Source organism: Micromonospora sp. NPDC023644, from assembly GCF_040640115.1.
Lineage (GTDB): Bacteria > Actinomycetota > Actinomycetes > Mycobacteriales > Micromonosporaceae > Micromonospora.
The window spans coordinates 1-56,523 of sequence record NZ_JBFABA010000022.1 but is presented as its reverse complement, the minus strand read 5'-3'; the positions used below and the strand labels follow the sequence as shown (position 1 = coordinate 56,523).

Genomic DNA, 56,523 nt, shown 5'->3' with positions numbered 1-56,523 from the left:
AGGTGCCGTGGTCGATCCCCCACGAGTCGACGTCCGCACCGACCCAGGTGGGCTGGACGACGTCGCTGATCTCCTCGGCCAGCTCCGGCAGGCCGGGCGCCGGGTAGCGGACGTCGAACAGCTCCTGCGGGAAGCCGTAGAAGTCGTGGATCGTCCTCGGCCGAGGCATCGCGGTGACGGCGGTGGCGCCGATGTACCAGTGGGCCGACACCACCAGGATCGCCCGCGGCCGCGGGACGGCCCGCCCGAAGGCGCGCCACGCCTGCGTGTAGCGGTTGAGCTCCAGGGCGTTCATCGGACTGCCGTGACCGATGAACGCGGCCGGCATCACCGCCGGGACGGTCTCGCTGCTCATGCTGCTCCCCCCGAGGGCGATGGTGACCTGAGCGTAACCATCGTCGGAGGGAGCAGCCGGCTCAACGCCGGCCGCGACCGGTTGTCACCGGCCGAGGCCGACGGTCGCCGTCAGCCGGATATCTCGCGCCAGGCGGGATGGTTGCCGCGCCAGGCGCCGGCCAGGATGACCGCCGACGTCCGCCCGGGGCATTCCTGCACCCGGGAGCGGCCGGATTCGCCGCCGATCCGTACCTGTACGTCCCAACGCTGCCCGTCAGTGCGGATGTACACGTCCCGACGCCCTCGCTGGGACGTGTCGCCGTTCCACCAGTGTTCTTCGACCCTCACCCAGCGACCGTATAGCAGTTGGTCCGCGGACGACACGGCCGGTGGCGGTGGAGATCGACGCCGGACGGGGGATCGCCGGTCAGGCGGACTCCCCCGGCGCCAGGTGACGGTAGCCGCGCACGGTCTCGGCGAACCAGCCGTTCACGCTGGTCAGGCCGCGCTCGTTGAGCTGGGCGTCGTGGATCGGGAACACCCGCTCGGCCCCGACGGCGTGGGCGAAGTCGATCGCCTCGGTGAGCTTCAGCCAGGATGCCTGTGCCGGAACCAACAGCGTCTCGACGGGCCGGTCCGGCCGGTGCAGGGAGTCGCCCGGGTGGTAGACGGCGTCGCCGACGAGGTAACCCAGGTTGGCGCAGTCGGGCTGGCCGCCGTGGATCGTCGCGTGCCGACCGCCGAGCGCGGTGACGGCGAGGCCGGCGGCGGTGAACCGTTGACCGGCGCCGACCCTGGTCACGGGCAGCGGCGCCAGGTCGGGCAGCGCGGCGCCCTCCGGCGCGAAGACCGGCACGCCGAGGCCCGCCAACCGGAGCACGTCGACGTGGTCGGTGTGCTCGTGGGTGACCAGCACGGCGTCCGCGCCGGCCAGGGCCCGGGGCTCGCTCCAGGTGCCGGGGTCGATGACCAGCACGCCGCCGTCGTGCTCCAGCCGGACGCAGGAGTGGGTGAACTTCGTGATCCGCACCCGCCGACCGTACGCCGGCGCCCCCGCGACGGCAGCCCTCCCCGCGCCCCGCTCGCCCGCTCGCCGGTCCCGCCGCTGACACCCCGGCGGACGCGACCGGTCGTGGCGCGGGCAGGCGGCTGGAGCACCCGACCCGCGTGAGAGGCTGGGGCGGAAGGGAGTGCCGACATGAGCGACTACGGCCACCCGCTGGCCTTCGGGGCGTTCCTGACGCCCGGCAACGCCGAGCCCGGGCGGGTGGTGGGCCTCGCCATGCTGGCCGAGCAGGTCGGGTTCGACCTGGTCACCTTCCAGGACCACCCCTACCAGCCCGCGTTCCTCGACACGTGGACGCTGATGAGCTTCGTGGCGGCCCGGACCGGCACCGTGCGGCTGGCCGCCAACGTGACGAACCTGCCGCTGCGCCCGCCGGCCGTGCTCGCCCGCAGTGTGGCGAGCCTCGACCTGCTCAGCGGCGGGCGGGTGGAACTCGGCCTGGGCGCCGGCGCGTTCTGGGAGGCCATCGAGGCGATGGGCGGCCGCCGCCTCTCCCCCGGGCAGGGCGTGCGGGCCCTGGCCGAGGCGATCGACGTCATCCGCCAGGTCTGGGACGTCGACGCGCGCGGCGGCGTCCGGGTCGACGGCGAGTTCCACCGGGTCCTCGGCGCGAAGCGGGGCCCCGCGCCCGCCCACGACGTGGGCATCTGGCTCGGCGCGTACAAGCCGCGGATGCTGGCCCTGACCGGGCGGCGGGCCGACGGGTGGCTGCCGTCGCTGGGCTACCTGCAACCCGGCGACCTCGGCAGGGGCAACACGATCATCGACGACGCCGCGCGGGAGGCCGGGCGGGACCCGGCCGACGTGCGCCGCCTGCTCAACGTCACCGGCCGCTTCGCCACCGTCGGCCGGGGACCGCTGCACGGGCCCGCGGAGCAGTGGGCGGAGGAGCTGGCCGACCTCGCCCTCAGCGACGGGGTCAGCACCTTCATCCTGGGCAGCGACGACCCCGAGGACCTGCGGCGCTTCGCCGCCGAGGTGGCCCCCGCCGTCCGCGAGCTCGTGGCCGGCGAGCGCGCGCCCGCCGCGGCACCGGCGACGCCCGCGACCGCCCCGGCGCAGCCGCCGGCCGCTGCCCGGCCACCCGCCGGCGCGGGCTCCTTCGCCGTCGTCGCGACGCCCGACGACGGCGTGCGCCGCAGCGCGATCCGGGTCTGGGACGAGACCACGCGGCCCACCGGCCCCGCGCCCGACCCGGCGCGCACCTACACCCCGCACGACCAGGCCGGCGCCCAGCACCTCATCGACGTGCACGACGGGTTGCGTGCCGAGCTGACCCGGCTGTACGACCTGGTGGAGCAGGTGGGCGCCGGGCTGGTCGACGCGGGCACGGCGCGCTCGCACATCAACACCATGACCATCCGCCAGAACAAGTGGACCCTCGGCACGTACTGCGAGTCGTACTGCCGGGTGGTCACCACCCACCACACGCTGGAGGACCGGGGGATCTTCCCGCACCTGCGCCGGGGCGACGCCCGCCTCGCCCCGGTGCTGGACCGGCTGGAGCAGGAGCACCACGCGATCCACGACGTCCTGGAACGCGTCGACCGCGCCCTGGTCGCGTTCGTCTCCGTCACCGACGGGATGGCCGAGCTCCGCGCGGCGGTCGACCTGCTCAGCGACACGCTGCTGTCCCACCTCGCCTACGAGGAACGCGAGCTCGTCGAGCCCATCGCCCGGCTCGGCCTGAACTGAAACCGGCCGTCGTGCGCGGCCCGGGGGCGGAGGATCGGGGCATGCCGCGACGACCCGGGCGGGGGCACCGCCGCCTGCCGCACACCGCCGACGTCCGCATCGAGGCGTGGGCGCCGACCCGGCAGGAGTGCGTCGCCGAGGCGGTCGCCGCGCTGGTCGACACGTTCGTCGACCCCGCCGGGGCGCCCCCGGGCCCGGGGCGGGAGTTCCGCGCGCCGGCCGACGACGACGCGGACCTGCTGGTGGGCGTACTCGACGAAGTGATCTTCCGGATGGAGACGGCGGGTGAGTTGCCGCTGCACACCGAGGTGTCCGACGACGGCGCCGGCGGCCTGGTGGTGCGCTGGCGCACGGCGGACACCGACGCCGTCGAGCTGGTCGGCGCGGTGCCGAAGGCCGTCTCCCTGCACGGGCTGCGCTTCGGCCCCGACGGCGAGGGCTGGTCCTGCGCGGTGACGCTGGACGTGTGAGCCGCCCGCTCAGCCCTGCACCACGCCGCGTCCCGCTCAGCCCTTCACCACGCCCAGCGGGACCAGCCGGGCCACCTTCCGGCACAGCCCGGCGCCCTCGGCGGCGGCCACCACCGCCGAGACGTCCTTGTACGCCGTCGGCATCTCCTCGGCCAGGCCGCGCCGGGACGCGCCGCGCACCGCGATGTCCTGCGCCTCCAGCTGGCCACGCGGGTCCTGCCCGCGCTCCGACCGCACGGCCTGCTTGCGGCTCTGCACCCGGCCGGCCCCGTGGCAGGTGGACGCGAAGGCCGGCGCCCCCGGCACGCCGGTGAGCACGTACGAGCCGGTGCCCATGGAGCCGGGGATCAGCACGGGCTGGCCCACGTCCCGCAGGTCGTCGGGCAGGTCGTCGTGGCCCGGCGGCAGCGCGCGGGTGGCGCCCTTGCGGTGCACGCAGAGCGCGCGCCGCTCGCCGTCGACGTCGTGCGTCTCGATCTTCGCCAGGTTGTGCGAGATGTCGTAGACCAGGTCGAGGCGGCTGCCGGTGACCCGGGCGAAGACCCGCCGGGCGGCGTCGGCCAGCAGTTGCCGGTTCGCCCGGGCGTAGTTCGCGGCAGCGGCCATCGCGCCCAGGTAGGCGCGGCCCTCGGAGGAGGAGACCGGGGCGCAGGCGAGCTGCCGGTCCGGCACCTCGATGCCGTGGCGGGCCATCACCTTCTCCATCTTGCGCACGTAGTCGGTGCAGATCTGGTGGCCCAGCCCCCGGGACCCGCAGTGGATCATCACGCAGACCTGGCCGGGGCGCAGCCCGAAGGCGGTGGCGGCGGCGTCGTCGTACACCTCCTCGACGGCCTGCACCTCCAGGAAGTGGTTGCCGGAGCCGAGGCTGCCGACCTGGCGCGCGCCGCGCTCGATCGCCCGCTCGCTGACCCGCGCCGGATCGGCGTCGCCGACGGCGCCGGCGTCCTCGCAGCGGTACAGGTCCCGCTCGACGCCGAAGCCGCGCTCCACGGCGTACCGGGAGCCGCCGCGCAGCACCGCGTCGAGTTCCGCGCGCGTCGACAGGTGCCACACCGCGCCTCTGCCCATGCCGCGCGGGGTGGCCTCGCCCAGCCCGTCCATCAGCGCGTCCAACCGGGGCCGCAGGCCGTCGCGGTCGGTGTCGGCGGCGAGCAGCCGGACGCCGCAGGAGATGTCGAAGCCCACCCCGCCGGGCGAGACCACGCCGCCGTGCGCGACGTCGGTGGCGGCCACGCCGCCGATCGGGAACCCGTAGCCCCAGTGCACGTCGGGCATGGCGTACGAGGCGTCGACGATGCCGGGCAGCGTGGCGACGTTCGCGACCTGCTCCAGCGACTTGTCCTCGCCGGCGTCGGGCAGCAGGGACCGGGACGCGAACACCACCCCCGGCACCCGCATCGGGTCGTGCCGGTCGATCCGGAAGCGGTACGGCGACTCCTCGACCAGCTCCATTCCCGGCGGCTACCCGGGCGGGCGGCCCTTACACCCGCTCGCCGGCGGCCGGCCGCCGCATCGCCCAGATGTCGGGACCGCCGTCGGGCACCCGCGCCTGGCCGGTGACGTCGAACCCGAGCCGCCGGTAGAACCGCACGTTCGGCTCCGACGACGTCTCCAGCACCGCCGGCAGGCCGGCCCGGTCGGCCTCGGCCAGGCCGGGCCGCAGCACCCGGGCGCCCAGCCCCCGGCCCTGGTCGGCCCGGCGCACGCCGACGGTGGCGAGCAGGCACGCCGGCTCGGCCGACCGCAGCGAGGCGCAGGCCTCGTCGGCGGCGCGCAGCGCCGACCGCCGGTCGCCGGCCAGCTCCGCGTTGCGCGCCGCGACACCGGCCCAGACCTCGTCGGGCACCGGCCGGTCCGGGCGCAGCCAGACCGCCACCGCCGCCGGCCGCCCGTCGGGGTCGACCGCCGCCCAGACGTCACCGTAGGGCAGCCCGACGGCGTCGACGGTGCCGGCGAACATCGCCTCCAGCCGCTCCCGGTGCCGGTCGGCCGCCACCGTCCAGGCCATCCAGGGGTACCCGTCGAAGGCGTCGGCGAGCACGGCGGCCGCCGCCGCGGTCGACTCCGGTCCGATCCGGCGTACCTCGAACTCCATGCCATCCTCCCGGGGATGCTCGGCGCAGCGCGCGATCATCGCACGGTGCGCTGACCCGCGCGCGGGAATATCGGACCAGGTCTGCTCCACGGCCACGGTCAGGGGGCAGGTCTCGGCCGCCGCAGCTGCGGGCCGGCGGGCCCTGCCACTCATGGCCGGTCCTCGCCGGGCCTCCTCCCGGTCCCGTCCTCGCTCAGCCCTTCCTCGGGCGTGAGCCGGCCGGCGGCCGCCTGGTCGGTTGGTCGCGAAGGCGGGACCGCCGAACGCCGGGCCCGCCGGATCCGGTGCAGCACCCCGTGCCAGGCCGGGGCCTCGCGGGCGTCGTCGAACGCCCGGGCGACCACGACGTCGGTCGAGGAATGCGCCAGGATCGAGATGACGATCGTCAGGGCGACCAGGTGGAACACCTCGTCGCCGGCGGCGATACCGGACTCCAGCACCAGCAGCCCGTAGACCACCGAGGCGAAGCCCTTCGGCCCGAACCACATGGCGGCGGCCTGTTCCCGCAGGCCCAGTCCCGAGCCCAGGAACGAGACCCACAACGCGACCGGTCGGGCGACCACGATCGCCAGCACGGCGAACACCCAGCCCGTCCAGGAGATCTCCCCGAGAAACTCCACCGAGATCAGCGCCCCGAACACCAGCAGAGCGGCCAGCTTCAACAGCTCGGCGACGTTCTCCCCGAAGTGTTCGAACGCCGCCCGCTGCCGCGGCCCGAAGGTGGCCACGGTGATCCCGGCGGCGAACGCCGCCAGGAACAGGTTGCCGTGGGTGGCCTTGCCCAGCGCCAGCACCAGCAGGCCGATCGCCATACCGTTCAACGGGGCGTACGCCGTCGACGCGGCGAACCAGCGCGTCCGTTCCAACGCGATCGCCAGCAGGGGCACCAGCACCCCGATCAGCAGACCGGCAGCCAGCTCGCCGGCCAACGCCCCCAGGTGCAGGTCGTCCGAGCCGGCCGCCACCGCCAGGAGCACCACCACGAACGGCAGGGCCAGGCCGTCGTTGACGCCGGACTCCACGTTGAGCAGGTGCCGCAACCGCGCCGGCACCTTGTCGTTGCCGACCAGCGCGGCGGCGAACACCGGATCGGTCGGGGCGAGGACGGCCCCGACCAGCAGCGCCTCCGGCCAGTCCAGACCGGCCACGTAGTGCGCCAGCACCGCCGTCACCAACAGGGTCAGCGGCAGGCCCCAACCCAACGCCCGTCCAGGCAGCCGCCAGGCCGAGCGCAGGTCGGCCCAGCCCACCCGCATGCCGTCGGTGAACAGCACGGCGAACAGGGCCAGCTCCGCCAGCTCGGCCACGATCGGCGAGTCGGCCCGCAGGTGCAGCACCCCGCCCGTGTCCTCGCCCAACAGGAAGCCGGCGGCCAGGAACAGCACCGCCGTGGACAGGATGGTGCGATGGGCCAGCGCCGACACGAGCACGGCAGCCAGCAGGACGGCGGCGAAAGACAGCAGCAGCACGGGGAGGCCTTCCGAGGGTACGGGTCATCACGGTGCCGACCAGACTTCCCGGCGCTCCACAGATCCCGGCGATCATACCGACGGTCTGCACGCCGACGCGCCGGCTGTACCACGCCTCCCGGGCCGGCCGTCCCTGTCAGGTGACCTGGGCACCATGGAATGATCCCTACGTGGTGCTGATTGGCCGACGCGGCGAGCTGACCGGGCGCGCCGCCGGGAAGAGGCGCACGGACGTGTCGTGCGGACGCTGAGGCGGGCGCCGGCGTGGAAGCGGCGCAGCGGTCCCACCCGGCATCCGGCTCAGGTGATCACCACCGGCTTCGGGGCGGCGGTCGCCGCGGGCACCGGGCTGCTGTCGCTGCCGGCGGCCACCCAGTCCGGCCAGCGGGCGCCGCTGGTCGACGCGCTGTTCACCGCGACGTCGGCGGTGTGCGTGACCGGCCTGGCAACCGTGGACACCGGCAGCTACTGGTCCGGATTCGGCCAAGCGGTCATCCTGCTGCTGATCCAGACCGGCGGCCTGGGCATCATGACGCTGGCGACGCTGTTCACCGTGCTGCTGTCCCGCCGGCTCGGCCTGCGGGCGCGGTTCCTCGCCCAGGCCGAGACCAAGAGCCTCGACCTGACCGACGTCTGGGGCGTCGTCCGCCGGATCGTACTGTTCAGCCTGGCCAGCGAGGCCGTCGTCGCGGTGGCGCTGGCCCTGCGGTTCGCCACCGCCTACGACGAACCGCTCGGCGCCGCCGTGTACGACGGCGTCTTCCACGCGATCTCGGCGTTCAACAACGCCGGCTTCTCCACCAACGCCGACAGCCTCGTCGGCTACGTCACGGACCCGTGGATCTCACTCACCGTCGCCGCCGCGGTGATCCTCGGCGGGCTCGGTTTCCCCGTCGTGTTCGAGCTCGCGCGGTCCTGGCGCCGACCGGCCCTGTGGTCGGTGATGACCCGCCTCACCGTCACGCTCACGGTGGCCCTGCTCGTGCTCGGCACCCTGGTACTCACCCTGGCCGAGTTCAACAACCCGAAGACCCTGGGCCCGCTGAGCGGCCCGGAGAAGTTCCTCGCCGGTTTCTTCACCTCGGCGATGACCCGCACCGCCGGTTTCAACAGCCTCGACATCGCCGCGCTGCGCCCGGAGAGCCTGCTCGCCACCGACGTGCTGATGTTCATCGGGGGCGGCAGTGCGGGCACCGCCGGTGGGATCAAGGTCACGACGTTCGGGCTCCTGGCGTTCGTCCTGTGGTCGGAGATGCGCGGAGAGACGCATGTCAACGTCGGTCACCGGCGGATCCCGCCCAGCAACCAGCGACAGGCCCTGGCGGTGGCGCTGCTCAGCATCGGTGCGGTGGTGTCGGCCACGTTCGTGCTGGTGTCGATCACCTCGTACGGTCTGGAACAGATCCTGTTCGAGGTGATCTCCGCCTTCGCCACGGTCGGGCTGTCGACCGGGATCACCGGCAGCCTTCCCCCGCAGGCGGACCTGCTGCTGATCCTGCTGATGTTCGCCGGGCGTATCGGCCCGCTGACGCTGGCGTCGGCGCTGGCGCTGCGGGAACGGACCCGCCGTTTCGAACTGCCCGAGGAGAGGACGATCGTTGGCTGAGCTCCAGACCGAACCTGTGGTGGTCATCGGGTTGGGCCGCTTCGGCAGCGCCCTGGCCCTCGAACTGACGAGCCGGGGCACCGAGGTGCTGGGGATCGACAGCCGATCCAGGGTCGTCCAGTCGATGTCCGGCCGGCTGCCCCACGTCACGACCGCCGACTCCACGGACATCGAGGCGCTACGGCAGCTCGGGGTCGCCGATTTCCACCGTGCGGTCGTGGCCATCGGCACCGACATCCAGGCCAGCATCCTCACCACCAGCCTGCTGGCCGACCTCGGCATCCCTGACATCTGGGCCAAGGCCATCAGCGACCAGCACCGCCGCATCCTGACCCGCGTCGGCGCCCACAAGGTCGTCGCGCCCGAGCAGGACATGGGCGAACGCGTGGCGCACCTGCTCTCCGGCCGGATCCTCGACTACGTCGAGGTCGACGCCGACTTCGCCGTCATCAAGACCACCCCACCCCGCGACGTCGTCGGGATGCCGCTGCGCGAGTCCCGGCTGCGCAGCCGCTGGGGCGTCACCGTCGTCGCGGTCAAGCCGCAGGCCGCCCTGGGCGGACGGCGGCCGGAGTTCAGCCACGCCACCCCCGACACCGTGCTCGCCTATGGCGACCTCATCCTCGTCGTCGGCCCGGTCGACAACGTGGAACGCTTCGCCGGCGCCGGGTGAACCGCGCCACTTCCCACCCGTGACGCGGCGCAGTACGGTGAGGACGGTGCGCCGGGAAGCCTGGTCGGCAGTCGTGACACGTCGTCGACCGGAGGCATTCCGTGGCCACACCCGCCGTTCGCACGCAAGACCTGACCAAGCGCTACGGGAAGGTGCTCGCCCTCGACGGGCTGGAGCTGACCGTACCGGCAGGCGAGGTGTTCGGGTTCCTCGGCCCGAACGGCGCCGGGAAGTCCACCACCATCCGGCTGCTGCTGGGCCTGGCCCGGCCCACCGCCGGCCGGGCGTGGGTCTTCGACGCCGACGCCGGTGACGTGGCCGCTCATCGCCTGCTGGCGTACGTGCCGGCCGACGTGGCGCTGTGGCCGCAGCTCACCGGCGCGGAGACCCTCGAACTGCTCGCCGCCACCGGACCCGGCATCGACCGCGCCTACCGCGACGACCTCGTGGAGAGGTTCGCCCTCGACCTGTCCAAACCGGCCCGCACCTACTCGACCGGCAACCGGCAGAAGATCGCGCTCGTCGCCGCGTTCGCCACCCGCGCGCCACTGCTGGTCCTCGACGAGCCGACCAGCGGGCTGGACCCGTTGATGGAGCGGGAGTTCCGCCGCGCCGTCTCGGTCGCCCGGGACCGCGGCCAGACCACATTCCTCTGCTCCCACCAACTGGCGGAGGTGGAAGCGGTCTGCGACCGGGTGGCGATCCTGCGCGCCGGCCGCCTCGTCGACGTCGCCACCGTCGGCGACCTGCGCCGCCTGCACCGCACCGAGGTGACCGCCCGCTTCACCGGCCCCGCACCCGACCTGTCCGGTGCGGCGGGAGTCGACATCGTCGCGCAGGACGGCGGGACGCTCCGCTTCTCCCTGACCGGGCCGCCCGCGCCAGCGCTACGCGCCCTCGCCGCCGCCGACGTCACCGCCCTCACCGTCCGGGAGCCGAGCCTGGAGGAGATCTTCCTCGACTACTACGGCGAGACCACCCGATGACCGCCGCCGCCCTGACCGGGGCGGGCCGCACCGCGGACACCGCCGCCGGGCCGGCAGTCACCGGCCTGGCCGTACGCCAGGTACGCCGCGGCGCACTGGTCGTGCTCGCCGTGACGGTCGGCATGTCGACGCTGGTCGCCGCTACCTACGCCACGACCGTCGGGGACGGTCTCGACGCGGACGCGCTCGCCGCCCTGGCCCGCAATCCCGCGATCCGGACCCTGTTCGGCGAGCCGGTCGCCCTCGACACCGCAGGCGGCTTCACCGTCTGGCGGACCGGCACCATACTCGCCGTCGTGCTGTCGGTGTGGGGTCTGCTCGCGACCACCCGCGTCACCCGCGGCGAGGAGGCGGCGGGCCGATGGGACCTCCTGCTCGCCGGCCGGCTGGGTCCGGCTGCGGTACTCGGCCGGCACCTCGCGGTGCTGGCGGCCGCGGCGGCCCTCACCGGGGCCACGCTCGCCGTGACGCTCGTCGCGGTCGGCACCCCGGCCCGCGGAGCGGCCCTGCACGCCGCCGGTCTGGCGCTGGTCGCCACGGTGGCCGTAGCGGCGGCGGCCTTCGCCGGGCAGGTCTTCCCCACGCGGGCCGCCGCCACCGGGGCCACGCTGGCGTTTCTCGGCGTCGGGCTGCTCGCCCGAATGGTCGGTGACGGCGTCGCCTCGCTCGGCTGGCTGCGCTGGCTGCCGCCGTACGGGCCGCTGGCCCTGACCCGCCCCTATCAGGACGACCGGGTGTCGCCCCTGGTCGTGCTTGCGCTCGCCACGGTCGTCCTCTCCGCCGGCGCGCTCACCCTGGCCGGCCGACGGGACGTCCGCGACGGACTGCTCTCCCCCGCCGCCGGCCGGCCGCCCCGTCTGCGGCTGCTCGGCTCGGTGGAGTCCTTCGCCGTCCGGCGGATGCTGCGGCCACTCGCCGGCTGGTCGTCCGGCGTCGGCGCGTACTTCCTGCTGGTCGGCGTGCTCACGGTCTCCCTGACCGACTTCCTCGCCGACAACCCCCGCTTCGCCGACCTTGCCGCGCAGGCGGGCTTCGCCGGCCTCGGCACCGTCCGTGGGTACGCCGCCACCCTGTTCGCACTGCTCGCCGTACCGGTCGGAGCCTTCACCGCCGTCCGGATCGCCGCGTTCGCCGCCGCGGAGACCGACGGGCGCCTGACCCTCCTCCACGCCGGGACGGTCCCGCGCGCCCGGCTACTCATCGCCGAGGTGGGCACCACCGCGGTCGGCGCTGCGGTGCTCGTCACCGTCGCCGGAGTGGCGACGTGGCTCGGCGCGATCCTGGTCGGCGCGGATCTGCCGCTGCGCGCCGCGGTCGCCGGCACCTGGAACGTCCTGCCGGTGGCGCTGCTCAACCTCGGAGCCGCGGTCCTCGTCCTGGGCCGGGCGCCACACGGGGTGGCGGTACTGGGCATGGTGCCGGCCGCCGGCGGGTTCCTCCTCAAGGTCATCGCCGACAGCACCGGGGCGGCGGGCTGGATGAGCTGGCTCTCCCCGTACACCCATCTCGCGGCCGTGCCCCAGGCGACGCCGGACTGGCCCGCCACGGCTGTCATGATCGTGCTCGCTGGTGCGGCCATGGCGGTCGGCGTGACGGGCTACCGGCGTCGGGACCTGGTGGTCTAGCCGACGGGTGGACGCGGCCCTGCTGATCGACGGCCCGCGGCGGGACGGGCAGCCGCCGCACATCGCGGGGTCACACCGGGTAGAACGCCCGGTAACGGCGGATCAGCCGCCACTGCACCAGCACCGCCGCCACGGTCAGCAGGATCATCACGAGGGTCGCGGCGGCGGCGTAGCCGTAGCGCAGGTACTCGAAGCCGGTGCGGTAGACGAACAGCGACAGGTAGGTGGTGGCGTACGGGGGCGGGCCGCCGTCGGTCACCACGAAGGCCGGCACGAAGGAGAAGTGCAGGCTCTGGATGGCGTCGCGCACCGCCAGCAGCCCCAGCACGGGCGCCATCAGCGGCAGCGTGACCCGGCGGAACACGTCCCAGCCGGTGGCGTCCTCGATCGCCGCCATCTCGTAGACGTCGCGGGGCAGCGCCCGGCGGGCGGCCAGCAGCACCACGAAGGTCTCCCCCACGGTGAACAGGCTCATTCCGATGATCGCCGCGCGGGCGTCGGTCGGGTCGGTGAGCCACTGCGGCGGGGTGCGTCCCAGCGCCGTCAGGCCGTTCTCCCCGCCCGTGCGCAGCAGCTGGTTGATCGGGCCGTAGAGCGGGTTGAGCAGCCAGAGCCAGAGCAACCCGTGGGCGATCTCCGGCACCGCGGTCGGCAGCACCGCCGCGGTGCGGGCGCTGCCGACGCCGAGCGCCCGGCGGTGCAGCAGCAGCGCCAGGCCGAGGGCGAAGAGCACCCGCAGCGGTACGGCCACCAGCGCGAAGACCAGCGAGTTGGTCAGCGACACCCAGAACACCGGGTCGGCCAGCAGCGCCGCGAAGTTGTCCAGCCCCACCCAGCGGGGTGGACGCAGCAGGTCGTACTCGGTGAAGGCCAGCGCCAGGGTGACCGCGGCGGGCAGCAGCACCAGCCCGACCAGCCCGACCAGGTACGGCGTCAGCATCAGCGCCAACTGCCGGCGCGAGCGGCGGTCCGGGCTCGTCACGGGGCGTACCGGCGCCCGGAGCCGGCGTGGAAGACGTGCACGTCGGCCCAGCGCACGCCGACGCGTACCGCCGCGCCGCGGTCGGGCCGGCGGGCGGCGGGCACCCGGGCGACGACGGGGTGCCCGCCGTCGAGGGTCAGGTACGCGTACGCGTCCTCGCCGACCACCTCGACCCGGTCGACGGTGGCCGCCGCGCCGTCGGTCGCGGCCAGGGTGACCGCCTCGGGCCGGAAGCCGATCTCCAGCCGGCCGGACTCCGTGACGGTCGCCCCGGGCGGTGCCGTGCCCGTGGGCCGCAGCGGCCCGTGCGCGGGGAGCAGGTTCATCGCCGGGGAACCGACGAAACGGGCGACGAAGGTGCTGGCCGGGGTACGCCAGATCTCGTCGGGGGTGCCGACCTGCTCGATGCGCCCGTCGCGCAGCACGGCGATCCGGTCGGCGAGCACCAGCGCCTCGGTCTGGTCGTGGGTGACGTGCACCATCGTCGCGCCCAGCCGGTCGTGCAGGGCCCGCAGCTCGGCGCGCATCTGCACCCGCAGCGCCAGGTCGAGGTTGGACAGCGGCTCGTCGAGCAGGAACACGTCCGGCTCGCGGACCAGCGCCCGGGCCAGCGCCACCCGCTGCCGTTCCCCGCCGGAGAGCTGCCCGGGCCGCCGGTCCAGCAGGGCGGCGCAGCCGACGGTCTCCGCCGCCGCGCGGGCCCGCTCCCGGGCCACCGCGCGAGGCGTGTCGCGCACCTCCAGGCCGAAGGCGATGTTCTCCGCCACGCTCAGGTGCGGGAAGAGCGCGTACGACTGGAACACCATCGACACGTTGCGCCGGCCCGGACGCTCGGCGGTGACGTCGCGGCCGGCGATGCGGACGCGGCCGGCGGTGACCGGCTCCAGGCCGGCGACGACCCGCAGCACGGTCGACTTGCCGGCCCCCGACGGGCCGAGCACCACCAGCAGCTCGCCCCGGGCGACGTCCAGGTCCACCTCGTGCAGGACGGTCGCACCCCGGTACGCGGCCGAGACGCCCGCCAGGGCGAGGCCCGGATCGCTCACCCGTGCTCCCCGCGGGCGAAGATCGGCCGGGTCTGCCGGTCGAGGTCGCGGATGACGTCGTCGAGCCGGTCGCCCCGGTGCACGGCGTTCTCCAGGATGCCGTAGGTGACGTCCTCGATCTCCGGCCAGGTGGAGACGGTCGGCAGCGCCCGGACGGTGGGGATGGCGTCGAGGAAGACCTTCGCGCTGCGCGGCGGCTGGGCCGGGCCGAGGAACGCCGGCGACCGCGACACCTCGACGTGCGACGGGACGGTACGGCCGGTGGCCGCGATGATCCGCTGGCCCTCCTCGGCGATGGCGAACTCCAGGAACCGCCACGCGGCGTCCTTGTGCTTCGCGCCCCGGGTCATGCAGTACGCGTCGGAGTGCAGCACGCCGACCTGCTCCTTGTACACGGGCAGCGGGGCGACGTCCCACTCGAAGCCGGTGATCGAGCGGAACGTGGTGGTGGAGCGGCGGGAGCTCATCAGCATGGCGAGCCGGCCGTTGGCGAACCGCGACTCGTCGTCCTCGGCCTCCACCTCCTCGTCGGTGGGCACCACCCCGTACGCCAGCCGCAGATCGACGAGGTTCTTCAGCGCCTCCCGGGCGGCCGGGGCGTCCAGGGTCAGCCGGGTCGGCTTCGCCGGGTCGTCGACGATCTCGCCGCCGGCCGACCAGACGAACGGGGCGAGCCGGATGATCGACGGCTCCACGCCGAGGCCGTGCACGGCCGGGCGCAGCGCCGCGCCCTCGCTCTCGGTGGCCTTGACCACCACGCCGCGGGAGTCGCGGGTCATCGCCGTCGCGGTGGTGACCAGGTCGTTCCAGGTCCAGCCGGCCCTCGGCTCGGGCACGCCGTACTTCGCGAACAGGGTGCGGTTGTAGTAGACGGCCAGGCTGGAGACGTTCTGCGGCAGGCAGAGCTGCCGGTCCTTCCACCGGAAGGCGTCCCACGCCACCGGGTAGTAGTCGGCCGGGTCGACGGCCTCGGAGGCGGCCAGCCGGTCGTCCAGCGGCTCGATGACGTCCTTGGCGGCGAACTGGCCGTAGAAGCGGTAGTTCATCAGGAACAGATCCGGCGGGGCGCCGCCGGCCACCGAGGTGGCCAGCCGGGCGAGCAGGTCCTTGCGGTCGCTGGCCTCGACGAGCTGCACGTCGGCGCCGGGGCGGGCCTTCTCGTACGCCTCGACGAGGGTGCGGTAGGCGGCGAGTTCCTCGGGGGCGCCGAAGACCAGCAGCCGCACCGGCCCGTCGGCGGACGACCCGGAGCCCGAGCCGCACCCGGTGGCGGCCAGCACGGCGGTGAGCAGCAGCGCGAGCAGCGCCTTCGGTCGCATGGTCAGTTCCGTCCCGTCGGGTCGTCGTGGTGGAGGAAGCGCCGCTGGGCGAGCACGAAGACGGCCAGCGCCGGCGCCGTGGCCAGCACCGCGCCGGCCAGGAACACCGGGAAGTTCGTCGGGTCCAGCACGGACAGGGAGCGCAGCGCCAGCGGCAGGGTGAACAGGTCGCGGTCGTAGACGTAGACCAGCGGGTCGAGGAAGTTCGACCAGGTGAGCACGAAGGTCAGCGCGGTGAGGCCGGCGGTGACCGGGCGGACCAGCGGCAGGGCGACCCGCCACCAGGTGCGCAGCGGCGAGAGGTCCGCCACCAGGCAGGCGTCGTAGAGGTCGCTCGGCAGCGCCCGGAACGCCAGGTAGTAGACCAGGACGTAGAGCGGCGAGGTGCCCAGCAACGCCGGGGCGACCAGCGGCACCAGGGTGTCGGTCAGGCCGAGCGTCCGGAAGATCGCGAAGCGGGGCACGAGCAGCGCCGTGGCCGGCACCATCAGCGCGACCAGGGAGGCCGCCACGACGACGGCGGTGGCGCGCGGGGAGATCCGGGCCAGCGCGAAGCCGGCCAGCGAGGCGACGAGCACGCTCAGCGGCACCGCGACGACCGCGACCAGGACCGAGTTGAGCGAGGCGCGCAGCAGCCCGCCCAGCTCGACGGCCTGCTGGTAACCGGTGGTGGAGACCGGCTCCGGCACGAGCTGCGGGGTGGGCGGCGGCGGCAGGCCCGGCTCGGTGAGCGAGCCGGAGACCAGCAGGAGCAGCGGCGGGACGAAGACGAGCAGGACGAAGGCCGCGCCGAGGGTGCGCCAGGCGCGGCCGGCCGCCTCGGGCAGCGGTGAGGGGCCGCGCGCGCGGCCCCTCACCGTGTCGTTGCCGATGGTCGCCTTCCTCAGAGCGTGAGCTGCCAGGCGCCGAGGCCGTGCGAGGCGGCGTAGAGCAGCCGCTTGCCCGGCACGATGGTCAGCCCGGCGACCTCCACGTTCGGCATGCCGCGGGCCGCCTTCACCCAGGTGGTGCTGCCCTTGGCCAGCCGCAGGACGCCGAAGTCGGTGGCCGCGTAGAGGGTGCCGGTGACGTCGTCGCGGACCAGGTCGGTGATCGGCTGGTCGCCGAAGTCGTACGACCTGTCGGTCCAGGTCGCGCCGGCGTCGGCCAGCCGCACCTCGAACGCGTGCCCCACGGTGGCCGGGGTGTTCGAGTTGAACCCGCTGTAGGAGACCCACGCCCGGGCCGGGTCGGCCGGGTCGACGTGGATGCTGGTGACGAAGCGGTTCGGCGTGGCGGCGGTGTCGATCCGCGTCCAGGTGACCGCCGACGCCGGCTCGGCGTCGACGTTGCGGGACACGAACACCCGGCCGGTGCTGGTGGCCGCGTACGCCGTGGACGAGTCGGAGGCGACCCGCTCGACGACCGAGACGGCGCCGCCGGCCCGGTCGCCCCACGCGGCGTCGGTCAGGTTGACCGTGCCCAGCGGCGCGAAGTCGCCGCACTGCGCCTCGAAGGTGCCGGTCCAGGTGTTGCAGATCCGGTTGGCCTCGGCCAGGCTCCGGTCGCCCAGCCCGAACGTCTTCGTCCGGTAGACGGTGCGCGAGGTGCCGGCGAACATCGTGCCGCTCACCTTCGGGTCGGTGATCACCGGGGCGTAGAACAGGGTGCCCGGCTGCCCGAAGATCGGGTCCGAGATCGAGATCCAGCTGCCCACGTCGCCATTGGCGAAGTTCACCTCGGGCGAGGCGTCGTAGAAGGTGTGGAAGCGGAACTCCGGCTTGCCGACGTCGAAGCCGGACGCGCCGCCGTCACCGATCATCGTGTTGACCCAGCGCCGGCGCTCGCCCTTGTTCTCCCAGGTGCCGTTGTCCTGGGTGCCGCCCTGTAGCAGGCGGTGGTCGTGCGGGCTGGCCGAGAGGCTGATGAACTGCAGCGTGTTCATGCCCTTGTTGATGCCGTCCAGCTTCGACGGGATCTTCGACAGCATCTGCCGGCAGCGGTCCTTCTGCGCCTGCGTGGTCAGGTTGCGGTCCGGGTTGTCGCACCAGGCCGAGCGGTCCACGAACTGGCCGCTGGAGCGCATCACGCCACCGTCGTTGGCCTCGAAGAACTGGTACGGGTTGCGTGGGTTGGTGACCAGGGCGTGCTGGTCGGGGTGCAGGCCGTTGGGGTGCAGCTCGTCGGTGCCGTCGTAGGTCATGTCGGTGCCGCTGACGCCGGCGTCGGTGGAGAGCACCACCGCCCGCTTGTGGGCGACGGTCTCGCCGTAGACGTAGGAGCCGCCGGTGTAGACGATGTCCGGGTGCCCGGCCGGGGTGTGCACGAACACGTCGTACCAGCACTGGCCGGTGCACTGGTTGTAGGTGGCGTAGCCCGGGTCGGCCGGGTTGGCGCTGCTCAGGTCGGCGAACGCGGGGGCGCCGCCGGCCACGTCGTCACTGCGGAACAGCCGCGAGTACGGGTTGCCGACGTTGCCCTCGTAGACGTACATGCGGGTCTTGCCGTTCGGCAGGGCGGTCACGTCGATCGCGGCCCGGGTCTGGAAGACCGCCGGGTTCAGCGAGGGCTTAATCTGCGTCCAGGTGGCGCCGGCGTCCGCGGAGCGCCACACCCCCCGGGCGTACGAGGAGGCGTAGACGGTGTTCGCGTCGCGCGGGTCGAGCTTGACGTAGCGCACGCCGCGCGGCGAGCAGGTGGCGGTGTTGTTGTACTCCGCGGCGCTGCCCGTGCACTGCGTCGCGTCGGCCGAGCCGTTGTGGATGAACTTCCAGTTCGCCCCGCCGTCGGTGGACTTGTAGAGGCCCCACTTCTCCGCGTCGGGCACGGGCCGGGTGACGCCGGTGCAGCAGGAGCTGGACATGCCGCGCAGGGCGGTGGTGGTGGCGACGTAGAGCGTCTTCGGGTCGCCGGGCTTGACGGTGATCTCACCGATGCCCTTGCCGGCGAGCGCGTCCTTGCCCAGCGGGCCGTTCCAGGTGACGCCGCCGTTGGTGGACTTGTAGAGGCCGACGCCGGCGACGCAGCCGGAGGCGCAGGTGTTCGCCTCGCCGGTGCCGACGTAGATGGTCAGCCCGGTCTTGTCGTTGCGGTCGATCTTGACCGAGCCGGCGGCGTTGATGCCGAGCGGCCCACCCAGGTAGAACCACTTCGGCTCGGCCGCCAGGACGTTCAGGGTGCCCCAGACGCCGCCGCCGGCCGGCGTGACGTAGGCCCGGCAGAGCAGGGCGTTGCAGTCCGGGGCGATGTCGATGGAGGTGACCCGGCCACCCGCGACGTACGCGTTCGGCACGTAGTTGGAGGCGTTGCGGAACTCGGTGAACGGGTAGAGGGCCTCGCTGGGGCCGATGTTGGTCCAGCCGCGGGTGCCGCCGGCGCGCCGCTCCGCGGCGGCGTACGCCGACTTGGACCGGTCGACCTGGGCGATGCTGATCGTGTCGGCCGGGTACGCGCGCTCCAGGAACTCCTGCTGCGCGGCGTTGCCGGGTCCCTCCGGCGACATGCCGTCGCTGCCCGGCACGGCCTGGCGCAACCGCTCCATGTGGGCACCGAGCGCGCCCGGCATCTCCCCGTCGCCGGCCGCGGCGACGGGGGCCGGCACCTGGGCGCCGGCGAAGTGGATTCCGATGAGCCCGGTCGACGCCACCAGGGCACCGACCGCCAGTCCTGCGAGCAGATGGCGACGTCTGCGCTTCACGAGGTCCCTCCGGCAGATGACGGCGCCACCTCGGCGCGACCCTCCGGATTGGTGATCGTCACTGGCAGCGTCCACGGTGGAGAATGGCAGAGCGCATCGACGCAGACAATCCCCTGCATGGACCGGGATCGACGCATGGTTGCATTCGCATGGAACGGGTAGTGCGCCAGCATGCCATCGCGTTACGAGAACTACCCGAGGATCGCCATCGTCACGGGCGCCGATTCCGGCATCGGCCGGGCCTGCGCCGTCGCCCTCGCCGGGGCCGGCTTCGACGTCGGCGTCACCTGGCACCGCGACGCCGACGGCGCCGAGCGGACCGCCGCCGAGGTGCGCGCCGCCGGCCGGCGCTGTGAGGTCGCCGAGCTGGACCTGACCCGACTGCCGGGCGCCGACGCGGTCGTCGACGAGCTGGCCGACCGCCTCGGCGGCCTCGGCGTGCTCGTCAACAACGCCGGCACCGGGGCCTCCACCCCGTTCGTCGACACCGGCTGGGAGCAGTGGCGTGAGGTGCTCTCCGTCGACCTCGACGGGCCCTTCCTGTGCGGACAGCGGGCCGCCCGGCGGATGCGCGCGGCGGGGCTGGGCGGGCGCATCGTCAACATCACCAGCGTGCACGAGCACGCGCCCCGGGTCGGCTCGGCCGCGTACTGCGCCGCCAAGGGCGGGCTCGGCCTGCTGACCAAGGTCATGGCGCAGGAGTTGGCGGCGGACGGGATCACCGTCAACGCGGTCGCCCCGGGCGAGATCGCCACCCCGATGACCGGGCAGGAGGACGTCGACCCGTTCACCGAGGAGCGGCCCGGGGTGCCGGTCGGGCGGCCCGGCGACGCGCGGGAGGTGGCCGCCGTGGTCGCGCTGCTCGCCTCGCCCGCCGCCGCGTACGTCACCGGCGCGTCCTGGGCGGTCGACGGCGGCATGCTGATGATGGGCCCGCAGGCCAGCGCGCTGGAGTCGCACGACTGGCGCTCGGTGGGGGGATGACCAACGGCCACGCGCGCCGGGTAGCGCCGATGCGGGGGTGAGCGGAGCCGGGGCGGGACGGCCCGCGTCGGCCCGCCCGGCGGGTGCGGGCAGCCGCACCCCGCGGCCGGTGAGCGGGGCGGCGGCGGGACAATGGGGGCCTCCGCCCGCGAGGCCGCCGGCGGGATCCCCCCGATCGGCAGGAGAACGGTCAGCGTGTCGGAAACCCCCGAGGCGACGTCGTCGGCGGACGGGCTGCGCGCCGACTGCGCCCGGTGCTTCGGGCTCTGCTGCGTCGCGCCCGCCTTCGCCGCGTCGGCCGACTTCGCCATCGACAAGCCCGCCGGTCGGCCCTGCCCGAACCTGCGGGCCGACTCGCGCTGCGGCATCCACGCCGACCTGCGCGACCGGGGCTTCCCCGGCTGCACCGTCTTCGACTGCTTCGGCGCCGGGCAGCGGGTGGCCCAGCACACCTTCGGCGGGCGGGACTGGCGCGACGCGCCGGAGACCGCCGCGCGGATGTTCGACACGTTCGCGGTGATGCGGCCGCTGCACGAGCTGCTCTGGTACCTGACCGAGGCGCTCGCGACGCGCCCGCCGCAGCCGCTGCGCGACGAGTTGTCCGTCGCGCTCGACGAGACCGAGCGGCTGACCCGGGAGCCCGCCGGGTCGCTGCTGACACTCGACGTGGACGCGTACCGGGGGCGGGTCAACCCGCTGCTGTCGCGCGCCGGGGACGCGGCCCGGGCCCGGGGCGGCCGGCCCGGCGTGGACCGGCGGGGCGCCCACCTGTTCGGCGTCGACCTGCGCCGCGCCGACCTGCGCCGGGCCAACCTGCGCGGGGCGCTGCTGATCGGCGCCGACCTACGCGGCGTCGACCTGCACCTGGCCGACCTCACCGGCGCCGACCTGCGCGGGGCCGACCTGCGCGGCGCGGACCTGTCCGGCAGCCTGTTCCTGCACCAGTCGCAGCTCGACGCGGCCCGGGGCGACCGGCACACCGCCCTGCCGCCCGGCCGGACCCGCCCCGGGCACTGGTCACCGCTGTCCCTCACCCCCCTGCGCCACCCACCCCGCTCCCCCGCCCGCCCCACCCGCCCACCCCGCCGCCGCTAACCCCACCCCGCCCGTCCCGTCCCGTCCCGCCCCCGTTCTCCGCGATCATGCAGTTGTGGTGCCAGTCATGTCCGGTCTGCGACCGTTTTGTTCAGCACCACAACCGCATGATCGCCGCGGCAGGGGCGGCGGGGCCGGGCCGGGGCGGGCCGGCGGGGCCGGGGTTTCGGGTGGGGGGCTGCGGGTAGCCGGGGCCGGAATGGCAACGGCGGACGGCACGGGAGGCAGCGGTGGGGTATCGGGCGCGCGACGGTGAGCTGCCGGTCGACCCGGCGCACGCCGAGGACGAGGCCGGCCAGGCACGGCTGGTCCAGGTCGAGGCGGACACCGACGTCCCGGCGCCGGACGACACGACGGAGAAGCCCGACATCGTCACCGAGGACGACGGGTCGGGCGTGGCGGGCGGCGCGTCGGGCAGTTCCAGCGGCGGATCCGGCATGCCGGGCCACCCGGACGCGGCGCGCTGAGCACCGCCACGCACGTTTGCGGGCAGGCCATCGGGGCAGGAGTGCGGCATGACCGAACAGAACCGTACCGACCGGGCCGCCACCGACGAGCCGGACGGCGCCACCGCCATGCAGGCGTCGCTGCGTCCGCCGGGCGAGTCCCTGCACAGCACCGACGACACCGGCGACGACTTCGCCGACCTGCCGGCCGAGGACCGGCGGTCCGCCCGGGAGGTCAGCCGCGCCGGCTACGACGTGGACGCCGTCTCCGGCACCACCGACCCGAGCCGCACCGAGTGACCTGATCGCCGGCTCGCCCGCCGGCCCGGTCAGCGGCCGGCGGGCACCACCGACGCGCGGGCCTCGACCATGCCCCGGTTGGCCAGCGCGTCGGCGCGCTCGTTCTCCGGGTGGCCGTTGTGCCCCTTCACCCACAGCCAGGTGACCTCGTGCTGCGCGCACGCGGCTTCCAGCCGCTGCCACAGGTCGGCGTTCTTGACCGGCTGCTTCGCGGCCGTCCGCCAGCCGTTGCGCTTCCACGAGGCCAGCCAGCTCGTGATGCCGTTGCGCACGTACGTGCTGTCGGTGTGCAGCTCGACGGTGACGGGCCGGGTCAGGCTCTCGAGCGCCTGGATGGCCGCCATCAGCTCCATCCGGTTGTTGGTGGTCGGGGTCGCCTCGCCGCCGCACAGCTCCCGCTCGTGCGCGCCGTAGCGCAGCACCACGCCCCAACCGCCGGGGCCGGGGTTGCCGCTGCACGCCCCGTCGGTCCAGATCTGCACGACCCTGCCGGCCGTCTCATCCACCATGTCGGCAACCTACCGAATCCGCGCCGCCTCCCCCGCCGTCGGGGGCGGTGGCGTGGTCGGCGGAAAAGGCCGTGCACCCGACCGCCGGCCACTGGCAGCATGCCTCCCGTGACAGGGGGCTGGGACGGCCTGCGGGCCGAGGTGCGCACGAGGATCGACGAGCTGGTGGCCTCCGGCCGGGAGGCCGGCGTGCAGGTGGCCGCCTATCTGCACGGGAGGCAGGTGGTGGACGAGGTGGCGGGCGTGGCCGACCGCGCCACGGGCCGCCCGCTCACCTCCGGCACGCCGATCTGGAGCGTGTCGACCGGCAAGGGACTCACCGCGACGGTGGTGCACGTGCTCGCCGAGCGGGGCCTGCTCGACTACGACCTGCGGGTCGCCGAGGTGTGGCCGGAGTTCGCCCGCCACGGCAAGGGCGGCATCACCCTGCGACACGTGCTGACCCACACGGCGGGCGTGCCCGCGCTGCCGGCCGACGTCACGGTCGCCGACGCCGGCGACTGGGACCGGATGTGCGGGATCGTCGCCGACAGCGTGCCGCTCTGGGCGCCGGGCGACGTGCTCGCGTACCACGCCTGGACCTTCGGCTGGCTGGTCGGCGAGGTGGTCCGGAGGGTCACCGGCCGGCGGATGTCGCGGGTGCTCGCCGAGGACGTCGCCGCGCCGCTCGGCGTACCCGGCGAGCTGTTCTTCGGGGTACCCGAGGCCGAACTGGACCGGCTGGCCCCGGTCGCCGACCGCAACCTGTCGGCGATGCTGGACTGGGCCGCCGCCAACCTGCCGAACTTCGACCGGGTCGCCCCGCCCGGTCTCCGGCCCGACGCCTCCGTCGGCACCCGGCCCGAGTTCCTCCGCGCCGACGTCCCCGCCACCGGGACGATGTCCGCCCGGGCCGTGGCCCGGATGTTCGCCGCGCTGATCGGCAAGGTCGACGGCGTACGCCTGATCTCGCCGGAACGGCTGCGCGAGGTCGGTGCCGTGGCGGTGCGCGGCACGGAGTGGGTCTTCGGCCAGGAGGCGAGCTTCGGCCTGGGATACGCGGTCGAGCCGGACGGCGCGTTCGGCTGCGCGGGCAGCGGCGGCAGCCTCGCGTACGCCTATCCGGACCTGGGCCTGACCGTGGCCGCGACGAAGACGCTGCTCGGCGCGGGCGACGGCGACCCGATGGAGGAGCTGCGCCGGCTCGTCCGCGACGCCGTCCGCGCCGGCTGAGGCGACTCAGCCGTCGGCGTCGGCCCGGCCGCCGACGACCGGTCGCGGAACCGTCCACGTCGCCGAGCGCCGGGCCGGATCGAGGCGGTCGCGGAGCCGGGCCGCGGCGTCGCCGGCCGTGGCGGCGACCATCGGCAGCAGCCGGGTGGAACTCATCAGCGCCACCTCCTCCGCCGGGCTGGTGCCGCCGTCGAGGAACCGCAGCACCCGCTCGGCGGGGTTGCGGTCGAAGAGCCGGCCGAAGAAGTCCGGCCCGTCGACGCCGCCGGCGTCCAGCGCCCGGAGCGCGACCGCGTCCATCCAGCGGTGGCGACGGGGGTACGCGGGGCCGGGCACCGGCGGGCGGCCGGCGGCCAGGGCGCGGGCGACCTGTCCGGCCTGGCGGTGCATGGCGGAGAAGGTGAAGCCGGTGGACGGCCGGGTGGCGCCGCCGGCCGTGCCGAGGCGGACCACCCGGGGCGAGGGCCGCGCCTCGAACGGACCGTCGGTCATCGGGATCACCCCGTTCTCCACCTCCCGCACGGTGAGCCGGGTCGGGTCGAGGCCGAGCAGGTCCCGGTAGCCGGCCAGCGCCGCGTCGTACCCGGCGTCGGTGAGCAGGTCGGGGCCGAACTCCGTGTACTCCACCAGGGCGTAGCGGTCGCTCACCGGCAGGACGTAGCCGAACGACACGCCCCGGGCGGGCTGCGGGGTGCGGAAGTCCATCAGGACGGCCCGTGCCGGGTCGAAGACCGGCGTGGCGGACTCCAGCCACCAGCCGCGGAAGTGCTGGAGCCAGTTGGTGCGGCCGGGTCGCCGGGGCGGCCGGGGCCGGGAGTCCAGCACCCAGGAGGCACGGACGGTCGGGCCGGCCCCGCCGGTACGCACCAGGACGTGCCGGCCGTCGTCGTGCAGGGCCTCGGCGGGCGCGACGACCCGCCGCACCCCGAGCCGCCGCTCGGCCTCGGCGGCCCGGTCGTAGACCGGGCCCGAGCGCAGCATGGCGTACCGCAGGGGGGCGAGGTCGAGCACGCGGCGGCCGGCGGGCGTCGCCACCTCGACCTGGGGCCAACTGGCGGCCAGCAGCGGGTCCAGGTCGCTGCCGGGCCGGTCCCAGAACGCCCAGGTCCGGTCCTGGCCGCGCCGGTGGACCGGGTCGACGACGGCGATCCGCAGGCCGCGCACCCCGTGCCGGTCCAGGGCCGCGAGGACCAGCGACGCCGCGCCGCCGCCGCCGACCAGCGCCAGGTCGACGTCCAGCGGTGCGCAGGTGTTCACGCCGCCCACGCTGCCACACCGCCCGGGCCGCCCGGCCACCGACCGACCCTGCCGCCCCGAGGCCACGGGCACCGGCGGGCGACCGGCGGCAGGCCGTACGCATCCGTCTCGCGCAGTCGCTGGACACGCAGCCGGCCGGTTGCCTATGCTCCGAAAGGCAGCCAGGCGGCTGCATGTGCGAGGTGAGCAAGGGTGGACGACGTGTTCCGGGCGCTGGCCGACGCGAGCCGGCGTCGACTCCTCGACGACCTGAACCTGCGCAACGGACAGAGCCTCCGCGAGCTGTGCGCCGGGCTCGACATGACCCGACAGTCGGTCAGCAAGCACCTCGCGGTGCTGGCGGCCGCCAACCTGGTGACCACCGTGCGACGCGGCCGGGAGAAGCTGCACTTCCTCAATCCCGCGCCGATCAACGCCATCGCCGAACGGTGGATCGACCGCTACGACCGCGAGCGGGTGCGCGCACTCGCCGACCTGCAGAGAGCACTGGAGCGGGAGCCGATGTACAGTCCCACCTTCGTCTACACCACCTACGTCAACACCACGCCCGAGAAGCTCTGGGCCGCGCTGATCGAGCCCGCGTTCACCCGCCGGTACTGGGGCGGCGTCGCGCTGCGCTCCGACTGGCAGGTCGGCTCCCCCGTGCTGTGGCAGGACGAGCCGGGTGGCGAGTTCCGCGACCTCGGCCAGCGTGTCCTGGTCGCCGATCCGTACCGCCGACTCTCCTACAGCTGGCACGGCTTCCAGCCGGAGCACGCCGCCCACTTCGGCTGGTCCGACGAGGAACTGGAGGCCCGGCTCGGCGAACGGAGGTCCCGGGTCACCTTCGACATCGCCCCGTACGGCGCGTTCGTCCGGTTGACCGTCACCCACGAGGACTTCTCCCCGGGCAGCGAGATGTACCGGGCGGTCAGCGGCCAGCTCGACGGCAGCGGCGGCTGGCCGGAGCTGCTGGCCGGCCTCAAGTCGCTGCTGGAGACCGGGGAGCCCCTGCCCGGGCCGCGCCCGGAGAACCCGACCGCGCAGGGCTGATCCCAGCAGACGGGCCGCGACGGGCCCAGGGCGGCGGGCCGGACGCGTACGGCCCGCCACGGGGCATCGTTCCGAGACGGGCCGAGACGGCCCAGCCCCGACAGCACGACCCCCGGCGACACCGGCACGGCCAACCCTCGCGGGCGGGTCGTGCCGGCATTTCCGCTGCTCCCTCCGCCTCGGGGGTGGACTCGTGACGGCAACGAAGATTTCTCATTTTCACCGGATCGGGGCCCCAACCCTCCTAGGGTTGGTCACACCGGTGCTAGTCACGGAGTTGGCCACCCGAACGACGTCCCACGCAGTCAGCGGACGAAAAGTGAGGGAAGACGCGTATGAAGGCAAAGACAGTTCTCGTATCGGCGGCGCTCGGCGTGGGTCTCGGCACGCTCCTGCTCCCCGGCGCGGCGCTGGCCGACACCGTCGTGTCACCGGCGACCACGCCGGTCGGCGGGACGGTCGTGCTCACCGCGACGACCTGCAACCCGAAGTCCGGCGACGCGATCTTCCGCGTCACCGGGCCCGACCGCGACCAGAACGTCCGGTCCACCACCGCGGCGGCCGGCGGCGGGCTGAGCGCCGAACTCTTCACCGCCGGCTTCACCCTGGGCACCTACACGGTGACCGCGACCTGCGGCGACGGCAGCGCGGCCGGCAGCGCCACGTTCACCGTCACCCCGATCGGCGGCGCCCAGGCCGGCGGCCGTGGCGGCGCCGACGGGACCGGGGCACTCGCGGCCGGCGGCGCCCTGCTCGGCTCCGCCGCGGGCGGCGCCCTGATCCTGGCCCGCCGCAGGCGCCAGATGGCGGCGGCCACGCTCTGACCGGCGGCCCCGCGCCGTCCATCCCTGGAACGGGTGCCCGCACCGGTGAACCACCGGAGCGGGCACCCGGGCGAACGCGTACGGAGGTGGGATCGTGTCCTGGCGCAGGCCCGGCTGGGCGGCGACGGTCGTCGTCCTGCTCGGCACGACCGGGCTCGGCCTGGTGGCCACCGGGGTGGCGACGACCCCGCCCCGCCCGCCCCGGCCGGAGGCCGCCGACGCCCCCGCGCCGGCCCGCTCCGCGCAGTCGGTGCCGCCGCTGCACCCGGCCGAGCCGGTCGACGTGCGGATCCCGGCCATCGACGTGCGGGCGCGGGTCGTCCCGGTGGGCGCCGACGCCGAGGGGCACCTGGAGGTGCCGCCGCTGGACCAGCCCACCGTGGCCGGCTGGTACCGGCACGGCGTCACCCCCGGCGAGACCGGCAACGCCGTGATCGTCGGGCACGTCGACTCCGCCGCCGGCCCCGCCGTCTTCTTCGACCTCGGCCGGCTGAGGACCGGCGACACCGTACGGGTCACCCGCGCCGACGCCAGCGTCGCCACGTTCGCCGTCGACGGCGTCGGGTCGTACCCCAAGGACCGCTTCCCCACCGACCTGGTCTACGGGCCCAGCGACGCGACCGGCCTGCGCCTGATCACCTGCGGCGGCCGGTTCGACCGCGACAGCGGCAACTACGTCGACAACGTCGTCGTCTTCGCCACCCGGGTGCCGTGAGCCCCGGATCCGCCGGCGCCGAGTACGGTGTCCGCGCGGATGCCGGCGAGGCGAAGGGGGACGGGTGGCTCGGCGGGTGAGAGAACGGGTGGGTCTGTCGGCCGTGTTCGACCGGCTGCTCGGCCGAGCCGTGCCGGGGCAGCGCGGGCCGGAGCCCCGACGGTCCAATCCCGACGCCGTGGTCGACTGTGCCGTCTACGTCGACGGGCGGCGCGAGCCGGGCCGCCCGCACTACGCCGACGCGTACGCCCGCAGCCGTCGTGGCCGCGACGCCTTCGTCTGGCTGGGTCTGCACGAGCCGGGCCCGGCGGTGCTGGCGGCGGTCGGGCGCACCTTCGGGCTCGACGACCTGACCGTCGAGCAGGCGCTCGCCGACGGCCACCGGCCCACCGTGCGGCGCGACGGCGACGTGACCCTGCTGGTGCTGCGCACCGCCGGATACGTGTTGCACGCCGAGCTGACCGACACCTCCGAGGTGATCGACACCGGTGACGTGATGGTGCTGCTCGGCGACCGTTTCGCCATCACGGTGCGGCACGGCGCGGCGGGCGCGCTCACCTCGGTCCGCGCCGACGTGGAGCAGCGCCAGGCAATGCTCGCGCAGGGCCCGTGGGCGGTGGCGTACGCGGTCTGCTCCCGGATGGTGGACCTCTACCTGGAGGTCGCCGGGCACGTCGAGCGGGACCTGGAACGCATCGAGGAGGCCGTGTTCGCCCGCGACCGCTCGGCCGACATCCAGCACATCTACCAGCTCAAGCGGGAGGTGGTCGAGTTCAAGCGGGCGGTGCAGCCCCTACAGGTGCCGCTGCGTTCGCTGCTCGACCAGCGGCCCGACAACCCGCCGCGTGAGCTGTACCGGTGGTTCGTCGACGTGGACGCCCGGCTGACCCGGGCGGTGGACCGGGTCGCCGCGTACGACGACCTGCTGAACTCGATCCTGCAGTCCCGGCTGGCGCAGCTCGCGGTGGACCAGAACAACGACATGCGCAAGATCGCCGCGTGGGCCGCCATCGCCGCGACCCAGACCGGCATCGCCGGGGTCTACGGCATGAACTTCGCCAACATGCCGGAGCTGGGCTGGCGCTACGGCTACCCCGCCGCGCTCGGCCTGATGGCGCTGACCGCCCTCACCCTGTACCGCCTCTTCCGCCGCTCCGGCTGGCTCTGACCGGGCTCATCACCGCCGCCGGGCGGACCCCTTCCACCTCCAGCAGCTCGGTCAGTCCGTGCCGGGCGGGCCGTCGCCGAGCGCGAGCGCGCGCAGCGGGACGGGCTTGACCGGCGCCTGCGCGGTGAACGCGCCGACCTCCTCCGGCCCCCGGCCCGTCAGCGTGGAGATGAGCTGGCAGAGGCCCGGCTGGCAGGACCGGCCCTGGCACAGGCCCATCCCGGCGCGGGTCACCAGCTTCACCGCGTTCGCGGTGCCCAGGTGCGGGTTGGCGCCCAGCGCGCGGCGCACGTCGCCGGCCCGCACCTCCTCGCAGCGGCAGAGCACGGTGTCGTCGGTGACCAGGCTGCCCAGGGCCGCGCGGTCCGGCGCGAACCGGTCGAGCACCTGGGTGACGAACCGTCGCCGGCGGCGCAGTTCCCGGCGCACCGGGCCGGCCAGCGTGGCGGCCCGGCGCTCGTCGAGCAGCCCCAGGTCGCGCAGCACGCCGAGGGCCGCCAGCCGGCCCTCGACCGCCGCCTGCTCGGCGCCCGCGACGCCGGTCAGCTCGCCGGCCACCGCGATGCCCGGCACCGAGGTACGCAGCCACTCGTCGTGCCGGACCACCCAGCCGCCCGCCGGGGAGTCCCAGGTCACCGCGCAGCCGGCCTGCCGGGCCAGCTCGACGGAGGGGACGAAGCCGTACCCCAGCGCCAGCACGTCGCAGGGCACGGCCCGGTCGGTGCCGGGCACCGGCTGCCCCGTGGGGCCGACCTCGGCGAGGGTCACCGTGCTCAGGTCCGGGTCACCCTCGGCGCGGCGGACCACCGTGGCGAACCGGACCGGCACCCCCGCCCGGCGCAGGACGCGCAGCGCGCCGACGCCCTCGGCGATCTTGCCGCCCGCACCCGCCGCGGCGGCCAGCCCGGCCGGTCCGGGCACCAGGTCGCGGCGGCGTTGGATCAGCGCGACCTCGACCACCCGGGCGCCGGCCCGCACCAGCTGGGCGGCCACGACCAGCAGCAGCGGGTGGCCGCCGGCCAGCACGAACCGGTCGCCCGGCAGCAGGCCCTGCGCCTTGACGAACGTCTGCACACCGCCCGCCGTGAGCACTCCCGGCAGGGTCCAGCCGGGGAACGGCACCGGCAGGTCGTACGCGCCGGCGGTGAGCAGCACCGCCCGGGGTTCGAGCAGGCGGACCCCGGCCGGGCCGTGCGTGGCGACCCGGTAGCGGCCCGGCGGGGGCTGCTCGCCCGCGTACCCGTCGAGGCCGGCCCGGGTGCCGAGGACGCCCCACACCGTGGTGTCGGCGAGCCACCGCACGCCGGGCGCGGCGGTGGCCTCGGCCAGCAGCGCCCGGCCGGCGGAGGAGGGTGCGGCCGGCGGGGTGAAACCGGCCGGCGGGCGGCGGTAGATCTGTCCGCCCGGCTGCTCCTGCTCGTCGACGACGGTGACGGCGGCGCCGTGCCGGCCGAGGGTGGCGGCGGCGGCCAGGCCGGCCGGGCCGGCGCCGACCACCACCACGTCGGGCGCGCTCACCGGGGCACCGCCGTGCGGACCCGCATGCCGGCCCGCACCCGGATCAGGCAGGACCGCTGGCAGGGCACGTCGTCGACCGTGACGACGCACTCGAAGCAGATCCCCATGTTGCAGTAGGGCCCGCGGCGGGCGCCGCCGCGCGTGGTGCCGACCGCCCGCTCCCCGGCGGCGAGCAGCGCGGTGGCCAGCGACTCGCCCGGGTGGGCGGGCACCGGCCGCCCGTCCACCTCGATGGTGACCGGCGCGGGTCGCCGCATCGCGGTGCGCCGGGGCGCGTGCGCGGGGTCCGGCGGGCGGTGTTCAGACAAAGTTCAGCGCTCCGAAGCGGGCGGGTGAGTAGTCCTCGATCGACCGGTCGGCCTCGCCGGTCACGACCATGGCGGCGAGGAGCCGGGCGTAGGTGAGGCCGAGGGTGAAGGCCGAGCCGCCGGTGGCGACGTAGAGCCCCGGCCGGCGCGGGACCGCGCCGAGCAGCGGCAGGTGGTCCGGGGTGAGCGTGGTCATGCCCGTCCACGTCCGGATCACCGGCAGGTCGAACACGGCCGGGACCACCCGGGCGGCGTCGGCGTTGCCGACCAGCGACTCGTAGCGCAGCTCCGGGTTGGTCTCCAGGTCGACCCGGCCGGCCCGGCTGACCAGCTTGGCCGGCCAGCCGCCACCGATGAGCACGTTGCCGTCCTCGGTCTGCTTCATCGACAGCCGCCGGCCGACGTGCTGGATCAGGTGCGGCAGGAACGGCCGGCTGCGGGCGGTGGCGCTCATCGTCAGCCCGACCGGGAAGACCGGCAGCCGGACGTCGGCCATCGCGGCCAACTCGGCGGTCCAGACCCCGCCGGCCAGCACCACCGTGTCGGCCAGGTGGGTCTCCCCGGCGGTGTCCCCCGGCCCGGTCCCGGTGCGCAGTTCCCAGAGCCGGCCGCGCCGGTGCAGCCCGGTGATCCGGCAGCCGGTGCGCAGCACGGCGCCGTGGCGGCCGGCGGCCCGGGCCAGCGCCGGGGTGACCAGCCGGGGGTTGGCCTTGCCCTCGCCGGGCACGTGACCGGCGGCGAGCACGGTGTCCGCCAGGTACGGTGCGAACCGGCGCAGCTCCGCGCCGGAGAGCACGGTGACGTCGAGGCCGTACTCGCGTTCCAGGGCCGCCTTGCGGTCCAGCACGGCGATCTCCGCCGGGGTCTCGGCGAGCATCAGCCCGCCGGTGCGCGACACCCCGCACCGCTCGCCGAGCTCGTCCTCGATGCCCGCCCAGGCCCGCACGGCGTCCAGGTGCAACGGGAGCGCGCGGGCCGCCGCCCGGGCCGCGTCGTCGCCGTGCTCAACCATCCGGAACTCCAGCTGGAAGTGCAGGCTGCCCGCGTTCTGCCCCGAGGCGTGCCGGTTGACCTGGTCCTTCTCCACGAGCAGGACCCGGTTGCCGGCCCGGGCGAGGTGCCAGGCGGTCGCGCAGCCGAGCAGGCCGCCGCCGATGACCGCGGTGTCGTACGCGGTCATGGAAGCAGGTCGAGCTGGGTCATGGTGGCCCGCACGCGGTCCTGTTCGGCCGGGGTCAGCGGGAGCAGCGGCGCGCGGACGTGACCGGCCGGCACGCCACGCAGGGTGAGCGCGTACTTCATGATCGCCTGGGCGTTGCCGAAGCGGGCGCCGTAGTCCGGCCCGAACCAGTCCTCCATGATCACCCGGTCGCGGGCGCCGAGGACCCGGGCCCGGTCGAGGTCCCCGGCGCGCAGGGCGCGGAAGAAGTCGGGGTGGTCGGCGCCGAGCACCGCGCCGGCCCCCATCAGCCCGTCGCCGCCGATCGTGGTCATCAGCTCGATGCCCACCTCGTTGGTGGGGATGCCGAAGTAGCGCACGCGGTGCCGCAGGGCCACCAGGCTCCGGACGAAGCCGCCGAAGTCCGGGGTGGAGTTCTTGACCGCCACCACGGTGTCCAGCGCGCTCAGCTCCAGCAGCAGGTCGGCGTCCAGGTCGACGCCCGTGCCGCGGGGCCAGTTGTAGACGCAGAGCGGCAGGTCCACCGCCTCGGAGACGGCCCGGTAGAAGGCCACGACCTCGGCACGGGTGGGCACCACGTACGGCGGCGGGGTGAGCAGGATGCCGTGCAGGCCGGCGTCCCGGGCGGCCTCGGCGTGCCGGATCGCCTCCGCCGGCGTGTACGCGTTGCAGCCGCCGAGCACCGTGAGCCGGTCGCCGACCCGCTCGGCGGCCGTCCGGAACAGCGCGGCGCGCTCCTGTTCGGTGAGGCTGAACCACTCGCCCGTGGTCCCGCCGACGATCACCCCGTGCAGCCGCTCGGCGGCGAGCCAGTCCAGTTGGACGCGCCAGGCGGCGAGGTCCAGCTCGCCGGTGGCGGTGAACGGGGTGGTGACGGCCGGGAGGTAGCCGAACCAGTCGACGCTGTCACGGTCCACTGCGGGTCCTTTCGACGGGCGGCGTCGTACCGCCCACGTGCGCGACGCGGGCCGGGTGACGTGCCGGATGGGTCAGGGGGTCGGCGGGGTGACCGCGATGATGAGCCGGGCCCGCTGGTCGCTGGCGTTGCGGTAGAGGTGGGGCAGCCGGGAGTCGAAGGTGATCGCCTCGCCGGTCTTCAGCACGTACTTCTCGCCACCGATCTCGGCGACGACCTCACCGGTGACGGCGATCGCGCACTCGGTCGAGGGGTGCGCCCACGGCTCGGTCGAGCTGGCGTCGCCGGGCGCCAGCTCGGCTTCGAGCACCTCCAGGTCACCCCGCCCCGGCGTGAGCCGGTCGTAGGCGATCTGCCCGGGCGGCGCGGCGAGCCGGGACCGCGAGCCGGGCCGGCTGATGTGCACCAGCGGGGCGTCCGGCTCGGAGAACAGCGCCGCGATGGAGGTGTCGAAGACCTTGGCGAGCTTACGCAGGGTGGCCAGGCTGGGGTCCGTGGCGCCGTTCTCGATCTGGCTGAGCAGGGCGGGTGAGACGTCGGCCGCGGCCGCGAGCTGGCGCAGCGTGAGGGAGTGCTGCTGGCGCAGGTCACGGAGCTGGTCACCGAGCATGCGTCTTTCCTCGTTCCGAAAACAGGGTGGCTAGAAATGTTTGACGTGACTATACGCCGCTGTCTAGCATGGTCAAACATATGGTGAACGTGTTTGGCGCTACTAGACAAGCCGCGTCGAGGCACGAACCGGACGGGAGTGCCGTCCGGGTACATCCAACCCCATGACGGCACCACGGCGAAGACCGCGAAGCCGCCACGGTTGGCACCAGCGGCCCGACCTCGGCGTCCCGGCGTCGCCGGGCCCGACAGCCCCCAGAGCCCGTCCCGCGCGGGCCGGCCCATCACGAAGGTAGGAACAGCATGTCGGTGTCCCCTCGCCGGCTCCGCGTCGGAGCGATCGCTCTGGCGGCGCTGGCCATAGCCTCCAGCACCGCGTGCAGCGCGGGCGGCAGCGGAGGAAGCGGTAACGGCGGTTCGGCCAAGACCCTCACCGTCAACACCTCGTTCGTCCTCAAGACCCTCGACCCCGGCCGGATCTACGAGGCGACCGGCCTCACCGCCGTGCACTCCCTCTACGACACCCTGCTGACCTTCGAGGGCTCGGACGTCAGCAAGCCCGTCCCGGCGCTGGCCGAGTCGTACGAGGCCTCGCCCGACGCCAAGACCTTCACCTTCAAGCTGCGCGAGGGCGTGAAGTTCTCCGACGGCACCGCGCTGACCGCCGACGACGTGGTCTTCTCCCTCAACCGGCTGAAGAACGTCAAGGCCAGCCCCGCCGTCATGGTCAGCGGCCTGACGTTCGCCAAGACCGACGAGCGGACCGTGGTGGTCACCTCGGCGACCGCCGACCCGAACATCCCCGTGGTGCTCGCGATGCCCTCCACGGGCGTCGTGAACTCCAAGGTCGCCAAGGAGCACGGCGCGACGGACGCCGCCGACGCCGCCAAGAGCGACACCGCGCAGCAGTACCTCGACACGAACTCCGTCGGCAGCGGCCCGTACGTGCTGAAGTCGTACGACCCGTCGGCGCAGGTGGTGCTGGAGGCCAACCCCAACTACTGGGGCGCCAAGCCCGAGTTCAGCCGCGTCGTGCTGCGCAACATGGACGTGCAGACCCAGAAGCTGACCATGCAGCGGGCCGGCGGCTCCGAGATCGCGCTGGACATCTCCGGCAAGCTGCTGGAGGGGCTGCCGGGCAGCCTGAAGACCTCCGGCGTGCAGGACACCGTCTACTTCCTCTTCCTCAACGCCGACCCGGCCGTCTCTCCGGTGACCTCGAACGCGAAGTTCAACCAGGCGCTGCGCGCCTCCCTGGACTACGAGGGCCTCGCCGCGCTGTACGGCAAGGGCGCCGCCCCCGGCGCCGGACTCGTGGCCCCCGCGTTCCCGGGCGCGCTGCCCGCCGCCGAGCAGTCGAAGCGTGACGTGGCGAAGGCCAAGGCGTTGCTCACCGAGGCGGGGCTGACCAACCCGACGGTCAAGTTCAACTACCCGGCCATCACCTACAAGGGGGTCGACCTGGGCACGGTCGCGACGAAGGTGCAGGGCGACGCCGCCGAGGCCGGCATCAAGCTGGAGCTGACCCCGCAGCCGCTGACCACCTTCCTCGACGAGATGCGGACGGGCAAGATGGCCCTCGGGTTCACCCCGCAGAGCCTGAACTACCCGGTCGCCGACTCGCTGATCAACAACATGTCCCCCGGCCAGGCCACCGCGCTGCGCTCGGGCTGGACCGTCGAGCGGGCCGACCCGGCCGTCGTGGCCGCCGGCAAGAAGGTCACCGCGACCCTCGACCTGGCCGCCCGGGCCGACGCCATGCAGGAGTGGCAGCGGGCGATGAACGCCGCCTCGCCGTACGTCGTCCTGGCCAGCAACTCCTCCACCGTGGTGGCGAGCAGCGACCTGACCGGCACGGACTACACCGCCGCCGGTTGGCAGGTCGACCTCGCCGCGGTGGGCCGAGGGTAGTCACTCCATGACGACGACAGTCGACGACGCCGGGCCGGGCACGGTCACCACGACCGTGTCCCGGCCCCGGCCGCACCGGGCGCTGCTGTTCTTCCTGCTCAAGCGCGTGGCCATCACCGCCGGGCTGCTGCTGGGCGTCACCATCGTGACGTTCGGCCTGGTCACCGTGGTGCCCGGCGACCCGGTCACGGCCAACCTCTCCGACCAGGCGCTCAACGACCCCGCGACGGTGGCCGCGTTCCGCGAGAAGTGGGGCCTGGACCAGCCGTTGTACGTGCAGTACCTGCAGTACCTGGGCAACCTGTTCCAGGGCGACCTCGGCATCTCCCAGCAGACCGGCCGGACCGTGGCCGACGACCTGTTGCAGTACGTGCCGGCGACCATGGAGCTGGCCATCCCCACCATGGTGCTGGCGCTGCTCATCGGCACCGGGATCGGCATGCTCGCCGCCGTGCGCAACGGCCGGATCACCGACCAGCTGATCCGCGTGGGCGCGCTGCTCGGCCTGTCCACCCCGCCGTTCTGGCTGTCGCTCGTCGTGCTCTACGTCTTCTTCTACCAGCTCGGCCTGGCGCCCAGCGGCGGGCGGCTCTCGACCGACTTCAGCCCGCCGCCGACGGTGACCGGCATGTACACGGTCGACGCCGCCCTCGCCGGGCAGTGGGACGTGGCCTGGGACGCCGCCCAGCACCTGATCCTGCCGGTGCTCGTGCTGACCAGCCTGACCGTGGCGATGCTGGTCCGGTTCGTCCGCTCGTCCATGCTGGAGGTGCTCCAGCAGGACTACATCCGGGCCGCGTACGCCAAGGGCCTGCCCGCCCGGGTGGTGTTCCGCCGGCACCTGCTGCGGGCCGGCCTGGTCCCGGTGATCACGGTCTCCGGGCTCGCCTTCGCCTCGCTGCTCTCCGGCACGGTGCTGGTGGAGAACATCTTCGGCTGGCCGGGCCTCGGCCAGTACGCGTACCGCAGCGCGACGGCGCTGGACCTGCCCGCGATCCTCGGCGTCAGCCTCTTCGTGGCGTTGGTCTACACGCTGGTCAACCTCACCGTCGACCTGCTGTACGGACTCATCGACCCGAGGATCCGGCTGTCATGACCACACTCGCACCCGATCCCGTGGCGCCCGACCCGAAGGCGACCGGCGCGCTGGCCCGGCGTCGGTGGCCGGGCCGGCTGCGCGGTCGCTCGACCGGGCGGCCGATCTGGCGGCAGCCGATCGCCGTGGCGGCCCTGGTCATCCTCGGCGGGTGGCTGCTGGTGGCGCTGTTCGCCCCGCTTTTCGCGCCGTACGACCCGTTGGCGCAGAGCCCCGACGCCTACGCACCGCCGTCCGGCACGCACTGGTTCGGCACCGACTCGCTCGGCCGGGACGTGTTCAGCCGAGTGATCCACGGCTCCCGCCTGTCGATCCCCCTCGCGCTCGCCATCGTCTCGCTCGCCCTGCTCATCGGCGGGCTGCTCGGCCTGGTCGCCGGCTACGTGGGCCGGTTCGTCGACGAGGCGCTGATGCGCCTGACCGACCTGGTCTTCGCGTTCCCGCAGATCATCCTGGCGATGGCCGTCACCGCCGCGTTCGGGCCCAGCACCCGCAACGCCGTCCTCGCGCTGGTCATCGTCTCCTGGCCCGTCTACGCCCGGGTCATCCGCAGCGCCGTGCTGACCATGCGCGGCGAGGACTACCTCAGCGCCGCCCGGCTGCTCGGCATCGGGCCGATCCGCGCGCTGCGCCGCGACGTCCTGCCCAACAGCGTGGGGCCGGCGATCGTGCTGGCCACCCTGGAGCTCGGCAACGCCGTGCTGCTGCTCTCCGCGCTGTCCTTCCTCGGCCTCGGCCCCCGGCCGCCGGCCGCCGAGTGGGGCTCGATGGTGGCGCTCGGGTCGCAGGACCTCTCCATGTGGTGGGTCAGCGTGTTCCCCGGTCTGGCCATCCTCACCGTGGTGATGGCCTTCAACGTGCTCGGCGACGCGCTGCGCGACCGGATCGACCCCCGCTACGCGAAGGGACGTTGAGAAAATGCCACCCCTGCTCGAGGTCGACTCCCTGGCCGTCACCCTGCCCGGCCCCACGGGGCCGCTGCCGATCCTGCACGACGTGTCGTTCACCGTCGACGAGGGCGAGATGGTCGGCATCGCCGGGGAGAGCGGCTGCGGCAAGAGCCTCACCGCGCAGACCCTGCTCGGGCTGCTGCCGAACGGCGCCAAGGTCACCGGGTCGGCCCGGTTCGCCGGGACCGAGCTGCTGGGCCTGGACGCCAAGCGCTGGCAGAAGGTGCGCGGCGCCGGGATCGCGATGGTCTTCCAGGACCCCACCGCGGCGCTGCACCCGATGCTCACCGTCGGCCGGCAACTGACCGAACACATGCAGGTCCACCTGGGCCTGGACCGACGGGCGGCCGACCGACGGGCGGTGGAACTGCTCGACCAGGTCCGCATCCCCGACCCGCAGCGGGCGGTGCGGGCGTACCCGCACCAGTTCTCCGGCGGCATGCGGCAGCGGGCGGCCATCGCGATCGCCCTCGCCGCCCGTCCCCGGCTGCTGATCGCCGACGAGCCGACCACCGCGCTCGACGTGACGGTGCAGGCCGGCATCCTGGCGCTGCTGGACCAGCTGCGCGCCGAGACCGGGCTGGCCGTCGCCTTCATCACCCACGACCTCGGGGTGCTCAGCGCGCTCACCACCCGCGGGTACGTCTTCTACGCCGGGCGGGTGGTGGAGACCGGGCCCACCGGGGCGCTGCTCACCGCGCCGCGCCACCCGTACACGGCCGCGCTGCTGGGCGCCCGCCCGCACGGCACCCAGTCCGTCGGCACGCTGCGTCCCATCCCGGGCGGGCCGCCGGCGCCGGGGCAGGCCCCGCCCGGATGTCCCTTCCAACCCCGGTGCGGGTACGCCGAGCCGTCCTGCGGCACCGCGCCTCCCCCGCTGTCCCCCGCCGGCGCCGACCGGTCGGTGGCCTGCGTGGTCCGTCCGCACCTGGAGGTGGCGGCATGAGCGAGCCGGTCGGATCGGGCAACCTGCTCGAGATCAGCGACGTCGAGGTGGAGTACAAGGCGCGTGGCCGAGGGCCGGTCCGGGCCGTGGCCGGGGTGAGCCTGGAGGTGGCGCCCGGCCAGATCGTCGGCCTGGTCGGCGAGTCCGGCTGCGGCAAGTCGTCGCTGGCCCGGGTGGCGGTCGGGCTGGCCGCGCCGAGCGCCGGGACGATCCGGTTCGCCGGCCGGCCGGTCACCCCGCTCGGCTGGCGGCGCCGGCCGACGCCGCAGGTCGGGCTCCAGATGGTCTTCCAGAATCCGTACGCGTCGCTGAACCCCCGGCGCACCATCGGCGCCCAGCTCCTCGACGGGGTGCCCGACACGGTGAGCGGCGCCGCCCGCCGGGCGCGGGTCGCCGACCTGCTGGACCGGGTCGGCATGCCGGCCGGGGCGGCGGAGCGGTACCCGCACCAGTTCTCCGGCGGCCAGCGGCAGCGGCTCGCGATCGCGCGGGCGCTCGCGCCGGAACCCCGGATGATCATCGCGGACGAGCCGGTCACCGCGCTGGACGCCTCGTCCCAGGCGCAGGTGGTCAACCTGCTCGTCGGGCTGGTCCGGGACCTGGACATGGGCATGCTGTTCATCTCGCACGACCTCTCCCTGGTGCACGAGATCGCCGACGTCACGGCGGTGATGTACCTGGGCCGGATCGTCGAGACCGCGCCCACCCGGCAGCTGTGGCGCTCGCCCCGGCACCCGTACAGCCGGGCGTTGATCGACGCGGTGCCGCAGATCGGGCCGCACCCGCAGCTGCCCAGGACGCTCGCCGGGGAGGTGCCCGACCCGGCGCACGCGCCCACGGGGTGCCGGTTCCGGCCGCGTTGCCCGCACGCCTTCGCGCCGTGCGGCGAACACCCGCCCACGCTCGACCTCGGTGGCCGCAGCGCCGCCTGCTGGCTCAACGACCCCACGGTGGCGCCGTCCACCGTGCCCGCCGCGTAGAGGACTCCGCATGCACATCCCCACCGAACAGGTCCTGGTCAACCTCGCGCTCTACGACGGCGTGCGGGACGACGTCCAGCGCGACAGCGGCGTCTGGATCGGCGCCGACGGCACGATCCGCGCGGTCGGCCCGGTCGACGACGTCCTCGCCGAGGCCGGCGGCGCCCGGGTGGTCGACCTGCACGGCGACCACGTCATGCCCGGCCTGACCAACATGCACGTCCACCTCTCGCTCGGCCTGCCCGGCCACTTCGGCGACGAGGTGCACCGGTCGAACCTCGCCGAGCTGGTGCTGCTGATGGCCGACTCGGCGCGGCGGACCCTGCACTCCGGGGTCACCACCGCCCGGCTCGTCGGCGAGAGCCGGTACGCGGACTTCGCCCTGCGCAAGGGGATCGAGCGCGGCGCGGTGGACGGCCCGCGGATCTTCACCGCCGGGCACGCCCTCTGCTGCACCGGCGGGCACGGCTGGGAGGCCGACGCCCTGGAGGCCGACGGGGCGGACGGGTTCCGCCGGCTGACCCGGCAGCAGATCCGGGCCGGCGCCGACCTGATCAAGGTGTGCATCTCCGGCGGCATCGCCGGCGAGTTCGAGTCGATCGACACCCCCCAGCTGCTCGACGACGAGCTGGCGGCGGTGATCCGGGTGGCGCACGACTGGGGCCGCAAGGTGACCGCGCACGCCGGCCCGGCCGAGTCGGTGCGCCGCGCCGTGGAACTCGGGCTGGACTGCGTCGAGCACGGCTACGAGCTGACCGACGAGGTGACCCGGCTGATGGCCGACCGGGGCGTCTGGTACGTCCCGACCATCGTGGTCAGCCGCTGCGAGCAGTTCTTCCGCGACGCCGGCGTGCCGGGCTGGCTGATGGACCGCGCCCTGTCGGCCGGGCCGCGGCACTGGGAGAGCCTCCAGCACGCCATCCGCAACGGGGTGCCGATCGCGCTGGGCAGCGACATGCCGCCGCACGCCGGCTACGACGAGACGACCGCGACCGTGCGGGAGCTGGAGTTCATGGTGGACGCCGGGATGCCCGTCGCCGACGCGCTGAAGTCCGCCACCATCCGCCCCGCGCAGTGGCTGGGCCAGGCCGACACGCTCGGCAGCGTGGAGGTGGGCAGGCACGCCGACCTGCTGGTCCTGCGCGACGATCCCACCCGCTCGGTGTCCGCGCTGCGCACGCTGCACGCGGTGCTCAAGGGTGGCGTCGCCTACCGCGACGACCACGGCCGCCTCGGCGTCACCCGATGACGACGATCACCGAGGTCGCCGACCGGTACCTCGACGCGCTCGCCGAGCTGGACCCGCAGGCCGCCGAGGCGGCGGGGCGTACCCCCGACTCGCACTTCGCGGACCTCTCCCCCGACGGCTTCGCCGCCCGCGCGGAGCTGGCCCGCGACACCGCCACGGCGGCGACCGGCGCCAGCGCCGACGGCACGGCGCAGCGGGCGCTGGCCGGCGCGCTGCGCGACCGGCTGGCCAGCGAGGTCGACCTGTACGACGCGGGCTTCACCACCCGGCTGCTCGCCCCGCTGGCGACGCCGGTGCACCTGGTCCGGCAGGTCTTCGACAACCTGCCCCGCGACACCGCGCGGGACTGGGCGGTCGTCGCCGCGCACCTGCGCCGGGTGCCCGTGGCCCTCGGCCAGTACGCCGAGACGCTGCGCCGCTCGGCCGGGCGGGGGCACCTCGTCGCCCGCCGGCAGGTGCTGGCCGTCGCCGACCAGTGCACCGCCTGGGTCACCTCCGACGACTTCTACGGCCGGCTGGTGGCCGGGGGCCCGGGCGGGACGCTGGCCGGGGAGCTGGCCGCCGGGGCGCGCTCGGCCGCCGCCGCGACGGCGGACTTCGCCGCGTTCCTGCGCACCGAGCTGGCGCCCCGGGCCACCGACACCGACGGCGTCGGCCGCGACCTGTACGCCGTCACCGCGCGCAGCTTCCTCGGCGCGACCGTCGACCTGGACGAGCTGTACGCGTACGGCTGGGAGGAGCTGGCCCGCACCGCCGCCGAGCAGCGCGCCGTCGCCGCCGAGCTGGGCCACCCCGACGTGGCGCGGGCGCGGGCCGCGCTGGACGCCGACCCCGCCGGCCGGGTGCCGGTCGGGCCCGACCTGGAGCGGTGGCTGCGGGAGCGCACCGAGCGGCTCACCGACGCCCTGGACGGCACGCACTTCGACATCCCGGCCGCCACCCGCCACGTGGTGTGCCGGATCAGCCCCGCCGCCTCCGGCGTCATGTACTACACCCCGCCCGACGCCGCGTTGACCCGCCCGGGCGGGATCTGGTGGTCGACGCCCCCGGGCGAGTCGACGGTGCCGGTGTGGCGGCACGTCGGGACGCTCTGCCACGAGGGGCTGCCCGGGCACCACCTCCAGCACGCGATCACCCTGACCACCGCCGAGCTGCACCCGTGGCAGCGGTCGCTGTGCCAGGTGCACGGCTACGCCGAGGGCTGGGCGCACTACGCCGAACGCCTCGCCGACGAACTGGGCCTCTACGCCGGGCCCGCCGAGCGGCTCGGGATGCTCGACGGGCAGATGTGGCGGGCCGCCCGGGTGGTCATCGACCTCGGCCTGCACCTGGACGTGCCGGTCCCGGCCGGGACCGGTTTCACCGACGCGCGCCGGTGGACCCCCGGGCTGGCCGTGGACTTCCTGATCCGCGTCGCCGGGCTGGACCCGGCGACCGCGCGCTTCGAGGTCGACCGGTACCTGGGCTGGCCGGCGCAGGCGTTGGCCTTCAAGGCCGGGGCGCGGCTCTGGCAGCAGGCCCGCCGGGAGGCCGAGCGGCGCGAGGGGGCGGGCTTCGACCGCAAGCGGTTCCACCACCGCGCCCTGCGGCTCGGCCCCATGGGGCTCGACCCGCTGCGCGCCCGCCTCGCCGAGCTCTCCTGATCCACCGTCACCCCCGTCCGCCCCGACCGGAAGCGAGCCCCGATGACCGTTGACGATCTCACCGCCGCCATCACCGACATGTACCGGTCGTTGGGCGACCGGGCGGCGTTCGACGCCCGGCTGCACCCCGACCTGACGATCTGGGAGTCCGACGCGCCCGACCTGCTGGACGGTCTGGCCGCCCTCGACGACCTGCGGGACCGCCGGGCGGCGGACCGGGGACCGGCCGCGCCGCCGACCTCGGTCGCCCCCGAGCAGTTCCGGGTCGAATCGTGGGACGACACCGGCCTGGTCCGCTACGTCCTGCGCGCCCGGTACGCGGCCGGGCAGCCCGACGACTGCTTCCGGGTGACGGACGTGCTGCGCCGCGACGAGCGGGGCTGGCGGATCGTGCACCACCACGCGGAGGCCCTCCGATGAGCGCCGAGGAACCGGTCACCGACCTGTACGACCTGCGGGTCGTGGTGGAGCGGATCGAGGGCCGTTCCGTCTGCGGCCTCCAGCCGGGGGACCACATCGACCTGACCGAGTCGAACCGGCTCCGCATCCCGGCGGGCAAGCACTTCTGCCTCTACGCCCTCGCCGCGTGCCTGCCGCTGCTGCCGGCCAAGCAGCGCCCGTTGCCGCCGGAGGACTGGCTGGCCCGGGACTGCCACGTGGCCTGCCCCGATCCCGACGAGCGGGTCATCCTGCGCATCGAGCGGACCGGCCGGCGCCAGATCCCGACTGGAGAACTGACGTGAGCACCGACGACGGACGCCGACTGGTCGGCATCGGACTGCAGTCCGACAAGAGCGCCGACGAGTACGCCGCGCTGGCCGAGCTCGCCGAAGGGCACGGCTTCGACGTGCTGTCTGTCTTCGGTGACCTGATGTACCAGCCGCCGTTCTTCCCGCTGCTGGTGGCCGCGCGGCACACCCGGCGGATCCGCCTCGGTTCGGCCTGCCTGAACCCGTTCACCATGCATCCGGTGGAGATCGCCGGGCAGGTCGCGGCCCTGGACCTGGCCTCGAACGGGCGGGCCTACCTCGGGCTGGCCCGGGGCACCTGGCTCGACCAGGTCGGGGTGGCGCAGGCCCGGCCGCTGCGGCGGATCACCGAGACCGTCGACGTGGTCCGGCTGCTGCTCTCCCGCGACGACCGGGGCTATCAGGGCCGGGAGTTCACGGTGGCGCCCGGCACGGCCCTGCGCTACGCCCCGGTCCGCGCCGACGTGCCCGTCCTGGTGGGGACGTGGGGCCAGCAGACCGCCCGCTCGGCCGCCGCGTTCGCCGCGGAGATCAAGGTCGGCGGGTCGGCCAACCCGGCGATGGCCAAGACGATGCGGGCCTGGCTGGACGACGCCACCCCCGCCGGCCGGGCCGGCGACCCGGTCGGCGTGGTGCTCGGCGCCGTGACCGTGGTGGACGAGGACGGCGCACTGGCCCGTCGGGTGGCCCGCACGGAGGTGGCCATGTACCTCGCCGTGGTCGCTGCCCTCGACCCGAACGTCGACATCGACCCGGAGCTGCTGGCGCGCATCCAGCAGCACGTCGCCCGCCAGGAGCACGACGTCGCCGGCGCGCTGATCGGCGGGGACCTGCTCGACCTGTTCGCCTTCTCCGGCACCCCCGAACACGTCGCGGCGCAGGCGGCGGCGGTGTTCGACGCCGGGGCGACCCGGGTGGAGTTCGGCACCCCGCACGGGTTGACCCCGGCCGGCGGCGTCGACCTGCTCGGCCGCCGGGTGCTGCCGCTGCTGCGGGGATGACACCGTGGCGGGGGCGGGCGCGCACCGACCCGCCCCCGCCACGGACCCACCGCCCACTTTCATCCGCAGTCGATTTCTTTCGCTTTCAGATTCGACTCTTGCAATGACAAGTCCACTGCTGCACGATGACCCTCGATACCTTTCCGTGTCGGAGGGAGCAGGGCCATGGCGGTGTCACGCCGGAGACTCATCGGATCCCTCGCCGCGGGCTCGGCCCTCGCCGCCGTCGCCCCGGCCGACCTGGTGTCGGCCCTGCGCGGCACGGCGTACGCGGCCAGCCCGCCGGGCGACGTCGTCGGCAAGGTCTCCGTCGGCTACCAGGGCTGGTTCAGCTGCCCCGGCGACGGCGCGCCGATCGGCGGCTGGTGGCACTGGAGCCGCGACCGGTTCCAGTCGCCTTCCCCGGCCAACACCACCATCGTCTCGTGGCCCGACATGCGGGAGTACGCCCGCGGCTACACCACCGCCTACCCGCCGCTGGGCAACGGCCAGCCGGCGCGGCTCTTCTCCTCGTACGACGAGCAGACCGTCGACACCCACTTCCGGTGGATGCGGGAGCACGGCTGCGACACCGCCGCCCTGCAACGGTTCAACCCGTTCGGCGACGAGGGGCCGACGCGCGACGCCATGACGGTCAAGGTCCGCGGCGCGGCCGAACGCCACGGCCGCAAGTTCTACATCATGTACGACGTCACCGGCTGGACGGCGATGCAGTCGCAGATCAAGGAGGACTGGCTCAACCGGATGTCCGCGCACACCGCCTCCCCGGCGTACGCGCGGCAGAACGGCCGGCCGGTGGTCTGCGTCTGGGGCTTCGGCTTCAACGACGACGGCCGCCCCTTCGCCCCCGCCGCCTGCCTCGACGTCGTCAACTGGTTCAAGGCCCAGGGCTGCTACGTCATCGGCGGCGTGCCCACCTACTGGCGGCAGGGCGTCAACGACTCCCGGCCGGGCTTCTCCGAGGTCTACCACGCGTTCCACATGCTCTCGCCGTGGATGGTCGGGCGCACCGGCACCCTCGACGGGCTGGACTGGTTCCACGCCAACGTCAACGTCCCCGACCTGGCCGACTGCGCCGCGCACGGCATCGACTACCAGCCCTGCGTGATGCCGGGCGACCTGTCGGCCGGGCACCGCCGCCACGGCGACTTCTACTGGCGGCACCTCTACAACATGACCCGGCTGGGCGCCCAGGGCCTCTACGTCTCCATGTTCGACGAGTTCAACGAGGGCAACCAGATCGCCAAGACCAGCGAGACGCAGGCGAGCACCCCGGCGGGGACGGGCATCCGCGCGCTGGACGAGGACGGCACCGCCTGCTCCGCCGACTACTACCTGCGGATCACCGCCGACGGCGGCCGGATGTTCAAGGGCCAGCTCGCCCTGACCCCCGTACGGCCGACGCCGCCCGTCGTCGACGGCCCCCCGGCGCCCGGCGCTGACCTCGCCGCCGGCCGGCCGGCCTCGGCGAGCAGCCAGAACGGCCCGTTCGGCGCCGGCAACGCCGTCGACGCCGACCCCGGCAGCTACTGGGAGTCCACCAACGGCGCCTTCCCGCAGTGGTGGCAGGTCGACCTCGGCGCGGCGCACGCGGTCAACCGGATCGTGCTGGCCCTGCCGAACGGCTGGGAGGCGCGCACCCAGACGCTGACGGTGCAGGGCAGCACCGACGGCGCGACCTTCCGCACGCTCGCCGGGCCGGCCGGGGTCCGGTTCGACCCGGCGACCGGCAACACCGCGACCCTCACCGTGCCGGCGAGCACCGCCCGGCACGTCCGGGTGAGCGTCACCGGCAACACCGCCTGGCCCGCGGCCCAGCTCGCCCGGGTCGGGGTGTACGCGGCGGCGAACGCCGACCTCGCCCGGGGCCGCCCGGTCGCGGAGAGCAGCCACGTCCAGACCTACGGCTGCGCCAACGCCGTCGACGGCGACGCCCACAGCTACTGGGAGAGCGCCGGCAACGCGTTCCCGCAGTGGATCTCCGTCGACCTCGGCGCGAGCACCCCGATCGGCAGGATCGTGCTGCGGCTCCCGCCCGTCGCCGCCTGGCAGCGGCGCACCCAGACGGTCGCGGTCGAGGTGAGCCCGGACGGCGCCGCGTGGAGCACCCTCGTCGCGCCGGCCGGCCGGGTCTTCGATCCGGCCACCGGCAACCAGGTGACGCTCACCGTCGCGGCGACGCCGGCGCGGCACGTGCGGATCCGCGTCACCGGCAACACCGGCTGGCCGGCGGCGCAACTGTCCGCGCTCGAGGTCCACGCCGCGTAGCGGCGACGCGGGGCGCCACCGGCGTCGCGCACCATCCCCTCGGCGAGCGCGGGCGGGTCGCGGGACCCGCCGCCGTCGTCGCCGTCGAACCCCCGTCCCCAGGAGAGTCCCCATGTCCCGGAACAGGATCCCGGTGCCCCGGTGGTCGTCGCGGCGAGCGTCGCGCCGGCCCTCGGCCGCGATCGCCGCCACCCTCGCGCTCGCGACCGCCCTCGGCGTCCTGGCTGGCGCGCCCGGCCCGGCCACCGCCGCCTCCCCCGCCGGGGCGGCGCCCGTCGTGACCCGGGCGGGCCTCGATCCGCGGCTGGTCGCCGGGCGCGGCGCCGACGTCGGCTTCGTCGAGCAGGAGGCGGAGAACGCGACCACGGACGGCGAGGTCATCGGCCCCGACCGCACCGCCTACACGCTGCCGGCCGAGGCCTCCGGCCGCCGCGCGGTCCGGCTGACCCCCGGCCGGTACGTCGAGTTCATCCTGCCCCGGGCGGCCAACGCGATCACCGTGCGCTACAGCATCCCCGACGCCCCGGGCGGCGGCGGCATCACCGCCCCGCTGGAGGTCGCGGTGAACCGCCGGCCGATCCGGACCATGACCCTCACGTCGCAGTACTCCTGGCTCTACAACCAGTACCCGTTCTCCAACGACCCGACCGCCGGGCTGCTGCACCCGGACTGGTGGATCACCGAGTGCTCGTGCGTGCCGGCGGCCACCACGCCGTACCCGAGCATCCCCACCCCGTTCCGCCCCAGCCACTTCTACGACGAGCAGCGGCTGCTGCTCGGCCGGACGTACCGCGCGGGCGACCGGATCCGGCTCACCGCCCCGGCCGGCAGCAACGCGGCGTGGACGGTGATCGACCTGCTCGACTCCGAACTCGTCGGCCCGCCGCGCGTCCGGCTGCGCGCCGCGAACGTGCTGGCCTTCGGCGCCGACCCGACCGGCCGCCGCGACTCCGCCGCCGCCCTGGACCGGGCCATCGCCTTCGCGCGGCGGGCGGACCTGCCGGTCTACCTGCCGCCGGGCACGTACCAGGTGAACCGGCACATCATCGTCGACGACGTGACGATCGAGGGCGCCGGCAGCTGGCACACCGTCGTCAAGGGGCGCGAGGTGGCGCTGCCCACGCCCGCGCCGGACGGCTCGGTGCACACCGGCGTGGGCTTCTACGGCCGCAGCGCCGCCGAGGGTGGCAGCCGCAACGTGCACCTCTCCGGCTTCGCCATCGAGGGCGACGTGCGCGAGCGCATCGACACCGACCAGGTCAACGCGATCGGCGGCGCGATGAGCGACTCCACCATCGACGGCCTGCACCTGCGCCACACCAAGGTGGGCATCTGGTTCGACGGGCCGATGTCCAACGTGCGGGTCACCGACACGATGATCGTCGACCAGATCGCCGACGGGCTCAACTTCCACACCGGCGTCACCGACTCGCTGGTCGCGCACACCTTCGTGCGCAACAGCGGCGACGACGGGCTCGCGATGTGGTCCGAGAAGGTGGGCAACGCCCACAACACGTTCGACCACAACACCGTGCAGTCGCCGGTGCTGGCCAACGGCATCGCCCTCTACGGCGGCACCGACCTCACCGTGTCGCACAACCTGGTCGCCGACCCGGTGCGGGAGGGCAGCGCGATCCAGGTCGGGTCGCGCTTCGGCGCGGAGCCCTTCACCGGGCGGCTGCTGATCACCGGCAACACCACCGCCCGCGCCGGCACGTACGAGCTGAACTGGAAGATCGGGCTGGGGGCCATCTGGTTCTACGCGCTCGACCGGGACATCGACGCGACCGTCGACGTGATCGGCGACAGCTACCTCGACAACACGTACAACGCCATCATGCTGGTCAGCGACTGGCCGGTGAAGGACCTGCACTCGATCACCGGCGTGCGGTTCCAGGACATCCGGGTCGACGGCACGGGCACCTCCGTGCTGAGCGCCCGCGCGGCGGGCTCGGCGTCGTTGCGCAACGTCGACGCCCGCAACGTCGGCGCCGTCGGCGTCAACAACTGCGGGTCGTTCAACTTCCCGGCGACCGGCTCCGAGTTCGCCCTGAACGATCTCGGCGGCAACGACGGCGGCTGGCTGGCGCCGTGGCAGCTGCCGAACACCATCACCTGTGACGACCGCCCGCCGGTCGTGCCGCCGCCGCCACCGTCGCCCTGGTGAGAGGCGGTACCCGCGGGCGGCGCGCCGGTTCGGCGCGCCGCCCGCGGCGGTGTGACGTGCCAGTTGTCCGCCGCTATTGACGCCTGTTGATCTTTGTGTTATTCCACCGCCTTTACACATCGCAATAAATGGCGGAAACCTCCCCTTTCGGAGTCGGACACGGCCCGCAACGAAGGCGTGACACATTGCCTTTCGTCGTTGCATAATGGCCGCCGCACGCGCTGTCGGGCCGCCGGTTACCGACGCAGCGACGCTGACCGAAGGGGACAATTCCGTGAAGCGGGACCATACACCTGTTCTTCCTGGCGACGGCGCCACGGACTACGCGCGCTACATGCGCACGGACGCGCTGCTCGACCTGCAACGGAGCCCGGCGGAGATGATCCACCGCGACGAGCTGCTCTTCCAGGTGGTGCACCAGTCCACCGAGCTGTGGCTCAAGCTCGCGGCCGCGGAGCTGACCGAGGCCATCGCCCGGGTCCGCGCCGGCGAGCCGGCGGCGGCCGAGCCGCTGCTGACCCGGGCGACGCTGGGGGTACGGCTGGTCACCGACCAGTTGGAGATGTTCCGGCACCTCTCCCCGGCCGCCTTCGAGGCCATGCAACCGGCGCTGGGCAAGGGTTCCGGCGCCGAGTCCCCCGGCTGGCGGCGGGTCCAGGCGGCGAGCCGGCAGCTCGGCGTGGCGTTCAGCGACCACCTCGCCGCCCGCGGGACCGCCCTGTCGGAGCTGCGCCGGGCGGACCCGACGGACCCCGTCCACCTGCTCGCCGAGGCGATGATGGAGTGGGACGAGCGGGTGTCGCTGTGGCGGGTGCGGCACTACCAGGCCGCCCTGCGCGTCGGCGGCCACGCGCCCGACGGCGCGGAGGCGACGGTGCTCGCCAAACTCATCGGGCACAGGTTCTTCCCCGAACTGTGGCAGGCCCGCGTCAAGTCCGTCCACGGGTGAAAGCGACCGTTCCCATGCCGACCGGTCCTGACAATCCCCACCCACCCCTTAATTCGTCAATCAACTCCCCGTCTGCGGTTGACACGGGCCGAATGTCGAGGTGCGGTTCGTGCGTGAACTGACGAGTTGGTTGTCGGGTGCCGCCGACCCGGACGATTTTCCCTACTCCCCCGTACTGGCGGAATTCCACCGGGTCGGCAAACACTTCGTCGAAAAGGAGCTCCTCGCTCTGCTGGATTCGGCCCGGGCCCGGGTGACCGTCCCGGCCGCCGGCCCGCCGTCGCCCGCCGCCCGGCTGCTGGGCGACTTCCTCGACGTCGCGCTCGACAAGTGGGACGGCCGGTACGACTACCGCAGCTACCTGGCGCTGCGCCTGCTCGGGCTGCCCTGCGGGGCGGACGACGGGCCGGGCGGGGAGGACGACGGGCCCGGCCAACCGGAGGGCGCGCGTCGCGACCGCGACCGGCTCCTCGTCCGCCTGGTCGCCGACGCGCTGGCGTTCGAGCTGGCCGCCGGGTCCGACGCCACCCACCTGCTGCCCGAGGACCGCCCGAGCCGGGAGGTGGTGGCCAAGCGCCACCGGCTCAGCGTGCGGGCCGCGGCCCCCGCCCTCGCCCGCCTCGGCCTCGCCGGGGAGGTCCACGACCGGGAGCCGGCCGCCGTGCTGCGGGCCCTCGTCGCCGACGGGGATCCCGCCGTCGGGCTGGCCCTGCGGCTGAGCATGCTGCCGGTCTACGTGTCGCACGACGAGTACCTGTTCATCCGGGTGCTCCAGGCGTACGAGTGCCTCTTCGCGGGGCTCGTCGAGGAACTGCGCGCCACGATCGTCGCCCTGCGCGCCGGTCACGCCCGGCCGGCGGCCGACCGGCTGGCGTACGCCTGCGCGCAGCTCACCGCCGCCGGGCCGCTGTTCTCGCTGCTGGCCACCATGCAGCCGACCGCCTTCCGGACGTTCCGGCAGTACACCGAGGGGGCCAGCGCCATCCAGTCCCGCTCGTACAAGCTGATGGAGTCGCTCTGCCGCACGCCGGAGGGGGCGCGGCTGGAGTCGCCCGCCTACCAGCAGGTGCCGGAGGTGCGCGACCGGGTGCAGGCCGGACAACCGTCGGTCGACGAGGCGTTCCGGGCGGCGGTGCGCGAGGGCCTGCTCACCGGCGCGGACGCCGAGCTGGTGGCAGGGGCGATGCGCACGTTCGCCGCGGCCGTGCTGCAGTGGCGACGCACGCACCACCGGCTGGCCACCCGGATGCTCGGCCCCCGCCCGGGCACCGGCTACACGGAGGGCACGCCCTACCTGGCCGCCGTCCGGTCCATTCCGGTCTTCAGCTCCGTCACCCACGATCCGGTCCCCTCGTCGCGGACCGACCCGACCGGAGGCAGCCCCGAGTGAACCCGACCGACCCGGCACCCGGCCCCGACACGCCCGAGTGCCTCGACGCCGCCGCCCAGGCCGCCCTGCGCGCCGAGTTTCCGCTGCTGGACACCTGCGTATACCTGAACAACAACTCCACCGGAGCGGTGCCGAGGGGCGCCGAACACGTGCTCACCGGCTACTGGGAGACGCTGCGCGGCTGGCGCGACGACGTCTGGCACGACTGGCACGTCGGCCTCGACCGGTACGCCGACTCGATCGCCGCCCTCATCGGCGCGCCCCCGGGCAGCGTGGTCACCGACGCGAACCTGAGCACGCTGCTCGCCCGGGTCGCGTCCTGCTTCGACTACCGCGCGCCGCGCGACCGGGTCGTCACCACCGACCTGGAGTACCCGACCGTGCCGTTCATCTTCAACGCGTTCCGTCGCTACGGCGCCCGCCTCGACGTCGTCGGGTCGGGCGGTCCCCGCTTCGACGAGGACGCCCTCGACGCGCGCATCGACGAGCGGACGCTGCTGGTGTGCGTCCCGCACGCCAGCTTCTCCTCCGGCGCCACCATCGACCTGCCCCGGCTGGTACGCCGGGCCCACGACGTCGGCGCCCTCGTGGTCGTCGACGCCTTCCAGACCGTCGGGGTCATGCCGCTGGACGTGACGGCGCTCGGCGTCGACGTCGTGCTCGGCGGCGCGCACAAGTGGCTGTGCGGGGTCGCCACCGCCTTCCTCTACGTCCGCCCGGACCTGGCGACCCGGCTCGAACCGGCCGCCACCGGCTGGCAGGCCGGCGACCGGGCGCTGACCTTCCAGCCGTCGACCGGCTGGGCCGCCGACGCCCGGCGGTTCGCCGGCGGCACGCCGTTCCCCCTCACCTCGCTGGTCTCCCAGGTCGGCCTGGACCTGCTGGCCGGGGTGGGCGTCGCCGCGATCCGGCGGCACTCGCTCGCCTGCACGTCCCGGATCCTGGACCGGGCGGCGGCGGCCGGCATCGGCGTGGTCAGCCCGGTCGAGCCGCACCGGCGCAGCGGCGTGGTGTGCCTCGACGTCGCCGACGGCGAGGCGGTCAAGCGGCGACTGCTCGCGCGGGACATGGTCTGCAGCTGGCGGGGCTACCTGCGGATCGGCCCGCACGTCTACAACACCCTCGAGGAGATCGACGCGTTCATGGACGCACTGGAAGAGGAGCTGGACCGGTGAACGTCACCCTGTCACCGCGGGCGCTGATGAGCCTGCTCGCCAACGGGCCCAAGGCCATGGACGTGCTGGAGACCGCGCTCGGCATGGGGCTGCTCGACGCGCTGGAGCCGGGGCCGGTCCGCCTCGGCGAGCTCGCCGAGCGGTTCGACGTACGGCCGCTGCGGCTCTACAAGTTCCTCGACTGCCTGGAGAGCCTCGGCTTCGTCGCCCGCAGCGAGCCGGGCGACGACATCGCCACGGCCGCGTACCGGGCGGTGCCCGGGCTGCGCGACGCCGTCGCTGCGGTGGTGGGCCCGGACGCCATCGAGCGGGACCGGGACCGCTACCCCTGGCGACGGCTGCACGGCCGGCTGGGCGAGAGCCTGCGCGGCGAGGTCAGCATGGGCGACGACGACTTCGCCTGGCCGCCGAAGACCGACGAGCAGACCGCCGACTTCGAGCGCAGCATGGCCGTCGGGCTCGGCCCCGTGATCGAGGCGGTGCACCGCAACGCCGACCGGCTGTGGCCGGGCCGCACGCGCCTGCTGGACGTCGGCGGCGGCGACGGCACGCTCGCCGCGCACGTCCTCGACGACGCCCCCCGGCTGCGGGCCGACGTGTACAACCTGCCGGCGGTGGCGCCGCTGGTGGAGGCCACCCGGGCCCGCAGGGGGCACGCCGACCGGCTGGGGTTCGTCGGCGGCGACTTCCTCGCCGAGCCGCTGCCGTCGGGCTACGACGCGCTGGCGTTCGTCCGCGTGCTGCACGACTGGCCGAACGAGGTCGCCCGCCGGCTCGTCGAGAAGGCGTACGCGGCCCTGGAGCCGGGCGGGATGCTGCTGATCTGCGAGGAGTTCCGCACGCCGGACCGGCTGGCGATGCAGTTCTTCTGGAGCTACTTCCTCATTGGGGTCGACACCTGCGTGAGCCGGCTGCGGGAGGTCGAGTTCTACACCGGCCTGCTCAAGGAGGTCGGCTTCGAGCGGGTGGCGGTGCTGCCCGGCGGCTGGGAGCTGGTCTGCGCGTACAAGCCGACGACCGGGACGTGACGCGGCCAGCGGGTGGCCGGGCGCCTTCGACGCCGCGCGGGGGCGGGGCCCCGCCCCCGCGCCGCGGCGGCACCGGCGTTTGACCGCCGGGGCCGGGGGAAGACCGTGCGCCCAGGGCCGATTCCCGAGGAGCGACGATGGCGGACGCAGGACGGGCCAGGAAGGCCACCGGGGCGCGCAAGGCCCCGATGAAGCGGGCGGCGACGGCCAAGAAGGTGGCGACGGCCACGAAGCGGGCCACCGGGGCGAGCGCGGCCAAGTCCCCGGGCGAGAAGCCCACCACGACGACCGCCCGCGTGGCCCGGAAGAAGGACACCTCGGCGACGGCGGCCCCGGCCCGCGCCCGCAAGGCGCCGGCCACGGCCGCGCCGGCGAAGAAGGCCCCCGCGAAGAAGGCGGCGAAGGCCGCCGCGACCCGCGCCGGCGCGGCGGCGAAGACCCCGGCGCGCAAGGCGACGACCATGGAGTCGTTCGGCACCCGGCGGGCGCCCCGGACGAGCGCCCGCTGACCCGGGTCCACGCCGCCCGGGGCGAGGGTCGGCGGATCCACCCGCCGGGCCGTCCCGGTCGATCGCCCGGCCCGCGCGAGGGTCGGCGGGTCCATCGGTCGATCGCCCGACCCGGCCCCCGCGCCGGGCGGCCGCCGGGGTCCGGGCGCCGGTCGCGGCGGGTCGTCGGCCAGAATGGGCCGGTGGCGAAGCGAACCCGCCGGCGGGCGGCCGACGGCCCCGACCGGCCCTGCCCCTGCGGCGCCGGCCAGCCGTACGCCGGATGCTGCGGGCGGCTGCACCGGGGCGAGGCGCAGGCGGCGACCGCCGAGGCGCTGATGCGCTCGCGGTACAGCGCCTTCGCCGTCGGCGACACCGGGTACCTGCTGCGCAGTTGGCACTCCTCGACCCGGCCGCGCCGGCTCGACCTCGACCCCGGCCAGCGCTGGACGGGCCTGGAGATCGTCGACACCGACCGGGGCGGGCTGTTCGACGCCACCGGCACCGTCGAGTTCCGGGCCCACCACCGCGCCGGCGGCCAGCCGGGGACGCAGACCGAGCGCAGCCGGTTCGTCCGCGAGGACGGCCGCTGGGTCTACCTCGACGCGCTGCCCGACTGACTGCCCGGTCGCGGCGCCGGGGCACCGCGACCGGGACGCGCTCAGCCGTTGGCGGCGACGCCGCTCGCCAGGCCGAGCCGCCGCACCGCCGCCGAGACGAGCTCCTCCGGCGTCAGCGACACGTCGAGCACCAGCACCGCCTCGTCCGGGTGGGGCCGTTCCAGGGTGGCCAGCTGCGATTCCAGCAGGCTCGCCGGCATGTAGTGCCCGGCGCGCCGGGCCATCCGCTCCCGGATCACCTCGGCCGGCCCGTCCAGGTGGACGAACTCGACGCTGGGCGGCCCCAGGCGCAGCACGTCGCGGTAGGACCGCCGCAGCGCCGAGCAGGCCAGCACCGTCGACACGCCCTCGGCGGCGCGGGCGGCCATCCAGCCGGCCAGCTCGCGCAGCCAGGGCAGGCGGGCGGCGTCGTCCAGCGGCACGCCGGCGCGCATCTGCGCCACGTGCTCCGGCGTGTGGAACTCGTCCGCCTCGGCGAAGGTCAGTCCGGTCGCGGCGGCGACGCCCACGGCCACGGTGGTCTTGCCGGCCCCGGACACCCCCATCACGACGACGTGCCGCGTCGGGGACGCGCCCTCACCAGTCATGGACCGTGCCGTCCTGGAGGCGGTTGAACGGCAGGTACGCCGGCACGTACGGGAACTTCGCGGCGGCCTCCTCGTCCAGCTCGACGCCGAGCCCGGGCTGCTCCCCCGGGTGCAGGTAGCCGTCGGTGAAGGTGAACGACTGCCGGAACACCTCGTTGGTGAGCGCCCCGTGCTGCATGTACTCCTGGATGCCGAAGTTGTGGATGGCCAGGTCCAGGTGCAGGGCGGCGGCCATGCCGACCGGCGAGATGTCGGTCGGGCCGTGGATGCCAGACTTGATCTGGTACTGGGCGGCGAAGTCGAGCAGCTTGCGCATGGCCGTGATGCCGCCGGTGTGGGTGACGGCGGAGCGCACGTAGTCGATGAGCTGCTCGCGGATGAGCGTCTGGTAGTCCCAGACGGTGTTGAAGACCTCGCCGATCGCCAGCGGCGTGGTGGTGTGCTGGCGGACCAGCCGCAGCGCCTCCTGGTTCTCCGCCGGGGTGCAGTCCTCCAGCCAGAACAGGTCGTACGGCTCCAGCGCCTTGCCGAGCTTGGCGGCCTGGATCGGCGTCATCCGGTGGTGGCCGTCGTGCAGCAGCGGCAGCTCCGGGCCGAACTCGTTGCGGACCGCCTCGAACACGCCGGGCAGGTGACGCAGGTAGGAGCGGGTATCCCAGTCCTCCTCGGCCGGCAGCGGGGTGCGCTGCGCCGGCTCGTAGTCGTAGCGCTTGCCGTCGGCGCTGGGCTGGGTGGCGACCCCGTAGACGGCGTTGATGCCCGGCACCGAGGTCTGCACCCGGATCGAGCGGTAGCCCTGTTCGAGGTGCCGGCGGATCGAGTCGAACAGCTCCGGCAGGTCCCGGCCGGAGGCGTGGCCGTAGGCCATGATGCCGGTGCGCGACGCCCCGCCCAGCAGCTGGTAAAGCGGCATGCCGGCGGCCTTGGCCTTGATGTCCCACAGGGCCACGTCGACCGCCGCGATGGCGGCCATGGTGACCGGCCCGCGACGCCAGTACGCCGAGCGGTAGAGGAACTGCCAGGCGTCCTCGATGCGGTGCGCGTCCCGGCCGATCAGCAGCGGCACGACGTGGTCGCGCAGGTACGAGGCGACCGAGAGTTCCCGTCCGTTGAGGGTGCCGTCGCCCAGGCCGGTGACGCCGTCCTCCGTGGTGATCTTCAGGGTGACGAAGTTGCGGTCGGGGCTGGAGACGATGACGTCAGCGGCGACGATCTTCACGGGGTGCCTTTCTTCTTCGGGGTGCTCGGCGGCTAGCGGAGGACGTCTCCGGCCTCGTGGCCGTCGAGGAGGGACAGTTCGGCGCGGCGCGGCAGCCCTTCCCAGTCGCCGGGGCTGGAGACCGCGAAGGCGCCGAGGGTGGCCGCGCGGCGCAGCCGGCCGGCCAGGTCGAGCCCGTCGAACCAGCCGGACAGGTAGCCGGCGGTGAACGCGTCCCCGGCGCCGACGGTGTCGACGGCGGTCACGGTCAGCGCCTCGGCGTGCCGGACCCCGTCGCGGGTGTGCGCGCGGGCGCCGTCGGAGCCCAGCTTGACCAGGACCGTGTCCACGCCCCGCCGCAGCAGGTCCGCCACGACGGTGGACTCGTCGGCCCCGGGGTCGCCGACGAGGTCCAGCTCGTCGGCGGAGGCGACGACGATCGAGGCGTGCCCCGCCAGCGGGGTGAGCACCTCGCGGGCGGTGTCGCGCGACCAGAGGCGGTCGCGGTGGTTGACGTCGAGGCAGACCGGGATGCGCGCGGCGACGGCGGCCTCGGCCGCCCACCGGGTGGCCGCGCGGGCGGTGTCGGAGAGCGCCGGGGTGATCCCGCTCAGGTGCAGCATCCGCGCGCCGGCGGCCAGCGGCGCCCGCAGGTCGTCGACCTCGAGGGCGGAGCCGGCCGATCCGGCCCGGTGGTACTGCACCCGGGTCAGGTCGGCGGTGCGCCGCTCCAGGAACATCAGCCCGGTCGGCCGGTCCGGGTCCCGGGTCACGCCGTCGACGGCGACGCCCTCGGCGCGCAGCTGCCGCAGCACGTACTCGCCGAACTCGTCGGCGCCGACCCGGCCGACCCAGGCGGCGGGGGGGGGGGGGCGCCCCCCCCCCCCCCCCCCCCCGGGGGGGGGGGGGGGGGCGGGGGGGGGGGGGGGGGGGGGGGGGGGGGGGGGGGGGGGTGCCGCGTAGGTGGGCCACCAGGCGCATGCCGTGGTAGACGGCGAGGGCGGCGGC

General features: G+C 74.5%; 54 protein-coding genes (1 of these 54 only partly in view). 33 read left to right on the top strand and 21 right to left on the bottom strand.

Annotated features, from left to right (window positions below):
- The 3 genes from ygiD to AB0G08_RS17770 form a co-directional block, all read right to left on the bottom strand.
- Positions 1–355 carry the beginning of a 4,5-DOPA dioxygenase extradiol gene (ygiD, locus tag AB0G08_RS17780; RefSeq protein WP_358088769.1) on the bottom strand. Its footprint begins 515 nt before the window's first position, so the window shows 355 of its 870 coding nt (coding positions 1–355); it begins with the start codon at positions 353–355; its stop codon lies beyond the left edge, outside the window.
- A gap of 110 nt (positions 356–465) precedes the next feature.
- Positions 466–684 carry a hypothetical protein gene (locus AB0G08_RS17775; protein WP_357883799.1) on the bottom strand — a complete coding sequence of 73 codons (219 nt, stop codon included), beginning with the start codon at positions 682–684 and terminating at the stop codon, positions 466–468.
- 79 nt (positions 685–763) lie between these two features.
- Positions 764–1,366 (bottom strand): MBL fold metallo-hydrolase, encoded by a 603-nt coding sequence (locus AB0G08_RS17770; RefSeq protein WP_358088768.1) that lies wholly within the window; start codon positions 1,364–1,366, stop codon positions 764–766.
- Positions 1,367–1,534: 168 nt separating this feature from the next.
- Here AB0G08_RS17770 and AB0G08_RS17765 point away from each other — a divergent pair, with 168 nt between their 5' ends.
- The gene (locus AB0G08_RS17765; RefSeq protein WP_358088765.1) at positions 1,535–3,097 is read left to right on the top strand and encodes an LLM class flavin-dependent oxidoreductase; all 1,563 of its coding nucleotides are present in this window, start codon (positions 1,535–1,537) and stop codon (positions 3,095–3,097) included.
- A 41-nt stretch (positions 3,098–3,138) separates the two neighbouring features.
- Positions 3,139–3,567 (top strand): archease, encoded by a 429-nt coding sequence (locus AB0G08_RS17760; protein WP_358088762.1) that lies wholly within the window; start codon positions 3,139–3,141, stop codon positions 3,565–3,567.
- A gap of 36 nt (positions 3,568–3,603) precedes the next feature.
- Here the strand turns inward: AB0G08_RS17760 and AB0G08_RS17755 are convergent, their stop codons facing one another.
- From AB0G08_RS17755 to AB0G08_RS17745, 3 genes are all read right to left on the bottom strand, one after another.
- Entirely contained in the window at positions 3,604–5,022 is a 1,419-nt protein-coding gene (locus tag AB0G08_RS17755; RefSeq protein WP_358088760.1) for an RtcB family protein, read from the bottom strand.
- Positions 5,023–5,050: 28 nt separating this feature from the next.
- On the bottom strand, positions 5,051–5,665 hold the full coding sequence (locus AB0G08_RS17750) for a GNAT family N-acetyltransferase (RefSeq protein WP_358088757.1): 615 nt from the start codon (positions 5,663–5,665) through the stop codon (positions 5,051–5,053).
- Positions 5,666–5,814: 149 nt separating this feature from the next.
- On the bottom strand, positions 5,815–7,134 hold the full coding sequence (locus AB0G08_RS17745; protein WP_358088754.1) for a cation:proton antiporter: 1,320 nt from the start codon (positions 7,132–7,134) through the stop codon (positions 5,815–5,817).
- A gap of 238 nt (positions 7,135–7,372) precedes the next feature.
- On the opposite strand from AB0G08_RS17745, the gene AB0G08_RS17740 reads away from it, so the two are divergent.
- The 4 genes from AB0G08_RS17740 (at position 7,373) to AB0G08_RS17725 (ending at position 12,024) form a co-directional block, all read left to right on the top strand.
- Positions 7,373–8,740: a TrkH family potassium uptake protein gene (locus AB0G08_RS17740; protein WP_358088751.1), complete on the top strand. Its 1,368-nt coding sequence runs from the start codon at positions 7,373–7,375 to the stop codon at positions 8,738–8,740.
- Entirely contained in the window at positions 8,733–9,413 is a 681-nt protein-coding gene (locus tag AB0G08_RS17735) for a TrkA family potassium uptake protein (RefSeq protein WP_358088748.1), read from the top strand. Before AB0G08_RS17740 ends, AB0G08_RS17735 begins: the two co-directional genes overlap by 8 nt.
- A 101-nt stretch (positions 9,414–9,514) precedes the next feature.
- Positions 9,515–10,399, top strand: coding sequence for an ABC transporter ATP-binding protein (locus AB0G08_RS17730; RefSeq protein WP_358088745.1), 885 nt, complete (start codon positions 9,515–9,517; stop codon positions 10,397–10,399).
- Entirely contained in the window at positions 10,396–12,024 is a 1,629-nt protein-coding gene (locus AB0G08_RS17725) for a hypothetical protein (protein ID WP_358088742.1), read from the top strand. Before AB0G08_RS17730 ends, AB0G08_RS17725 begins: the two co-directional genes overlap by 4 nt.
- Positions 12,025–12,094: 70 nt before the next feature.
- Here AB0G08_RS17725 and AB0G08_RS17720 read toward each other — a convergent pair whose 3' ends face one another.
- From AB0G08_RS17720 to AB0G08_RS17700, 5 genes are read right to left on the bottom strand one after another with little or no spacing between them, the layout of a single operon-like run.
- Complete coding sequence (locus AB0G08_RS17720) at positions 12,095–12,964, bottom strand: sugar ABC transporter permease (RefSeq protein WP_358088853.1); 870 nt, start codon at positions 12,962–12,964, stop codon at positions 12,095–12,097.
- A 38-nt stretch (positions 12,965–13,002) separates the two neighbouring features.
- Positions 13,003–14,052, bottom strand: coding sequence for an ABC transporter ATP-binding protein (locus AB0G08_RS17715; protein ID WP_358088739.1), 1,050 nt, complete (start codon positions 14,050–14,052; stop codon positions 13,003–13,005).
- Positions 14,049–15,371 carry a sugar ABC transporter substrate-binding protein gene (locus tag AB0G08_RS17710; RefSeq protein WP_358088736.1) on the bottom strand — a complete coding sequence of 441 codons (1,323 nt, stop codon included), beginning with the start codon at positions 15,369–15,371 and terminating at the stop codon, positions 14,049–14,051. The genes AB0G08_RS17715 and AB0G08_RS17710 overlap by 4 nt, the downstream gene beginning before the upstream one ends.
- 2 nt (positions 15,372–15,373) lie before the next feature.
- Positions 15,374–16,228, bottom strand: coding sequence for a carbohydrate ABC transporter permease (locus AB0G08_RS17705; protein WP_358088733.1), 855 nt, complete (start codon positions 16,226–16,228; stop codon positions 15,374–15,376).
- Positions 16,229–16,254: 26 nt separating this feature from the next.
- Positions 16,255–19,047 carry a sialidase family protein gene (locus tag AB0G08_RS17700; RefSeq protein WP_358088730.1) on the bottom strand — a complete coding sequence of 931 codons (2,793 nt, stop codon included), beginning with the start codon at positions 19,045–19,047 and terminating at the stop codon, positions 16,255–16,257.
- Positions 19,048–19,218: 171 nt separating this feature from the next.
- Here AB0G08_RS17700 and AB0G08_RS17695 point away from each other — a divergent pair, with 171 nt between their 5' ends.
- From AB0G08_RS17695 to AB0G08_RS17680, 4 genes are all read left to right on the top strand, one after another.
- The gene (locus AB0G08_RS17695; RefSeq protein ID WP_358088727.1) at positions 19,219–20,031 is read left to right on the top strand and encodes an SDR family oxidoreductase; all 813 of its coding nucleotides are present in this window, start codon (positions 19,219–19,221) and stop codon (positions 20,029–20,031) included.
- A 195-nt stretch (positions 20,032–20,226) separates the two neighbouring features.
- The gene (locus AB0G08_RS17690) at positions 20,227–21,126 is read left to right on the top strand and encodes a pentapeptide repeat-containing protein (RefSeq protein WP_358088724.1); all 900 of its coding nucleotides are present in this window, start codon (positions 20,227–20,229) and stop codon (positions 21,124–21,126) included.
- Between the two features lie 230 nt (positions 21,127–21,356).
- A complete protein-coding gene (locus AB0G08_RS17685) occupies positions 21,357–21,593 on the top strand; it encodes a preprotein translocase YidC (protein WP_358088721.1) in 237 nt (78 codons plus the stop codon).
- A gap of 48 nt (positions 21,594–21,641) precedes the next feature.
- On the top strand, positions 21,642–21,872 hold the full coding sequence (locus AB0G08_RS17680; RefSeq protein WP_210838116.1) for a hypothetical protein: 231 nt from the start codon (positions 21,642–21,644) through the stop codon (positions 21,870–21,872).
- Positions 21,873–21,901: 29 nt separating this feature from the next.
- Here the strand turns inward: AB0G08_RS17680 and rnhA are convergent, their stop codons facing one another.
- On the bottom strand, positions 21,902–22,381 hold the full coding sequence (gene rnhA, locus AB0G08_RS17675; RefSeq protein ID WP_358088719.1) for a ribonuclease HI: 480 nt from the start codon (positions 22,379–22,381) through the stop codon (positions 21,902–21,904).
- 99 nt (positions 22,382–22,480) lie between these two features.
- Here rnhA and AB0G08_RS17670 point away from each other — a divergent pair, with 99 nt between their 5' ends.
- Positions 22,481–23,593 carry a serine hydrolase domain-containing protein gene (locus AB0G08_RS17670; protein ID WP_358088716.1) on the top strand — a complete coding sequence of 371 codons (1,113 nt, stop codon included), beginning with the start codon at positions 22,481–22,483 and terminating at the stop codon, positions 23,591–23,593.
- Positions 23,594–23,599: 6 nt separating this feature from the next.
- On the opposite strand, the gene AB0G08_RS17665 is transcribed toward AB0G08_RS17670, so the two are convergent.
- Positions 23,600–24,850 (bottom strand): lycopene cyclase family protein, encoded by a 1,251-nt coding sequence (locus AB0G08_RS17665; RefSeq protein WP_358088713.1) that lies wholly within the window; start codon positions 24,848–24,850, stop codon positions 23,600–23,602.
- Between the two features lie 192 nt (positions 24,851–25,042).
- Between AB0G08_RS17665 and AB0G08_RS17660 the strand changes: the two genes are divergently transcribed.
- The 4 genes from AB0G08_RS17660 to AB0G08_RS17645 all read left to right on the top strand — a co-directional run bounded on the left by AB0G08_RS17660 (position 25,043) and on the right by AB0G08_RS17645 (position 28,589).
- Entirely contained in the window at positions 25,043–25,882 is an 840-nt protein-coding gene (locus AB0G08_RS17660; protein WP_358088711.1) for a metalloregulator ArsR/SmtB family transcription factor, read from the top strand.
- 335 nt (positions 25,883–26,217) lie between these two features.
- Complete coding sequence (locus AB0G08_RS17655; RefSeq protein ID WP_358088708.1) at positions 26,218–26,706, top strand: hypothetical protein; 489 nt, start codon at positions 26,218–26,220, stop codon at positions 26,704–26,706.
- Between the two features lie 94 nt (positions 26,707–26,800).
- The gene (locus AB0G08_RS17650) at positions 26,801–27,421 is read left to right on the top strand and encodes a class F sortase (RefSeq protein WP_358088705.1); all 621 of its coding nucleotides are present in this window, start codon (positions 26,801–26,803) and stop codon (positions 27,419–27,421) included.
- An 88-nt stretch (positions 27,422–27,509) separates the two neighbouring features.
- The gene (locus tag AB0G08_RS17645) at positions 27,510–28,589 is read left to right on the top strand and encodes a magnesium and cobalt transport protein CorA (RefSeq protein WP_358088702.1); all 1,080 of its coding nucleotides are present in this window, start codon (positions 27,510–27,512) and stop codon (positions 28,587–28,589) included.
- Positions 28,590–28,640: 51 nt separating this feature from the next.
- Here AB0G08_RS17645 and AB0G08_RS17640 read toward each other — a convergent pair whose 3' ends face one another.
- From AB0G08_RS17640 to AB0G08_RS17620, 5 genes are all read right to left on the bottom strand, one after another.
- Positions 28,641–30,107, bottom strand: coding sequence for an FAD-dependent oxidoreductase (locus AB0G08_RS17640; protein ID WP_358088699.1), 1,467 nt, complete (start codon positions 30,105–30,107; stop codon positions 28,641–28,643).
- Positions 30,104–30,415, bottom strand: a complete 312-nt coding sequence (locus AB0G08_RS17635; RefSeq protein ID WP_358088696.1) for a (2Fe-2S)-binding protein — start codon at positions 30,413–30,415, stop codon at positions 30,104–30,106. Before AB0G08_RS17635 ends, AB0G08_RS17640 begins: the two co-directional genes overlap by 4 nt.
- Entirely contained in the window at positions 30,408–31,595 is a 1,188-nt protein-coding gene (locus AB0G08_RS17630; RefSeq protein ID WP_358088693.1) for an FAD-dependent oxidoreductase, read from the bottom strand. The genes AB0G08_RS17635 and AB0G08_RS17630 overlap by 8 nt, the downstream gene beginning before the upstream one ends.
- A complete protein-coding gene (locus AB0G08_RS17625) occupies positions 31,592–32,512 on the bottom strand; it encodes a dihydrodipicolinate synthase family protein (RefSeq protein ID WP_358088690.1) in 921 nt (306 codons plus the stop codon). The genes AB0G08_RS17630 and AB0G08_RS17625 overlap by 4 nt, the downstream gene beginning before the upstream one ends.
- Positions 32,513–32,584: 72 nt before the next feature.
- Positions 32,585–33,121 carry a helix-turn-helix domain-containing protein gene (locus tag AB0G08_RS17620; RefSeq protein WP_089000224.1) on the bottom strand — a complete coding sequence of 179 codons (537 nt, stop codon included), beginning with the start codon at positions 33,119–33,121 and terminating at the stop codon, positions 32,585–32,587.
- Positions 33,122–33,423: 302 nt separating this feature from the next.
- Between AB0G08_RS17620 and AB0G08_RS17615 the strand changes: the two genes are divergently transcribed.
- From AB0G08_RS17615 to AB0G08_RS17530, 18 genes are all read left to right on the top strand, one after another.
- Positions 33,424–35,031: an ABC transporter substrate-binding protein gene (locus tag AB0G08_RS17615; protein WP_358088687.1), complete on the top strand. Its 1,608-nt coding sequence runs from the start codon at positions 33,424–33,426 to the stop codon at positions 35,029–35,031.
- A 7-nt stretch (positions 35,032–35,038) separates the two neighbouring features.
- On the top strand, positions 35,039–36,127 hold the full coding sequence (locus AB0G08_RS17610) for an ABC transporter permease (RefSeq protein WP_357879426.1): 1,089 nt from the start codon (positions 35,039–35,041) through the stop codon (positions 36,125–36,127).
- Positions 36,124–37,041: an ABC transporter permease gene (locus AB0G08_RS17605; RefSeq protein ID WP_358088684.1), complete on the top strand. Its 918-nt coding sequence runs from the start codon at positions 36,124–36,126 to the stop codon at positions 37,039–37,041. The genes AB0G08_RS17610 and AB0G08_RS17605 overlap by 4 nt, the downstream gene beginning before the upstream one ends.
- Before the next feature lie 4 nt (positions 37,042–37,045).
- Positions 37,046–38,023 (top strand): ABC transporter ATP-binding protein, encoded by a 978-nt coding sequence (locus AB0G08_RS17600; protein ID WP_358088681.1) that lies wholly within the window; start codon positions 37,046–37,048, stop codon positions 38,021–38,023.
- Positions 38,020–39,003: an ABC transporter ATP-binding protein gene (locus AB0G08_RS17595; RefSeq protein ID WP_358088678.1), complete on the top strand. Its 984-nt coding sequence runs from the start codon at positions 38,020–38,022 to the stop codon at positions 39,001–39,003. The genes AB0G08_RS17600 and AB0G08_RS17595 overlap by 4 nt, the downstream gene beginning before the upstream one ends.
- A gap of 10 nt (positions 39,004–39,013) precedes the next feature.
- Positions 39,014–40,252, top strand: a complete 1,239-nt coding sequence (locus AB0G08_RS17590; protein WP_358088675.1) for an amidohydrolase family protein — start codon at positions 39,014–39,016, stop codon at positions 40,250–40,252.
- A complete protein-coding gene (locus AB0G08_RS17585; protein ID WP_358088672.1) occupies positions 40,249–41,895 on the top strand; it encodes a DUF885 domain-containing protein in 1,647 nt (548 codons plus the stop codon). Before AB0G08_RS17590 ends, AB0G08_RS17585 begins: the two co-directional genes overlap by 4 nt.
- A gap of 42 nt (positions 41,896–41,937) precedes the next feature.
- Entirely contained in the window at positions 41,938–42,315 is a 378-nt protein-coding gene (locus AB0G08_RS17580; protein ID WP_358088669.1) for a nuclear transport factor 2 family protein, read from the top strand.
- Positions 42,312–42,638 (top strand): TIGR04076 family protein, encoded by a 327-nt coding sequence (locus tag AB0G08_RS17575; RefSeq protein ID WP_358088666.1) that lies wholly within the window; start codon positions 42,312–42,314, stop codon positions 42,636–42,638. The genes AB0G08_RS17580 and AB0G08_RS17575 overlap by 4 nt, the downstream gene beginning before the upstream one ends.
- Entirely contained in the window at positions 42,635–43,645 is a 1,011-nt protein-coding gene (locus AB0G08_RS17570; RefSeq protein ID WP_358088663.1) for an LLM class flavin-dependent oxidoreductase, read from the top strand. The genes AB0G08_RS17575 and AB0G08_RS17570 overlap by 4 nt, the downstream gene beginning before the upstream one ends.
- 165 nt (positions 43,646–43,810) lie before the next feature.
- Positions 43,811–45,913: a discoidin domain-containing protein gene (locus tag AB0G08_RS17565; RefSeq protein WP_358088660.1), complete on the top strand. Its 2,103-nt coding sequence runs from the start codon at positions 43,811–43,813 to the stop codon at positions 45,911–45,913.
- A gap of 112 nt (positions 45,914–46,025) precedes the next feature.
- A complete protein-coding gene (locus tag AB0G08_RS17560) occupies positions 46,026–48,080 on the top strand; it encodes a glycosyl hydrolase family 28-related protein (protein ID WP_358088657.1) in 2,055 nt (684 codons plus the stop codon).
- A 274-nt stretch (positions 48,081–48,354) separates the two neighbouring features.
- On the top strand, positions 48,355–49,029 hold the full coding sequence (locus AB0G08_RS17555; RefSeq protein ID WP_358088655.1) for a tryptophan 2,3-dioxygenase family protein: 675 nt from the start codon (positions 48,355–48,357) through the stop codon (positions 49,027–49,029).
- A 100-nt stretch (positions 49,030–49,129) separates the two neighbouring features.
- A complete protein-coding gene (locus AB0G08_RS17550; RefSeq protein ID WP_358088653.1) occupies positions 49,130–50,419 on the top strand; it encodes a tryptophan 2,3-dioxygenase family protein in 1,290 nt (429 codons plus the stop codon).
- The gene (locus AB0G08_RS17545) at positions 50,416–51,594 is read left to right on the top strand and encodes an aminotransferase class V-fold PLP-dependent enzyme (RefSeq protein ID WP_358088649.1); all 1,179 of its coding nucleotides are present in this window, start codon (positions 50,416–50,418) and stop codon (positions 51,592–51,594) included. The genes AB0G08_RS17550 and AB0G08_RS17545 overlap by 4 nt, the downstream gene beginning before the upstream one ends.
- Positions 51,591–52,622: a methyltransferase gene (locus tag AB0G08_RS17540; protein WP_358088646.1), complete on the top strand. Its 1,032-nt coding sequence runs from the start codon at positions 51,591–51,593 to the stop codon at positions 52,620–52,622. Before AB0G08_RS17545 ends, AB0G08_RS17540 begins: the two co-directional genes overlap by 4 nt.
- Before the next feature lie 137 nt (positions 52,623–52,759).
- Complete coding sequence (locus tag AB0G08_RS17535) at positions 52,760–53,131, top strand: hypothetical protein (RefSeq protein ID WP_358088643.1); 372 nt, start codon at positions 52,760–52,762, stop codon at positions 53,129–53,131.
- Positions 53,132–53,313: 182 nt separating this feature from the next.
- Complete coding sequence (locus AB0G08_RS17530) at positions 53,314–53,730, top strand: YchJ family protein (protein WP_358088641.1); 417 nt, start codon at positions 53,314–53,316, stop codon at positions 53,728–53,730.
- Positions 53,731–53,771: 41 nt separating this feature from the next.
- On the opposite strand, the gene AB0G08_RS17525 is transcribed toward AB0G08_RS17530, so the two are convergent.
- The 3 genes from AB0G08_RS17525 to AB0G08_RS17515 form a co-directional block, all read right to left on the bottom strand.
- Positions 53,772–54,317 carry a gluconokinase gene (locus tag AB0G08_RS17525; protein ID WP_358088639.1) on the bottom strand — a complete coding sequence of 182 codons (546 nt, stop codon included), beginning with the start codon at positions 54,315–54,317 and terminating at the stop codon, positions 53,772–53,774.
- Complete coding sequence (gene manD / locus AB0G08_RS17520) at positions 54,307–55,641, bottom strand: D-mannonate dehydratase ManD (RefSeq protein ID WP_358088850.1); 1,335 nt, start codon at positions 55,639–55,641, stop codon at positions 54,307–54,309. The genes AB0G08_RS17525 and manD overlap by 11 nt, the downstream gene beginning before the upstream one ends.
- Positions 55,569–56,523: sugar kinase (locus AB0G08_RS17515; RefSeq protein WP_358088637.1), on the bottom strand; the 955-nt coding region annotated here is incomplete at its 5' end. The genes manD and AB0G08_RS17515, both read right to left, overlap by 73 nt.

Excerpts from the sequence above, each read along its gene's own strand:
- AB0G08_RS17765 (WP_358088765.1), top strand. The coding sequence starts at position 1,535 with ATGAGCGACTACGGCCACCCGCTGGCCTTCGGGGCGTTCCTGACGCCC.
- AB0G08_RS17760 (WP_358088762.1), top strand. The coding sequence starts at position 3,139 with ATGCCGCGACGACCCGGGCGGGGGCACCGCCGCCTGCCGCACACCGCC.
- AB0G08_RS17755 (WP_358088760.1), bottom strand. The coding sequence starts at position 5,022 with ATGGAGCTGGTCGAGGAGTCGCCGTACCGCTTCCGGATCGACCGGCAC.
- AB0G08_RS17750 (WP_358088757.1), bottom strand. The coding sequence starts at position 5,665 with ATGGAGTTCGAGGTACGCCGGATCGGACCGGAGTCGACCGCGGCGGCG.
- AB0G08_RS17725 (WP_358088742.1), top strand. The coding sequence starts at position 10,396 with ATGACCGCCGCCGCCCTGACCGGGGCGGGCCGCACCGCGGACACCGCC.
- AB0G08_RS17720 (WP_358088853.1), bottom strand. The coding sequence starts at position 12,964 with ATGCTGACGCCGTACCTGGTCGGGCTGGTCGGGCTGGTGCTGCTGCCC.
- AB0G08_RS17710 (WP_358088736.1), bottom strand. The coding sequence starts at position 15,371 with ATGCGACCGAAGGCGCTGCTCGCGCTGCTGCTCACCGCCGTGCTGGCC.
- AB0G08_RS17695 (WP_358088727.1), top strand. The coding sequence starts at position 19,219 with ATGCCATCGCGTTACGAGAACTACCCGAGGATCGCCATCGTCACGGGC.
- AB0G08_RS17680 (WP_210838116.1), top strand. The coding sequence starts at position 21,642 with ATGACCGAACAGAACCGTACCGACCGGGCCGCCACCGACGAGCCGGAC.
- rnhA (WP_358088719.1), bottom strand. The coding sequence starts at position 22,381 with ATGGTGGATGAGACGGCCGGCAGGGTCGTGCAGATCTGGACCGACGGG.
- AB0G08_RS17670 (WP_358088716.1), top strand. The coding sequence starts at position 22,481 with ATGCCTCCCGTGACAGGGGGCTGGGACGGCCTGCGGGCCGAGGTGCGC.
- AB0G08_RS17655 (WP_358088708.1), top strand. The coding sequence starts at position 26,218 with ATGAAGGCAAAGACAGTTCTCGTATCGGCGGCGCTCGGCGTGGGTCTC.
- AB0G08_RS17630 (WP_358088693.1), bottom strand. The coding sequence starts at position 31,595 with ATGACCGCGTACGACACCGCGGTCATCGGCGGCGGCCTGCTCGGCTGC.
- AB0G08_RS17620 (WP_089000224.1), bottom strand. The coding sequence starts at position 33,121 with ATGCTCGGTGACCAGCTCCGTGACCTGCGCCAGCAGCACTCCCTCACG.
- AB0G08_RS17615 (WP_358088687.1), top strand. The coding sequence starts at position 33,424 with ATGTCGGTGTCCCCTCGCCGGCTCCGCGTCGGAGCGATCGCTCTGGCG.
- AB0G08_RS17610 (WP_357879426.1), top strand. The coding sequence starts at position 35,039 with ATGACGACGACAGTCGACGACGCCGGGCCGGGCACGGTCACCACGACC.
- AB0G08_RS17605 (WP_358088684.1), top strand. The coding sequence starts at position 36,124 with ATGACCACACTCGCACCCGATCCCGTGGCGCCCGACCCGAAGGCGACC.
- AB0G08_RS17600 (WP_358088681.1), top strand. The coding sequence starts at position 37,046 with ATGCCACCCCTGCTCGAGGTCGACTCCCTGGCCGTCACCCTGCCCGGC.
- AB0G08_RS17595 (WP_358088678.1), top strand. The coding sequence starts at position 38,020 with ATGAGCGAGCCGGTCGGATCGGGCAACCTGCTCGAGATCAGCGACGTC.
- AB0G08_RS17590 (WP_358088675.1), top strand. The coding sequence starts at position 39,014 with ATGCACATCCCCACCGAACAGGTCCTGGTCAACCTCGCGCTCTACGAC.
- AB0G08_RS17585 (WP_358088672.1), top strand. The coding sequence starts at position 40,249 with ATGACGACGATCACCGAGGTCGCCGACCGGTACCTCGACGCGCTCGCC.
- AB0G08_RS17580 (WP_358088669.1), top strand. The coding sequence starts at position 41,938 with ATGACCGTTGACGATCTCACCGCCGCCATCACCGACATGTACCGGTCG.
- AB0G08_RS17575 (WP_358088666.1), top strand. The coding sequence starts at position 42,312 with ATGAGCGCCGAGGAACCGGTCACCGACCTGTACGACCTGCGGGTCGTG.
- AB0G08_RS17565 (WP_358088660.1), top strand. The coding sequence starts at position 43,811 with ATGGCGGTGTCACGCCGGAGACTCATCGGATCCCTCGCCGCGGGCTCG.
- AB0G08_RS17560 (WP_358088657.1), top strand. The coding sequence starts at position 46,026 with ATGTCCCGGAACAGGATCCCGGTGCCCCGGTGGTCGTCGCGGCGAGCG.
- AB0G08_RS17535 (WP_358088643.1), top strand. The coding sequence starts at position 52,760 with ATGGCGGACGCAGGACGGGCCAGGAAGGCCACCGGGGCGCGCAAGGCC.
- AB0G08_RS17525 (WP_358088639.1), bottom strand. The coding sequence starts at position 54,317 with ATGACTGGTGAGGGCGCGTCCCCGACGCGGCACGTCGTCGTGATGGGG.